Below are 57,671 nucleotides of genomic sequence, written 5' to 3'. Positions count from 1 at the left end.
GCAAGGAATATGGCAGTAGTGCTAGGGGCTTTTTTGTCAAAATTCAATTTTACCAACGTGACTAAAATGTCACTTCAATGTCACTGTAATGTCACTTTGGGAAGATATACTGCGTAGTGGAGGTAGGGAACAGTCTTTTACCCATTTGGAGACATCTTCCTCTCACGTTCACGTAAAAAAGTGCAGAAGGAGCGGATCAGAGTTTACTTTGTTGACTATGCCAATAAATGAAGAAGGACAAGCAGAAGCCGTGAATCAAGAAGTAGGTTTTTTTCTTGTCTTACTACGATAATGGTAATTTACTGCTATAAATACAAGGAGGGTTAATATATGGAGAAGAAAACGATTGCGGTATTATTTGGCGGATGTTCTAGCGAGTACGAGGTATCATTAATCTCTGCTGCTTCGGTGATCGATCATCTTGATACAGACAAATATAACATCGTGATGATAGGAATTACACGAGATGGATTATGGCTCAGATACAGCGGCAGCATCGAGGACATACGTAATAACCGGTGGCATGCGCATGCCAGTTGTATACCCTCATTTATTTCACCAAGCAGAGAAATAAGAGGGCTAATTGAATTAGTAAATACTGAATTTCATATCACCCCCATTGATGTTGTTTTCCCGATGCTCCACGGTAAATATGGAGAGGACGGAACATTACAGGGGCTTCTAGAACTCTCAGGTATTCCTTATGTAGGATGCGACATGCTCTCCTCGGCGATTTGTATGGATAAGGAGATTGCGCATACGTTAGTACAGGCAGCAGGCATTGATACGCCACGTTCGATTACTGTATTCGAAGGTGAGAATATTGAAAAATCCGTTATTACTGCAGAAAATATTGGGTTCCCACTATATGTAAAACCAGCAAAGTCAGGATCTTCATTGGGAATTACCAAAGCGTACAACAAGCAAGAACTGCTAAAAGGTGTGGAACTAGCCTTTTCGCACGACAAAAAGGTCGTTATCGAACAAAATATCGATGGATTTGAAGTGGGATGTGCAGTTCTAGGAAATTCAGATCCTATCATCGGAGTCATTGATGAGATTGAATTAGCGGGTGATTTTTTCGATTTCAACGAAAAGTACTCATTGAAAACTTCGGAAATTCACCTGCCTGCTAGAATAGATGAGGACACGACGAACAAGGTTAAAGAAACAGCGATGCTGATCTATAAAACGCTTGGCTGTAAAGGGTTTGCAAGGGTAGATATGTTCCTTACTGGCGATGGGCGTGTTGTATTTAATGAGGTCAACACCATACCTGGGTTTACGTCTAAATCCAGATATCCGAATATGTTACGTTCTAGCGGTGTTTCTTATCCGGAAATTCTCGACCGACTGTTACAACTCGCGGTTTTGGAGGACAAAGCATATGGAACCGTTACATGAAATCCGACTTGACCGAGCAGCAATTCATCGTGGACATTTAATCCTGGTAAACCATGAACATTCCGTAAGACAAACCGAAAAATCTGCAAATATTATACCGTTACATAACATTCTAACTTTTGATAAAGAGCAACAAGATATTTCCCTTGAGAAAACTTGCTTGCAACAGCTATCTGCTTTGTTAATCGCTTGTCATGCGATGGACGATATTATAATTGTCAGTGGTTACCGTTCTAGAGAGGAGCAACAGGAACTCTATGAAAACTCTTTACAAGAGAACGGAGCAGCTTTTACGGCAAGCTATGTAGCATGTCCCAATGAGAGTGAGCACCAGACTGGACTTGCTGTGGATGTAGGTGAGAATGCTGAGAATGTGGATTTTATCTGCCCATCATTTCCTACTCATGGCGTTTGTCAAAATTTCAAGCAGCTCGCAGCTGAATATGGCTTCATTCAAAGGTACAAAGAGGGCAAAGAGCATATCACCAAAATTGCCTGTGAACCCTGGCATTTTCGATATGTCGGCTTTCCGCATTCGGTTATTCTCGAACAACATGGATTTTGCTTAGAGGAGTATACCCAGTTTTTGAAACAATATGGTTTTCATCACGAGCATCTGTATATCGAACATAAAAGTTCAGTTATTGAAATTTATTATATGGCAGCAGAGGAAGACATCACAACCGTTCCCATCACGAATGAAGAACAATATCACCTATCTGGCAATAATATTGACGGTTTTGTGATAACTGTATTTCATGAAAAAGGCAGTGAACATAATGGTTTCTAAGAACAATTATGGTGTAATCGTCCACTTTAAGATCGTTGCGGCCATACTGGTCATTGCGATACATACAGGTATAACGTATTACAATGTATACGATGATTTTCTGCTCACCAGCATATTAGCGTGCCTCGCGGCACCCTTTTTCTTTATGGCTACGGGCTTCTTCCTCTTTCAGATGCTAACAGGGGAAAGTAGACAGGACAGAGAAATCGTACATCGTTTTACGCTTAGCATCGGACGGATGTACCTTATTGCGATTATATTGTATCTTCCAGTTGCGCGACTTATCGCTTTGAGAGGGAAAAAACCAGCAAATAAGCATAGGGCCTGGGCGGAAATAAATCTAGTTCATCTCAAACACAATCTATTGGAGTTGAAAAGTGTCCTGCCACTAGACTGTAATATAATGGGAGTTGTCAAGGCCGATGCCTATGGACATGGCAGCATACAGGTCGCGAGGTATCTTAACAAAGCCGGTGTAAGACACTTTGCTGTGGCTGAATGTTCAGAAGGGGTTACCTTACGTAAACAGGGCATCAAAGGAGAAATCTTAGTTCTAGGATATACTTCTCCAAGGTGTTATAGAGATCTTATTCGCTATAATCTTACTCAAACGATTATTAGCGCAGATTATGGTGAATCCATAAATGAATATGGCAGAAAGATAAAAGTTCATATCAAAATCGACACTGGCATGAGAAGGCTAGGCGAAAGCAATGGCAATATGGAGCAAATTTGCTGCATGTATCGACATACAAATTTACAAGTAACCGGAACCTACAGCCACCTATCTGTGCCCGATAGTCATCAACAGGATGATATTTCCTATACACTTGCTCAAATCAACCGCTTTTATGAAGTCATCGGACAATTAAAGTCCGAAGGGATAAATCCCGGTACACTTCATATCCAAAGCAGCTACGGTATTCTAAATTATCCTGACATCCATTGCGGACTGGCTCGACCCGGCATAGCACTATATGGACTGACTTGTAATGAAGAAGATAAAATAAATACTAGAGTCTGCTTACGTCCCGTTCTTTCCTTGAAAGCAAAAATAACCCTTGTCAAGACCATCAAAGCAGAGAACTCCGTTGGATACGGACGTAATTACGTGACAACACAAGACAGTAAGATTGCGACTGTTTCTATTGGATATGCTGACGGCGTTCCCAGAGCCTTATTCGAGAAAGGCGGATATGTCCTTGTCAGAGGTAAAAAAGCTAAAATTGCAGGTAATATCTGCATGGATCAAATGATGATAGATGTAACCTCTATTGACGGCGTACAAGAAGGAGATACAGTAACACTGATCGGACAAGACGGGGAGGAATGGATAACAACGGGACATGTTGCAAGCCTATGTGGCACTATTACCAATGAAATATTAAGCCGTATCGGAAACCGAGTAGAGAGAGTATATATCGTTTAGCCTGTTCTCATAGACTGCAAGGGGGCTTATAACTTGAAGGAGGAACTTAAATGAAGAAAGATAAACTCATAAGCACCTTTTCATATCGACCCTAAGGTTGATGGAAAAGGTGCTTTTTCTTCTTTAAAACCAGTTTAATAAAAGATGCATTTACCTCTATAATAATTCTAGAAATATGGTTACAGCGGATCGCTAGAAATTAGGTATTAGTCGAACAAGTTTGTCTGGGGTACCGTCCCCGTTCTTATCGCCATTGTTGCTGGTGACGAAATAAAGCGAACCGTCGGGCGCTTCGAAATGGATATAGTGAAATTTTATTTACAAATACAGATAGTAATAATTTTTTTGAAAAAAGTAAATCAACTTCTATAATCTGGTATGAAGAAACAAAAACATTCTCTTCAATATATGAAGCACAAGAATATGTATTAAGTGAAATTTATCCCGAAATTCTTCATAATTATACTGGATATAAAACAACGGATCCTAAATTATCTTACTCTCTTCTCTTTAATTTAGTACTCTTAAAAACACAGGGTACTATGACAAAAAATATCTATGCCAATCTCGATGTAGTTGAAGGAAAACTCTTGTATCTTGTTTGGACTTCCTCTGAATAAAGATGATTTGAACTGCTAAAAGACAATAGCAACTCTAACATATAATGAATCAATTATTTCAACGCAAAATACCCATTGAAACAATTGATCAAGACTCCATTTTTAATTGGCTTGAAATCTCTGAGGAGGGAGCTAAGAAAGAAATAGTCCCCAAGGAATAGACTATAGAAAACATATTCATGAAGATATACAATTTTTTCAATTAAGGTTGATTTTGATCGAATTCCTAATTGGATACAAATAAAGAGGTAATCATATTAAGCTCCCGGGCAGAATATCGCAACGACTAGGCTACCGATAGCTCGGCAGCCTGTTTATCTATTTGGAGGATTAATTACATACTTGTATAGGAATATGACAATCAAGCTCTGACTGAATGTTTCAGTTTGATTGCATCGCTTTGGACTGTGATGGGGTAATCTTCATGGTAATATTATCGAAAGCACCCTTCCAGTTGTTCGCGATGATGTTTCCAATGTAACCGTCAGGTCGTATCAATACCAACATATCATTGGTAATGCCGTAAATTCTTTTCAGATTGCCTGTGGTGTCTTTAATGGAAGTGTCGTTGACACTTCCATTGCCTACAATGTATCTGTGCAAGTCGGCACCAGAAGTAGACCAAATCAGTTCAGGAAGTGCCTTGGCGGCATTGGCTCCGAAGGCAAGCAAAGTGAAATGGGAGCCGTGGTATAGGTCAAATAGTCGTCGTGCCCCACCAGGACCGATACAAGGTGCGTCCGGTGCTCGGTCTCCCACTTTCAAGGTCTTGGTGATCGCGGTGTCTGCGGGGGCGAGTGGCCCAGCGTGGTATGAAATTCCGAGCTGTCGTTCCTCATCCCCACGCTTGAGGCTGGAGAGACGGCGTTTGTCTAGGCCAGAGTAAAGCTCACTTGATTTACCAAGAACACGAGCAGCAATCGGCTGGCGTTCTGCTTCGTAGCTGTCGAGGAGGGTGTCGGGAGCCCCGGAGATGACCTGACCTAATTTCCAACCGAGATTGTATGCATCCTGCACGCCTGTGTTGAGCCCCTGCCCTCCGGCTGGTGTATGAACGTGGGCGGCGTCGCCTGCCAAGAAGACCCTGCCTGCCCGGTAGTGCTTTGCGAGCCGAATATTGGGTCGGAACACAGAGGACCAAGTGATGCCATGTAACCGCAACCCAGTGAGAGTATAGAACTGAGCTGTCAATGCGGCTTCATCGAGAACAGCCGTCTCGTCCGTTTTCAGCCGAATCATGATTTGAAATTGGTCAGAATGGGGCAGTGGGCATACTGCGACTGACTTACCATGTAGGCGTGGCCACATATGCCATCGGTTGCGTGACAGATTGTCAACCATACCGTCGACAATCAGCCATTTGTCGGATTCGTTGGTCTCACCGACGAACTCAATACCCGCAGCTTTGCGAACAGTGCTTGAAGCTCCATCGGCCCCAACCAAATATCTGCAGCGGATGTTCTCCCCGGAAGAGAGTTTCGCAATTACCCAATCGGAATCTTGTTCGAAACCCTCCACAGCGATGCCGAACTCAATTTTAAGCCCGAGGCGATCGATCAGGCGATGCAAGATGGCGTCGGTGCGGAGCTGCGGTAGCAATAGGGTGTTTGGATATGGTACGCTTTGAGTCGGTTTATTCCGCTGTATCATACGCCACGGCAATGAGAACGGCCCGATATGGACGCCAGTAAGAGGATATGCTCCTCCTTCAGCGAAAGCCTCATTTAATATCCCGAGGTCTTCAAAGACCTCCAAAGTACGAGGTTGAACTCCCTTTGCACGGGAGCCTTTGAATGCGTGTGGTGCCTTGTCAATCAGTCGGACACGAAGGCCGCGCCTTAGAAGGTCGGCTGCCAACGTGGATCCTGTTGGGCCAGCACCGGCGATAAGTACATCGATATCCTGGTGATCGGTATTCGATAACTTGCTTATTAATTCAAAGTTCGTCATTTGTTTAGTTTCCTCTCTGAGCAAAATAAATACAAAATGCTTATTGATTTAGTTTCCATGAAACTTTATGTTTCTTAGAAACAATAATACATGAAGCTTGCTGTTTACGTCAATAATGTTTCATGGAAACTTTATTTGTATATGTACTCTTGATATACTGGTTTTAGCTTACAATATCGGAGGAAAACAAATGTTAAACGAACCGGGAAAACAAACTAAGGATCGATTAATTAAAGACTTGATTGTGTCAGTAACCGATCTACAAAATAAAATCCAAAGAGACGATGGCCTAGAGAGACAATGGCTTATTCAGAATAGTCCTACTCCTGTAATCGCTCAACTGGTGAAAGATATGACTGTTAAGATGCTGCATGTGCTTAATGCCATTGGTGAGCTAGAGCCTGTTAATGGTATTACCATTTCAAAACAATTCGGATTCTCAAAAGGGAATGTCTCTAAAATCACGAGAAGACTTGCAGATAAAAAAATCATTGATTTTGAATATCTCCCTGACAATAGAAAGGAAATTCTGTTCCGCACCACACAATTAGGAAAAGAGATTAACGTATTGCATCAAACCCTACATGATCAAATTGATATTGGGATTAATCATTTCTTGCAACGTTATAACAAAGATGAATTGCGATTTCTAGTCAATATTCTTCAAGAGACCTTGCACACATCATGGATTCATTCGGAGACAAACAAAGAATCAAACGCACTCAGTAATAGAGCGCCGCACACGAATGTAGAGTCAGACAATGATAAGGAAACAACAGATTCCGATGAAATTAACGAAGTCATTGAGTTGCTCAATAAGCTGGATTCCCGTAACTTAAAGAAAGCGAAAGCGATTCTTAACGATGTATTTTTTTCAGTGTATGAGGATTAAAGTTCCAACAAATTAAGATTGCACAATTAATAATTGATTAATCTGTTACGCTAAAGGGACGGCTATAGTTCAATAATGAAAGGGCTGCCGTAAGGTAGCCCTTTGTTGAGATAGTAGAGACTGGTCTCAGCCATGAAAGAAAAACTATATGTCCATTAAGTTGGGTGTACAAGGATGGATCTAGTATATTGCCGTAATGTTAAAGGGAATGTCCTACGACCCTCATAAGATCCTGCAGGATTGTGCACTAAATTTCGGGAAGGAAATTAGTCGAATCGTTAGCTTTGGAGCCACAAGAGGTCCCGTGCCGAATCTGTTTTTACCTAATCTAACGGTTAAGGAAATTTCAGTAATGGGATCAACAATGGGAAGTCCGCAAGACTTTGAAAATATGCTGAAGCTTGTGGAAGAACATAAAATACATCCGGTCTTGGATAACATTTATTCGTTGGATCAATTGCCTGAGGCACTTGAAAGAGAAATTCGGCAGCTTTTTCTTTTTTTACGTGGAATTATTGTATGAATAGTACGGGAATTCAGCTGGAGAGAGACAACATCCAATCAAGACACATTGTAGGCACATTAATGTCCTTGGACATTGGACATTAATTATCCTAAAAAGAAGGGCCTAAATTTAGATATATACATATGTACAAAATACGGGTTTTGTGAATAAGCGTCTGTGTAATATTTTTAAATTCCATTGGTGTCCGTTAATTCCCTTATATCTATCGAACATCAATGGATTCTTCGAATGTTATTTGCGTTTTAAAATGTGGATCTTAGTGTTCATTCTCTATTTATCGTACTCTAGTGTCCGTTGATCGAAACCTATTTCATACCTGACAGTAATTATTTTTGATTGTTATGCAAATGTCGGATGACAAGAATATGTTCCGATAAATGACAAAAATCTATTCCGATTGCCGTTATGTGTGTTCTCTTCTTCTCTTTATTCAGAGTACAATAAAAGCTGATCTTCAACAAGAATAGATCAGCCTTTTTCTAATTATCAATCCCACCTGTACGATATATGAAGATAATGAAAATTACTTACTGAAAATTGGTTAATCATTTCTTTTAGTACTTTTTTGTCCTAATATATCTGTACAATGTTCAATATTGTAGCAAGATCAATTGTTTGCTCTCTATCCTTTCAACTATTTATTATTCTGCTTTGCAACTTGCATACCGCCGATGATAAGCATGATAATCCCAATTACTGCTAGAATAATCCGAACTAAGAATGGACTCAATGAAAACACAGTTTCACCTTGCCAGTGCAATCCGAACAACCTTTCATTCAGCCCCACAATCGCCAATAATGGCTTAAGAAACAAACTCAGCGCTAATAATACTATCCCCCAAATAATATTGCTATTCATTGATTCAAAACCTCTTTTCCAATTAAGATAAATGAAGATTAGTTCACAATAAAACGATCTATCATTGCATTTCTAGAATTTTATCCGATATTGTCAATGTTTGCTTGATATTATCCACAACGGGTCCATAATTCTCTGTAATAAAAAAGTGTCCACCATCTACCGTATGAAAAGTCGCTGCCCCACCTGCATAATATCTCCACTCGCACATTCATACATTATAGCACTAGCGCTGTATTAACTATCTGTAATTTATTAGGTTGAAATTGAATTGCTTTTATTTCTTTGATTACTTAATGTTGCTCAAAATTTGGGCTACCTCCGCACGTGTTACCATGCTCTTTGGTTCGAACTTTTCTCCAGATTTGCCATTAACGATTCCTGCCTGATACGCATAAAGAATGATGTTCTTCATTCTGCTATCAATTTGGTTCCAGTCCTTAATGCTGCTTGAGGATACTTCTTTGACATCTTGCTGACCTGCTGCTATGGCAATTGCATGCACGACTTGCTCGCGTGTTGCTAGGACGTTCCAGTTCTTTGCAGTTGCTTCCTTCTTGTCAAGGAATAATCCACTATCCTGTGCGAATAAGATGTGTCCCTTGGCCCAGTACTGTGGATTGTTTGGAATGCTCTTGCCGGATACCTCGGATGCAATCTTAGCAAGCTCCGCCATGGTCAATGTTCCGTCTGGCTTGAACGTTCCGTCAGCAAACCCCTTCATAAACCCTCTGTCAGCAGCAGCAAGCACAGCCTTTGCATACCATGCATTTTTCTTTACATCCTTAAAAATGGTGCTGTTTGGGTCGATGCTTCCTGGATTCTTCATTGCTTGGAACTTCCACTCACGGCTGCCGGAGTCAATCATCTTCAGGTAGTCAAGCTGGATCGACTTTCCGCTAACCGTAACCCCTCCAGTTCCGCCAGCGGTCTGCACAACGTTGTATGGCATGTTGAATCTTGCCTTTAGTACCAGCCCTGGCACGTCCTGTGCAATTAGGTCCTTCAGCTTCATGCCCTGAAGTGTGCTGTCAGAAATGTCCTTGAACTCTGGAAACTTATGGTCGTACCCCATACCCTTGCTGATGAACGGAGCAAGTGTGAGCTTGAGCTCCAACCCTCCGTTAAGCTTCGTCAACGTCACCATGCCCATCTCGCTGGAAATGGCACCCACTCCTGCTGTGTTCATGTCATCCGGACCTAAAAATTTGTCCTCATACGTTCCTGCTACGTACTTTTTTCCGTTGTACTTCATGTCGTAGGATTCGTTGTCCTTGCTGGTAAAGTCCTGATAAGTTTTGCCCAGCTTGTTTAAAATATTTTTGTCAAATCCGTCCACTGACTTTACGCTGCCAGACCCATTTTCGTTAATATCCACAACTGTATTGGAATAGATGCAGCCGGTCAAAAGTGTGGGAACCATTGCCAGAACCAAAACGGCCTTAATAAATTTTTTCATAAATCCTCCTTCTTTTTTCATTTATGATTATTTTAAAATTTGGATAATTTATAATTAAATTACTGAATGTATACAAACCACTAATGTCTCTCTTGAAGCATATCTTATTGAAAGTTAGCACTGAAAATGGCACTACCCGATTAATTCTGTTATTCTTTTCATTTAGTGAATTTCACTTAACGTATTATCTGTGACACCTGTCGCAGATCCCTATTACCGTATCTATATTCACGACAGACTTTATTACAATTAGTGAAATTATTACCGCCTAAACATCTCAATTTAACTTACCATATAATCCATACTATGGATATTGCAATTAAAGTAAATTGCCTGTTATCTTAATTATCAGCGACTATCGGAACTCATTCTTGGCCTAATTTGGTCAGCGGTACATATTTTTATAATCCGACATAGCTATAATAATTTTTTTGGTTTTAGGCAATGAGCCATAATAAGATTAATATAACTGCTTTCCTAGAATTAGCCTTTCCATATAAAGCGTAATAGTACATTTTAATCTCTATCGACATTCGGACTATATTCTTGGCCTCAAACGGCAATCGGAACAGATTCTTGACAATGCGCAATGACAAGAATCTGTTCCGATAAAACAAAAAAATCGCGTTTTACGCGGATATGGTATTATCCCTTTTAAGTAGACACTCAAAAAAAACCGCTGTTTACGATAGTATTTTTAATCCTCCTATATGAAAGAAAAAACAGCGTACAAAACCTGTACGCTGCTTTTTACTGGTTTTATCAACTTACATCGAATTCAAGGTATGTAAGAGATATTCCTTCCGATTTAATGGATTATGGTCGTATCGTGTACATAATGGCACTTCACCATTGAAAGGCTGATAGCCATGAAATTCTGATAGAAATACACCTTCACCTTGGGTCCAACCCGGAAGCTGGTTCTCGAATGGCTGAATGTTCTTAATCGGGATCATGCCATGTATCATGAATACCTGGTCATTCTGGATCGGATCCTGATAGGTTGAAGACGCTTGAGTTAGTTTAAATAAAACCCTGCTTAGAGAATCAACAGGGATCTCTAATTCGAACCGATGAATGGGTTCATAAATTTGGGTGGTTGCTTCAGCTAGTGCTCTCATTAACACAAGAGGCGTTAACTTCCGAAAATCGCCAGCAATAGCAATCCGTTCACCTTCATTAATCCAAGGTGTGAGGAACGGATTATCGGTGATGAAGTCCTCTACATTAATAACAGTATAGAGAGGTACGGTTATCGTTTTATTGGAAAGAGCAGAATCATCCGAACGATCCAGCTTGATTTCCATGAAGAAATCGTCAGTATGCTTCAAATTTCCCTCGGCGTCCAATGTTGTGATCCAGGTGTTATATTTTTGGTAAAAGTCTTGCTCCAGTTCTGCCATCGCCTGCTTATTCGTGGCATGATTAAGGTAGTCTTGTTCATAATCCTGAAACGCTGCTTTAACATCCTTTACTTTTTGATGAACATAAAATTGTTTGAAAAATACAGTTTGCCCGACAAAAATAACAGCAAGAATGAACAGGCATAATCCCGACGTTAATAGAAACAGCTTAAAAACAATACTTCTTTTCATGGCTGCTCCTCGAATTTATATCCTGATCGAACGACCGTGACAATATGTTCGGCATGCTCCTCTAGTTTGGAACGCAGATTACGGATATGGCTGTTGACCGTGCGATCGTCACCGACAAAATCATATCCCCAAATTTTTGTAATCAACTGTTCTCTCGTTATGATGATTCCTTTATTCTTCATCAAATAAGCCAAAATTTCAAATTCCGTATGCGTCAAGCTGCAATGTTCCCCATCGACCGAAACGGTTCGGGACGGAAAATGGATCGAAATTCCGCTGCTGGACAATGTATCATCCTCTTGTTCCCGGATCTGTCGGATTTCCAAAAGCCGTTTTGCCCGTGCCAGCAATATTGGAGGACTGTACGGTTTGGTTACGTAGTCGTCGGCACCTAATTCAAAACCCAATAATGTATCGTCCTCATCCGAACGGGCCGTCAACATGATAATCGGAACATTGGAGACCTTTCGGATGCGTTTGCACACGGACCATCCGTCCAATTCAGGGAGCATAATATCCAAAATGATTAAATCCACTTCATGATCTTGAAATAAAGCCAGAGCTTTTTTTCCTTCGTCCGCTTCAAACACTTTAAAACCTTCTTCAAGCAAATAATCTTTCATGATTTCCCGTAAAATAGGCTCATCTTCTACAATCAGTATTGTTTTTGACATGTGACAACCTCTCAAGTTTCTTAATGAGGCATGAGATCAGCCTCCTAGACTCACCAGCATGCATATTATTTGAATAATACCACTTTTACAAGCACTAGACAAAGGGAGCAGGACACACTTCTAATCAGTTTTGAGAAACGAGGAACCTGAAAATGTTATGACATGTAACGCCACTTTACCCCTTAACAGCTTTCAGCCATTCAATTAATATTCTTCGTACCGATCCAGCCCCATCAGTCGACTGAGTTCCACTCGACTGTAAACGGACTTCAATTATCAACGTATCACTTGAAGTTCCGGATTCCTGATCCCACCTGTTCATACAATGTAACTTTATGGTATATGATATCACGCAACAGAATCGATTAGGCTTCATAAACTTCTAATTACTTTCTTGTCATTACTCATGGAACTGGAACATGTACACATAGTAGCTAAGTAACAATTTTAAGTAGAAATCTTACACTTCTAAAACCACAAAAAAAACCTTGAATATCAAGCGTTTCTCTCCTATCCACCTGCTGTCTCAAACAATAACGGGGCATATTTACCTAATCAGCATGACCCATTGGGGCTGTACTTTAATATAGGTGTTCATCACATCATCATATCGCTCCGGTCCCGTGACGCGATTGCTGCGCAGATTCCGTTAATAAAGCAACCCATCCAAAGCTTTCTCCATCATATCACTCCAACTAGGCATTTCCACCGATATTTCCATGATAAAAGACCAATTTACAATGTTCTTCCAATCATTTCAATCGATCTGCTCTTGGTATCCTCCTTGCTTTCACTTCAAAACTAAAAGGAGAGGTAAATAATCGCCCCCCCCCCCTCAGATCATACTTGTTCTCAACGGTGAATTATTGCTCTCCCTAGTTCCGGGCATATCACGCGGCAGCGATTATATACCTGATTCCTTAATCTGGAAGTAGCATCGTGAACAGCAACGCCGCCAGCTCCTGCTTATTCAGCGCCCGCTGCGAGCCGTAGTCGAACATGTCATTCGATTCGGTCACTTCCGGCCCATGAAGCTTCCAGTTCACAGCAGAGCTGACTGCATCGACAGCCCATTTCGAAGTGCCTGGCGCGAGCACAGCCGTGGAATCCGGCACCCTAATCCCCGATCCCGCCACTAAGCGGAAAACGATAGCGGCTGCTTCTTCGCGGCGGATCGGACGGTCTGGTTCGAACAAGCCGCTCCCCGTCCCATTCAATATGCCGGCCTCAAGAGCGGCTTGAATATCTTTTCGGTACGGAGAATGTTCAATATCCTTAAATGAGGACGGGTTTGCGGATTCCGGAATGCTCAATATCGAGTTAAAAGCATGAATGAACGCTCCGCGGGTGACGGCTTGCAGAGGTTGAAACGGCTTTGACAGATCATCCGTCAAGTAGCCAAGCGACTTAAGGCCGAGAATGTAGCTGGCATATGGATGATCGGCTGTTACGTCCGGGAATCCGGCAGGATCATCCGGTATTTTGGCCGCATAGCTGTATAAATTAGAGTATTTCATATAAATGATGCGGCCGCCTTCATCCGTCTTGAATGCAAGCGGCTTGCCCTGTTCATCCACGAACAGCAAATCGTCGACCTGCTTCAACTGGTGACGGGCGGAAACGTCGCGCACAATCAGAGTGCCGTCGTCTCCCACTTCGACCCTGGTCAGTAATTTGATCCGCAAATCGGAATACAAGCCTTCGAATTTGGCGAGAACGTTCGCGGGCTGCGCCTTGAATCCTCCCGGTTCGAACGCCACTTTTCGACTCGTATAATAATGATCCATAAACGCAGTAAACAGGTCATTACGCAAATCCTGATTCGAGTCCTGATTCGAATTGTAAGAAACGAAGACACCCGTTTTGCGGTCGGGCAGAAGCCATAGCAACGAACTGAAGCCCAGAATGTCCCCACCCTTGGAGATTACGTCCTCCCCGTTCGTTTTTGACGGATTAACAGGCGATTCAAAGCCGTATGTCATATCCGGCAAATCCGGATGAATGGCTATGTGGTAGGTAGACATCGCCTTTACCGATTCGGGCGACAGGATAACGGTGCCGTCAGCCGCCTGGCCATCGTTCAGGAAAGCCTTCATAAACAGCGCCATATCAGAGGCTGTTGATACCATGCTGCCCTCAGGCCACTCGCTCGGGGAAAAATTGTACACCGGAATGGCGCTACCCTCGGAATCGTAAGAAGTTACGAGCCGACCAGCCAAATCCTTAGTCAGGGTAAAGCTGCTTGAGGTCATGCCGAGCGGCCCAAACAGATGCTTTTGCATATAACTCCCGAAAGGTTCTCCGCTTACCTGCTGGACAATATATCCTTGCAGCCTCGATGCGAAATTATCGTACATGTATGACGTTCCGGGCTTGCGAAGGACCGACGGGAACTGAGCGAAGATGCTTTCTTTTAGCGAGATCGGCTTCTGGGAAGCATCGGTCAAATAGCTGGCGTCTGTCGGTTCGCGCACTTCAAAACCGGTCGTATGCGTCAACAGGTTCTCTATCGTGACCGGTGTATCGAAGGAATTGGTTACTTCGTAACCGTCCAAGTACTTTTCAATGTTGTCCTGAAGCGAAATTTTCCCTTGATCGACGAGCTGCATAACGGCGGCTGCCGTGAACACCTTGGAGACGGACGCGATCCGGAAGGTAGTTCGGCTTGCATCTACTGGCGATTTCGACGTTTGGTCGGTTACACCGTAGCCTTTGGAAGCGAGTACCTTCCCGTCCTGAACGACGGATACCGTAACGGCCCCAGCCTTTTTCTTGATGGCATCCTTGGCAAAAAAATCGTCCAGGAACGCCTCAACTTCCTTGGCTTCACGCGGCCCACTTGTAAAATCATTCGAGGCCGCGTTGTTCGATAGCGGAAGGGCGGTGCTGCCGAGTGAGGCCAACTGTTTGACGGTGGCAGTCGAATTCGATTCAGGCTGGTGCTGAGCGTACGTGCTAGTTTCTGCAGCGAGGCTAAGCGTCAGTAAAGCCGTCAGGATGCCGATTGTGCGGCAAGTTCGCTTCTTATTTTTGTTCAACTAAAATCCTCTCCTTGCTTTCGTTTAATTTGAACTTGGTAAAACCAACAATCCTATTTCGAAGAACTGCAGCTGTATTCAGACCTAAGACGGGGTTAACCCAGCCAGATTGAACAGGCAATTCGTATACACTTATTGTATTGTTTATATCTAGTACTGTCGTTCGATTCAGATGACAGGCAGGAGGGGGAATGTTACATTCTTGTCACGTTCGGATAGACTCGAAATGGAAAATCTCCCGGATTAAACCGGGAGTAGAAAACCCGCGATCTACGCGGATATTAATCGGACTACATTCTTGCCATCTTACATTTGCCGCAATAAGCACGAGACAGCGTCTTTCCTTGAGATCTCTAATCTCTTTCTTTCTCTATCATCTGATATTGGCTAGCATCTTTAAGATTTCGTTATTAGGCAAGAAGAAAAGAGCCCGGCATTTTAAGTGCCGGACTCTTTTCTCATAGAAATCTATACGTTTGGATAATCCCGGATATATTCCGAACGGAAGGATTATTTACTGGTTATTGATGATGCTATCGATAACGGTATCAAGCTATTCGTCTTACTTAACACCTCCCTTTTTGAATATTTTTGCGATTAGAAGAAGGAGTACGGGTAATAACCCGAACAAATAGATAGAAATATTTCCAATAAAATTATCAAAATCAAATACTTCATTCATACTTTTGGGTAGCAGAGCAACGACGAATATGATCGGCAACAAGCCGTAGATGATAGGTTTAATTTTTTTTTTGAACAATTGAGCCAAACCCATCGATGCAGCATAATAAGTAATCGTAAATGTCGCGAATATTTGCATGATCCAAATAACAAGTAAGAAGAACTCAAATCTTTCAAAAAGAAGGCCCGTAATTTCAAAACTTCGCATAAGATCAAGTGTTGGCCAAGTACTTCTTACAACTCCATCAATAGACATTGCACCAACAGCTATAATTAAAGTAAATACATACAGAACTAAGGGTATTGCCGTACCTATAATCACAGCCTTTACACCCTTTTTGGGATATTGCATAATCGCCGTAAGAATGAACATGATCTCATAGCCTGTAAAAGCAAGTATGGTTGATTTCAACCCCCTGATGACAGGAAAGACTCCCTCCCCTAACACAGGACGTAAATTATCAATATCAAATAATTTGCTGCTCAAAGACAAGCAAATTATAAAAACAATAACCGTAATCGGTAATATAATCTCAAACAACCGAGCGATTGGTTTGATTCCACCCGTAATTAAATACAGTCCAATCCACATGAAAGACATAATGATCGCCCACTGAGGTGCACTTTCAAGTAAATACAACATAGTCACTTCAGTCATGACTCTGATCTGCAACGCAGACGTAGTAACAAAATAAATGATCATTATCATAATCAAACAACTCCCGATCCAATTCCCTACAATTTCTTTCCCAAATTGATAAATGGTTTTGCCAGGAAATTGCTGACACAGTTTCACGATACATATTCCTGCAAGCATCATAATCAACCCGCCCACAATAATAGATATCCAACCATCTGGGGTCTTAACGCTCTCAGTTAAAGTTCTTGGAAGAGTAAGAACCCCAGTTCCAAGCATATAGCTACTAACTATAACTGCTGTTTGTGTCGTTGTTATCTTATCATCTGTACGGGCAAACACAGAATCCTCCTCCTTCTTGACGCTCCAGTTTTTTTGCGGTCAGAATCTTTAGTCTTAGTCTTCATGAGAGGTCGGCGCTTCATCACCCAATGGGCAACGGAATATAAAGTCTTTCCAAGTGCCATGTCACTAGTACAATGTAGTGTTACCATAACTCTCCAAAAAATACAAAAAAACAGGTTCCGATATCCCGATAATCCAATATCAAGCAATAGATAAATGGCTAGATATCAATAAAGTGTTATGAATCCCGTGATCCACTTCATCATGTGCCCCTGTGCTACATCCGGTTATACTGGAGGAGAGGATATCATTTTCATTATCTCCTTCTATTCGTGTCCTCATATCCGACCTTTTCATACAGTTGTGCAGGGATATTCCTTTCATTTACTGCTAAAACGATCTCATTTCATTCAATTGATACCAGCATGATAGAATCTTCTATCCAGTTGTACAGCAAAAAGGCCGCATAAGTATTACGGCCGATTGCATTTGTTTTTCTATGGGTTTATACATTATTCCTTTTCAGCAGAAATGAACTCCGGAATCTGTAGGTATGATCGTTTTTCAATAAGCAACGAATCTGCGACTCCATATTCACTCTGAATTCGTTTCAACTGAGCTAAAGCCTCAGCTTCCGTATTATAATATCCGGCCTCCACCAAGAATGATCCTTGCTGATCTTTTAATACGCGTAATCCCTCAAACTCTAACAGCATTTCTTCAGCCATCCCTATCTCCTCTCCATAGGGCATTGACACCGTTCTTAGAGAGTATACAGGCGGAAGATTTCCAGCATTTTTCGCATCAGATGTTAGCTTTATGACGACCTGTGCAGGATCCTTATATTCTTTCACCTCGTACGTAACAGGTTCCTTAAATGTGATATTAAAACGAATGGCTGAATCGTCCATCGTAATGATTTGGTAAGCATCTTGAATGTAGTTGCTTTGTTTTAATGTTTCAAGATCTTTAGCAGCGGAGAATCTTCTTGCCCCGCCAACGGAAATCGTCATTGTGTTGGGGTATTCCGTAAATTTCATGTTAAATGAGCTTGCTATCTGCTGTGCTTCACTATTTTGCGCAAAGTTCATAATAATATGATCACTGTCCCCCAGTTGCTTCACCGAAATGAAATTAACGTCCGTCCCATCCTGTATGACCCCACCTCCGGCATTCCCTTTGGAGAATTGTAATACACTCACTAGCTTGCCGAGTACCGGCACTTGTTCTAGACTGTCAGCGAAGGCAGGTAACGTATTGACACTGATCGTAAAAAAGATAAACATAGCCGCCACACTGGAGGTAATCCATTTCACACGGTGCTTTGTAGCGCGTGTTTTCTGTTGATGAAGCTTACCTTTCTCAATTCCTCTACGAGTGGCCAAAGACAGCTCATCAAGGATTTCAATATCATTATAGGCTTGCTGTAATCGTTTCAGTTTGTCATCCATTGTAGTCACTCTCCTCCAGATTTATTTTTAATTTCTCCAGTCCTCGGTAGATCATTGATTTGACGGTACTCAACGGTATATTCAATATATTTGCTATTTCCTTCAGTGGCATATCCTCAAAGTACCTCATTACGATCACGATTCTCGATTTCTCATCAAGAACACTCAATGCTTCATATAGATCGATCGCTTCTCCTCTATCTTCTGGGACATAGCTGTCTTCATAATCTTTATCCATATAAATAATTTTTTTGGATTTACGAATATAGTCCAATGCACAATTTACGGATATTTTTATGAGCCATGTGCTAAAATATTGCGGTTTCTGTAACTTATGAATGGAAATAAAGGCCTTATAGACAGTCTCTTGTACAATTTCCAGCGCATCATCCTTATTCCTCACATAAGAGAATGCCATCCGGTATAAACGCCCTTGCATTTCGTCCATGAGTAAAGTAAAACTTTGTTCATCACCAGAAATTGCTTTTGCTGCCAATTCTGCTTGCTCCACGTGTTGCACTTCCTTCCCTCTTGTCATTTGAAGAGATTTAACCACCACATATAAATATAATGACTCTCATGCCATCAGGCTCACCATGGTTGTCGCTCATTATACGTGATGGATTAAATGACATTATTTCAGAGCTAATGCCAGTTTATTTACGACAGCACCGCTCTCTTGATCTATTTCAAATAATTCTAGTGTTAATGGTTGCTTGCCGTATAACTTACTTTTGGGAATCGAGATAGTTTGTGAAATCGTACCCCATTCTGGTCCACTTTGTGATGCTGTGCCGAAGCCTTTGACGATCTCGCGTTCACCTTGTTTTACTGCATATTGATAGGTACCTTCGAATACGCTGGCTTGACCTGTCACTTCATATTCAATCGTTGTTTTTGTGGCAGGAACAAGCTTAATATTACGAAACACTTGGTTGTTCACTGTTTGACTTACGTTTAATGGAACGATTAGTTTATTTACGATAGCGCCACTCTCTTGATCTACTTCAAACAATTCAAGTGTTAATGACTGTTTGCTGCTAAGTTTACTATTTGGAATCGAAATCGTTTGTGAAATCGTACCCCATTCCGGCCCACCTTGGGAAGCCGTCCCAAAGCCTTTGACGATCACGCGCTCACCTTGCTTCATGACATATTGATAGGTTCCCTCAAATACGCTAGCTTGGCCTGTCATCGTGAATTCAGTCGTTGTTTGTGCGGCAGCGGCAACCTTAATATTACGAAACGCCTGATTGTCCGTTGTTTTAATAACGTTCATTGGAACCGTATGTTTATTTACGACAGCGCCGCTCTCTTGATCTATTTCAAATAATTCAAGTGTTAATGGTTGCTTGCCGTTAAGCTTGTTTTTTGGAATCGAAATCATTTCTGAGATCGCACCCCATTCCGGCCCACCTTGCGATGCCGTTCCAAAGCCTTTCACGATTACACGATCACCTTGCTTCACAGCATATTGATAGGTACCTTCGAATATGCTGGCTTGGCCTTTCACTGCATATTCAGTCGTTGTTTTTGTGGCAGGAGTAAGCTTAATGTTACGAAATACATGGTTGTTTCTTGTTTTACTTGCGTTCAATGGAGCAGTCAGCTTGTTTACAACTGCGCCACTCTCTTGATCTATTTCAAATAATGTAACGGTTAATGGCTCCTTACCGTTAAGCTTACTTTTTGGAATCGAAATCGTCTGTGAAATCGTACCCCATTCGGGTCCACCTTGTGATGCCGTCCCGAAGCCTTTGACGATCACGCGCTCACCTTGCTTCACAACATATTGATACGTGCCCTCAAATACGCTGGCTTTGCCTGTCAACATGTAATGTTCGATCCGATCTGTTTTAATGTTGCGAAATGTTGCGGATGCTTCCTTATTGGATGTTACCGTTGCTGGGTTAGATGTTTGCTGCTGTGAACTTTGTGGAGTGAGCGTCTCAGAATGATCTGCCTTTGTTATGCTTTGAATCCCGAATACCGATCCGACTAAAACTGTAGCAGTACATATTGCAATCATTTGTTTTTTCATTATTATTACTCCTCGTATTGTGATGTATGTTTTTGTAGTTCTTCATGAAGTTTACAAGGATTAGACGCACGGTTTCTCTTAAAAGACGCAAATATATTAGAGGGATTATTTTCCTATATAAAAAAATATAATAAGTCACCATTTTATTGGATTTTAATTACAATAATAAATTTTTATGTTAAAATATTCTTGAAAGTATAAGCGTTTTAACTTTATGAAAGGAGAATTTAATTTTTTTTGTAAAAGTAGTACTTTAATGCCATTCCAAAAACTAAAGAGGATGTGTATTGATGATTAAACGAAGCAAAATTATTGCTTTAAGTCTGTCTATTTGTTTATTTCTAACACTATTGCCTAGCCCAGGATTTGCAGAAGTGACTGAGACGACTGAGCCGGCCGAGTTGGTTGCAGCTTCTGTGCCGAATCCCTGGAATCAAGTAACGATTGGATCTCCCGCAATAACAGGCAGCGCCTCGTACGATCCAACCATTGATCAATTTACAGTAAGTGGCGCAGGCACGGACATTTGGGGTAAAACGGATCAGTTCAATTATGTGTATCAGCCATGGACTGGCGACGGTTCGATTATTGCACTTATATCCTCTCAGACCAACCCCCATGATTTTGCCAAGGCCGGCATCATGATAAGAGAAACATTGAATCCTGATTCCAAACATGTCGATTTGTTATTGACGCCTTCTAACGGGTTCACGTTCCAGTACCGTACTGCAACAGGCGGAACTTCCCAAAGTGTAAAAATAGCGTCTACGAGCCCGAATTGGGTAAAGCTTGAACGCAAAGGCAACGTCATCAAAGGTTATGTATCCAACAACGGGTTGAACTGGGGCGATTTGGGGAATTTGACGCTAAATATGAATGCCTCGTTGTATGTCGGGTTGGCTGTCACCAGCCATAATGTTTCGCAATTAAGTACGGCCACCTTTGATCAAGTAAAAGTAAACGCCACTGGGGATGTATTCCCTCCTACTGAACCGACGAACTTGCAGGCAAACAGTGTAACGAGTACAACAGCAAACATATCATGGACCGCGTCGTTGGATGATGTAGGTGTTAAGGATTATGACGTGTACAAAGACAATGTATTGACGCAAGCGAGTGTAACGAGCACTACCTATACCTTTACGGGATTGACGCCAAATACGAATTATAACATTACTGTGAAAGCTAAAGATGCTGCAGGGAATATTTCCAATGCCAGTAGTCCTCTAACCGTTACAACAACAAGCCTAATCGACACGCAGAATCCAACTTCTCCATCAGGACTTGTTAGTTCAAGCAAAACATCCTCGTCCGTTAATTTAAGTTGGACAGCATCTACGGATAACGTAAGCGTCTATGCATACGACATTTATAGAAACGGGACACTTGCTGGTAGTACGCCAACAACATCCTTTAATGTCACAGGACTTACGGCTAATACTACGTACAGCTTTACCGTAAAAGCTAGGGATTTAGCAGGTAATGTATCGGCAGCGAGTTCCGCGTTGTCTGTCAAAACCAGCGCTACCTCTACCGATCCTTATACACCTGAGGTTGTGGCTAATAATTTGGAAACCCCTTGGGCAATTGCATTAGCACAAGATGGACGGATATTCTTCACGGAACGAAATAGTGGCAGAATCCGTGTTGTTGTGAACGGCCAATTGAAATCAACCCCAGTCATGACACTCGGCTCCCCTTTCTATTATATGCCTAAGAGTGAAGGCGGCTTATTGGGAATCGCTCTCGATCCCAATTTCGCCACCAACCATTACATGTATATCTATCATTCCTACAAAACATCCGACAACAAAGTAGCCAATCAGGTCGTTCGTCTTAAAGAAAATAACAACAAAGCAACATTGGATAAGGTTCTTATCACTAATCTTCCTGGTGCGGTCTATCACAACGGTGGACGTGTGAAAATAGGCCCTGACAACAAACTGTATTTCAGTGACGGTAACTATGGAAATAAAGATGATACGTTGAACTACCTCGGAGGAAAAATGTTCCGACTCAATTTGGACGGCACAATTCCAAGCGATAACCCATTTGGTGCTTCCTCTCCGATCTATAGCCGAGGACATCGAAATCCTCAAGGCATCGCATGGCAACCTGGCACGAACCGTCTCTTTATATCGGAGCATGGCGAGTCCTCTAAGGATGAGATCAACTTCGTCGAACCTGGGAAAAATTACGGGTGGCCTAAATATGAGGGCGGAAACCAGAATCAAACTGGTATAACGCCTCCACTTATTTATGCAAATGGCACAACTTGGGCTCCATCTGGTATAACCTTTGTAACCCAAGGTCCGTGGGCAGGCAATCTGCTAGTAACTAATTTAAAGGGTAAACAAATCATTAGAATGGTCGTTGGAGAACAGAACGGCAAACCTACGATAGGCAGCAATAATCTGAATTACTTGTTTCTAAATAAATACGGCCGCATCCGCGACATTGTCGAAGCACCGGATGGTTCACTTTATTTCGTCACCAGTAATAATGGCGATAAGAACGGGGACGGTACCGCAGATAAACTAGTTCGTTTAGTGCCTAACTTCTAACAATCGGTCAAATTAAATGAAACACAATTCTGCACATAGCAAAAAGCAAAAGAACCCTTATTTAATAGGGTTCTTTTGTTATTACTTTATAGTTTCAATTACTTCTTTTTAGTGTCGCCTTCAACGTATAGAACGTCTTGAAATTGAATCTTAGTTAGATCTACTTCATCATACGCAAGATTAAGGATAGCCACAATCCCTACACAATTACACATTATGTTTCTATGATATCTACCATTCCATTAGCTACTTCACGTCCGTTGACTAATAGTGAAATCCGGTGCTCACCAGGATAATGCCGGCGGGTTGTTAAGTCCATCCAGTTGTGATTACGCACGCCTTTAAGAATGGTGCCACCAGGTACGGTTTTGTCTGACAATAGGAATGATTTGCGCGATGTATTTCCTTTTGCTTTCACGAAATCAATTCCGTATTCGACTCGGATATGTGCTTGTTCGCCATCCTGAATGTGAAGTTCGTATCGTAGCTCAGTTATACCTCCAATAGGTACAGTTGTTGGTTGAACCGACAGCGATGCAAAGGTAGAAATGGATGCGGTTCCTTCCATCGGTTCTGCATATCCGAACAACGACATAATTTCAGGATCAGCCTTTCGAATTAAGGTCCGACAGCCGTGTCGTACGATCCAGTCTGTGTGTGGATTCATACCTTTCCAGCGCCTTGATATATCAATCACGACGGAAGGATGATCTTTCACGATGTCATTTAGATTGTTGGCAACACTCTTACGCACATACAGTGATGGATCTGCCTTCAACAGCTCAAGGACTGGAAGGATTGGCGATGGATCATGCTTGAACATCGGTAATGCCTGTCCCCACGGCAGACGCGGGCGACAGCCCTCACTTGCAAGACGACGAACATGCTCCTGTGGATGTCCCGCCCATTTCAACATTTGAGACATCATCCGCACTGGATCACGAAGTAGAAAAGGTCTCACTGCAAATTCCGCAGATGATTTCGATGTGAATCGCTCTAACGCTTTCATCGAAAGTGCCCAATGCTCCTCACCCTGACCATACACCTCCACGAAATCTGGGAAGAACAAATATGGAAATCCGATACATGAATTATCAATCTTGAATAGTACGTTCAGTGCATCTTTATACCCAGGAGGTAGAAATGTCCCGAGTGATATTGTAATCCGTCTCATTCGAGCTTTCAATTCAAGTGCTTCCCATGTGTCATCCATCGCTGTATCCATAAATCCATCTATATCAAAAGCATCATAAACATCGTGTATCTTTTCGCTAAATCCTCTTAAAAATTGTTCATTATACATGTGTTTCAATGGTTCTGCCATCTGTATCTCCTTTGTTCGGACTGTTATTTCAAGATCATAGCATACCTAACTGGACATCTATATGTCCTGTTCTCTTATCTCGAGTATTAAAACATAGGAATGATCTGTATCAACAGACCACAGGCTAGAGATCAATGATTTCTGTTGCAACATTGTTGCAAAATTCTCTGTCATGCTCCACAAAAAGAATGGTTGGTGCGTATTCAAGCAGTAACTCTTCAATCTGCATACGAGATATAATATCAATAAAATTAAGCGGCTCATCCCAAATGTGTAAATGAACATTCTCACTAAGACTTTTTGCAATCAATACTTTCTTTTTTTGCCCTCCACTAAAATCTGATATATCCTTCTCTAATTGAACTCTGGAGAAATCAAGTTTTCTTAAAATCGATTTAAATAGGCTTTCATCAATCCCGTTATTTACAGCGTAGTCAGATAAATTCCCATAAAGATGAGATGTATCTTGTGATACATAGGATATTTTCAACTGACTATCCTTCATGAAGTTACCTGTATAATTTAAATCCTCGCTGCAAATAAGTTTGATAATACTCGATTTTCCTGATCCGTTTTTACCCGCAAGTGCTATTCGCATCCCTTGCTCAATTGTAAAACTTATATCTTCACAAACCATTTTCTCACCATAATAAATAGAAACATGATCTAGCTCAGCAAGCAGGTTTTTATGAAAGTCAAGTTGTGAAATCTCTAAGCTGTCTGAGTTTTCGATATTTTTAAGGAGTTTAGACTTTTCATCAATGGCAGATAGCTGTCTTTGTTCAATTGATTTAGAGCGTTTCATCATTTTAGCAGCCTTATGGCCAATATAACCTTTATCTACTTTTGAACCGGAATTTCTTGTTCCATTTTTGGTTTTTTCCACTTCGTGCGACCAGTTACCCGTTCGTTTAGCGGAACCCGATAACCGTTTAATGTCTCTTCTAAGTTTCTCATTCTCTGCACGCTCAAAGTTATCCTGTCTCATTTTATTTTCCCACCAAGCGGAGAAATTACCTTTTTGAATTTCTATGTTGGTCTTATTGATGGAAAGGGTGTGGTCTACGCAATTATCAAGGAATGATCTATCGTGAGATACCAGAATATATCCACTTTTGGTTTTGAGATAATCACTGACAAGTTTTCTTGCAGTCATGTCAAGATGGTTGGTTGGTTCATCTATCAACAGAAAACTATTGTCCTTTATAAATAATGCAGCCAGTAATACTTTCGTTTGCTCTCCGTTAGACAATGAATCAAAAGATCTATATAAAATATCATCAGAAACCTTTAGTAATGAAAGCTCACGCATGAGCTTCCAGTGAATATAATCCGGGAAAATATCGTTGATTACTTCAATCGTATTACTTTGCTTGTTTTCGACATGGAAAGGGAAATATTCAAAACTAACATGAGCAGATATATTTCCGCTGTATTCATATTTACCTAGCAACAAATTGAGAAATGATGTCTTACCTCTACCGTTTCTTCCCGTAAAACCTAATTTCCAATCGGTATCGATTTGAAAACTTACATTTTCAAATATATTATCGTAACTGCCCTCATAGGCAAACGTCAGGTTTGTAACATTAATTAATGACATACAAATATCCTCCTGTATAAAAAAATAAGAGCTACAAGAAAGTTACTTTCTTGTAGCTCAAATAAATACATAATCCAACCCTCCCCAATGCATATGAAGATAGAGTTAGATTAGGATATATTATTTAAGTGAAAAGATATAGTAACTTTCTTGCATATAAAAAATAAAACATGCGAAAAATCGCAGTCCGTGTTTTATTCATTTACATTGTTTGCAAGAAATCCTACATATACTTTTCACTCCAATCATCAACTTAAAAGTATCGTATCATAGTCATTTTTAAATTTCAACAAATACATCCTTGATAATTAAGATGTATATTTTCCTGCTATCACTTCGTGTTCACAACATCTTATTGTTGGAGTCAGGATTACTAACGTCTATTTGTTTAATGAATCGAGCTGGATTGCCTCCAACGACCACATCATTAGGGACATCTTTCGTGACCACTGAACCAGAGGCTATAACCACATTGTCACCAATCGTAACACCAGGATTGATGATCGAACCTCCACCAATCCATACATTATTACCTATCGTCACAGGTTTACCATACTCTGTCCCATTACTTCGCTCATAAGGATTTAATGGATGCGTCGCAGTATAGATATGTACACCTGGTGCAATGAAACAATTATCGCCGATACGAACTTCACATACGTCTAGAATAACACACTCAAAATTGTTTGATTATATAACCGAGTTAATTTTCTAGCATTCTCACGGTCTTGCGTTAATTGTGGGTCTCCAGCAATATATAATTCCCCATCGATCATTTTCTCTTTTTCGGTTTTTGTATGCATATGTAGTCTTCCCTTCGGGGTTTTGATCTGTTCATTTTACCAAAATCTTTTACCGTTTAACAATTAATGTAGTGAACAATTCCACTAACTCGCCTTTTTAATTTACTTTGGTTATTGCCTTTTCCATAATCTCATAATTAATTGCACCTTTAAAAATCTCCTGAATAATGCCTTGAGAATCAATAATATAAGTCGTCGGATATGTGAAAATTTGATATGTAGTAGCGACGTCGCCCTCTATATCCATCACGACCGGAAACGTTAGTCCGAAATCTTCAACAAACGCTATAACATCACTCTGGTTTTTTTCGGTTTGTGTTAAATTTACGGATAACACCACTACATCTTCCTCATAATCCTTGTACAATTTCTCCATGTGTGGCATTTCAACTCTGCAAGGAGGACACCAAGTAGCCCAGAAGTTCAATATCACTTTCTTGCCTGCGAATTCTGAAAGTTTCATCTGTTTCTCATCCAACGTAAGTAACTTAAAATCGGGTGCTGTATCACCTTTTTTAATGCCTACCTTTACCCCTGCTGAACTCGTTTGCTCATTTGGTGTTCCATTATCCTTTGTGTAATCGTAGACTCCCCACACGACTAAAATCAGTAATATTATGATTGCAATACCGTTTTTCCGCATATGGACCCCTTTCTTAATAACTAAATGTTGTGAATTGTGCCAAATAGGCGCTTATCTTTTGTAAATTACCCGTGAAAAGTAACAATCCCATAACAACCAAGATCCAACCATTAATGGTAGAAAGCATCGGTAACCATCTGTTTATCTTTTTCAAAAGCCCTAATGAATGCGTGATCAAAAAAGATAGAATAAGAAAAGGAATTCCTAATCCGATAGAATATACAAATAATAATAACATGCCGCTATACATCGTATCCGTGGATCCAGCAAGCAGTAATATGGAGGATAACGCCAACCCCACACATGGAGTCCATCCAGAACCAAAGGCCAATCCTAGAATAAAAGAGCTCACATTTCCTTTTTTTGAATTATCCGTGGTGATCCACTTTTTCTCAAACATAAGAAACCGCAAAGTCAGCACGCCTGCCATCTGTAGTCCAAATACAATGATAAGTAGACCACTTATTTTTCCAACGAGATCTCGGTTTTCGTTAAAAAATTGACCGATGAAACTTGCCGAAGCACCCATGGCTACGAATATCACACTAAATCCCACAATGAAACTGATAGACCGCATCATAAGTAACTTTTTCTCAACATTGATTTTATTATCTTGAACAAATGAACCCGTTAAATGTGATACATAAGCAGGAATCAGTGGAAACACACATGGTGAAAGGAAAGAAAGAATTCCGGCAATTAGGGCTACAATAACTGTTGCATTTTCCATCAATGAGCCTCCTCCCTACGTTCCTTATCCAAAGCGGTATCTATCCATAAGAATATGATAAATAAAATGAAATAAATCATCTGTACCTTCGTGAAACCGAATACAAAAAACGTTCTATCCTTCTCAGCAAAAGATACCCCGATCATAATCACGCTGTACCAGATCATAAATCGGCTTAGAAATACAGGTTTTTTTCTAGTGTAACAGTATAAAGAGAGGACGATATTTAGAACGATATTTAGTGAATGGTATAACACATTTTCCCGGTTTAGAGTTAAGAGCAAGAGATGATACATAACGCTGCTTGCAATCCAGCCAGCCAGTAAAAGATCCAGATTCATCATGATGGAGGTACCGTCTTTCCGTGTACGAATCCAAATATATAGAATGGAAATGGTTATAGCCAACCATAGGCCTTTCTCCCCACCACTGAAATATAAGAGAGACATCGGATATTGAATTACTGACATGGGATCGAAAATAATTAAGCTACCTTTCCATATCACAAAACCTAGGATGAGTGCATTCACAAATTTATCGCTAACATTTCCATCAACGGCAACAGCAGCCTTCTTCAAACGGTATTTCAAGGCCAAATAACCTATAAATGCAGACAATATAAAAATGAGTAATTCTAAATTCAGCACCAATGGACCTATCTGTATGACATTCAATCCTTCAACTCCCTTTCGCTTCATAAAAACTAAACATTCATCCAAAAAACAATAGTTTCAGTATACCATGAACACACAAAGAGACCGCAAAGCAAAGGATAACTGGAATTATATATAGTTTATTGGATAAGAGTTATTCCACACACAAAAATACCGACTGGATTTACCCAATCAGCATTTCATGTATTCATATCCTACATTTCTTTAATCTTCTGCACAGCAAATGTGATCGACTGACTACGAAACTGCGTTGGTGTATCATATTTCTCCTCATCGACCGAACGAATTACGTTTTGTTGTTCGAGTACATTCCAACCATGATACACTCTTTCAAAAATAGTAACGGCCTTATCCTTCGGTAGATTCAGCTCGATCAATGTATCTAACTCACGACCAGTATCTCGTTCCACTTCCTGGATCTCCGTGTTCAGGATAATACAGTGTATCCCACCCATGCGGGTACCTTGCTTCATTCGTTCGAGAACCTGTAAGAACGCCACCTCAGAGGAGAGGTGTTCGAGGCATCCGCATGCCACAATATAGTCGTAATGTTCTTTCGATATATCCGCGTGTTCAACATCAACTTCCTTAGCTTGAATGACATCCGAAACACCGTATTTATCGGCATTGGCACGTAGCTTATCGATGGCTTCAGATAGTAAATCTAACCCTAGCACCTTACTTGCCGTCTCTTGAAGTCGCAGCGCAATGGGAATCGTGTTGCGACCGGCACCACAACCTAGATCCAGAACGTTTAGATGATCCTTATGTACCAACAGCCGATCTAGAAGTTCCATGACCACCTGGTTGGGCTTGGACAACCACGTTCCGGGTTCTAATATCTCATAATCACTGTACAACTCGTTATGATAGATGGCTTCGGCTTTACGAGCCTCTTCAAAATCCGCTTGATTCAAAACATCACCTCTTCTTGGATTCCAATGACTTCACAATTATTCCATAGCCATATTATTGTTCTATTTAACCCGTTCTTATTCTTTGAACTAGATACTCTTTCTGACACATTAAAAAAACCTACGAAACAGATGATTGCGAGGATGACACTCACGCTCTCATTTATTCCATAGGTTCGCTTCATTCATCTCAAATCTTATGCTCGCACGTAAGACTAATTAGTTACAAAGGTATATTTAATATAAGCTTATGCTTGGTCAATCACTGTGATTAGATCGGTTGCTGGAATTCTTGGTTGAGCATTTGGAACTTGACTCGCGTATCCTACATGAAGACTACCCACGACTCTTTCGCCAGGTTGAATTCCTAATGCATCTCGGTACGCTGCTTCATGCATGTGACCATAACTTTTCCATATCATACCTAAGCCTTGTTCCCAAGCAAGTAAGCTCAAATTCTGGATGATACAACTCGCAGAGGAATAATCCTCTTCACGAATACCGATAACAGGATTTTCCTTAATGACTACAGCAATAAACATGGGAACATCCATCATTTTATTATAGTAATTCACATTAAATGAAGCATCCCCAGGTTTTCCTTTTAATTCAGCAATACGCTTACGTGCTTCCCCATGGACAATTACGAACCGCCATGGTTGTGTCATTCTATGGTTAGGGACCCATACAGCCGTGTCCAATAGTTCCTTTACAAGATCTAGTGAAACCTCGCGTTCCTCAAATATTTGAATAGATCTTCTTTCTTTAATCAATTGTGTTAATTCCATGGGATGATCCTCCTCTTATTTACGATGCTATGTAAGAATAATATAAATGTTATGACTATTGTCATTGCAAATGATAATCTTTATCAATAACTATTAGTTTAAATTGTGTGTACCTCATTGTCAACAGTACTGTATTAAATTATTCTTTAAATGAGATCACTTAACCTATTTGAGGATAATGAAGCAAGAATGGACCGCCTGAAAGTAGGCGGTCCATTCTCTTATTTCCATCTAAAATATACTACTATTGAATCGGCAATCTCTTGAGTGGAGGGAGGATGATCCCTAAATCCACTTAAAACAACCATCTAAGTAACATCATAGATACCAGTCCTACGATCACAGTTCCAAGTAAGCTACGAGTGAATATGGCAACTGCAAATGTGGGAAGTGCAGCTAACCACTCAAGTTGCTTGAATGCAAAATTCCCATTTGCAATAAACAACTCTTGAGCAATTAATGCCGCCATGACTGCAACCGGGATATGTTGTAACCAACGAATTAGACCATTAGGAAGTTGAAACCGACTGAGTACAACTAATGGGAGTACGCGAGGAATTAACGTTACAAGGGCAGAACCCATTATTATAATTAAGATGTTCCATCTGATGTCCATTTCTGAATGACAGCTCCTATCGTTGAACTAATTACGGCCGCAATGATAACTCCCATACTTCCGCTAAATATATAACTGGCGCCAATCACGATCAATACAGAGCTCAATGCTACGATCATAGGAACCAATACCTTTTTACTACTATGAAGTTGAAGTACAAGTAACCCAATAAACATTGCCGGTAAGGCAAAATCAAGTCCATACACTTCCGGATGAGGAATCCACTTTCCAAGCAACCCTCCTGCTATCGTTGCTAGTAGCCAGTTCAGATATGCAGTAATATTAAGTCCCAACATCCAACGATACCCCAATTTCTTACCACTCGCTACATGATTCATGGCCACTCCGAATGTCTCATCCGTCAATTGAGAGCCGATGACTAGATTCTTCCAAGAAGATAACCCTTTGAGATGCGGAGCAACGGCTGCGCTTAGTAAAAGATGTCGTATATTAATAAAGAAGATCGTAAAAATAATAGCCGAAATAGGTGAACTGGCAGCGATCATACCCGCCGCGATAAATTGACCTGATCCAGCGTAGAGCAAAGCACTCATTAATGCAATTTCGCTCACGCTCATACCCGAGGTGTTTCCCACTACACCAGCGGCAAACCCTATGCTCAAGTAACCGAGAAGCGTAGGGACACAATCCTTTACACCTTGAATAAAGCTGTCATCTTGTGTGTCTATACGTTGATGATTTAATTCCATTGATCTCAACCTTTGTCTTATACTTTTTACATAGTTTACGGTTTATTAGTCGTACTGACAACATTAAAAAAAGCCTGCACAGGGCAAGCTTCTGATAATAACGATCTTTCGAACTTTAGCGATATTCTGCGTAATGATAGGCTTTACTGAACTCACGAATGATTGCTATCTCTTCTTCTGTTAGTGGTGTTACATCACCCGCAGCTATATTGTGAAGAAGCTGGTCTAGGGAACTTGCCCCAGGAATTGTAACCGCCACTGCGGGGTCAGACAACACATATCTAAGCGCAATCTGAGCCATGCTTCTATCTTCATGAACGAATGATTGTAGTTCTGCTCGTATCTTTTGTAATTCTTCTGCTTTGTGGTCCAGATAACCCTTTTCTGTTTTCTGGTCACCTCGATTGGATAGAATCCCTTTAGCTACAGGGCCACGTACAATCATACTAATGTCATTCGTAGCTAATGTTGGTAATATCTCTTCTTCTGGACGTCGATCTAGAATGCTATATTGGCTCATAACACTGACAATGTTAGATCTTGAGACATACTCTCTAACAACATTTTGACGAATAGATGAAATGCCATAATAACGGATGAGGCCCTCTTTCTTCAATTGTTCGAAGGCTTCTATCGTCTCATCGATCGGATCTTGCATTGTCCCACCGTGGAGTTGATACAGATCAATATAATCTGTCCGAAGACGTGTTAAGCTCTCTTTGACAGCTGTAATAATGTGCTTTTTAGATGCATCCCATGTCATACCCTCTTGACTAGGGATCAGGCGATTGCCTACCTTTGTTGCAAGAATCACATCATGACGACGACCTTTGATCGCTTTTCCTACGATGACTTCATTTCGACCATCATCATAGATATCGGCTGTATCAAGGAAGTTAACATCTCTCTCTAAAGCTTCATGAACTAATCGGATAGCTGAAGATTCTTCCGTTCCAAGGGACATACACCCAAGTCCAATTTCACTTACGATTAAATCAGATGATCCTAATTTTGATTTCTTCAACGAAGGTTCCTCCTATACACGGTATTTGTTAAACAACCATATGTAGCACAGTAAGTAGGATTCCGATAATGAAACCACATATAGCACCATTAACGCGGATCCATTGTAAGTCATTACCCACTTTATCCTCTAACATTTGTACAAGTGTTTGATCATCCATTTGATCTAAGTTGTCTTTGACCAATAGACCGAGTCTATAATAATTCGTCTCCACAATATTCCCTATAAGTGACAATATACCTTGCTCCCACTTCTGTACCAATTGTTCTTGTTTACTAAGTGAGGAAGTAATCCAACGGAATGCGGTTAAGATGAGCCGACCACCATTGTCATATTCACTATTTAATTTATGTAGCAGTTGACCACGCAGCTCTTCTAATTGATTCAAAATGAATACTTGTGTACTTGGATTCGTTAGTTTTGTATCCAACCACGATTTAATTTGAAGTGTTACATTTGGATTCAAGGCAGCCGTCGTAAGTTGCATTCGTATTTCTTGCAGAATACGCTCCCTATTCTCACTATCTGGCTTCGCTATATCATCAATAGAAGAAATCATCATGCCTGTAAGTAATGAACCTAACTTCTCCTCACTCATAAATCCTAGAAATGCCTGAACGGCGAACCCTTTCATGCCACCAAGCTGTATCTCTTGTAGTTTGCTGTGCACCAAATTCCCTAGCATTACTTCACTTTCGGGTTTAGATGCCCACTTCTTCCCATAGTCCAAGGCATAATCTAACACCTTCTCGTCATATTGGCTTTCCACGATGGAAACGGCTGTCTGAGCTACAATGGGCTCTAATTCTTTGTTTCTAACATAACCTGCAAGAATACGCTGAAGAGAAATGGCCACTTTATCAAGAGGCATCGTCTCAACAATTGATTTTACGGAAGAAATCATCGTCTTTCTAAGCTCACGTTTGCGAATGAGTTTAAAAATACCGGAAGCAAGCGCCTTGAATATTTTAGATTGACTCAATTTACGTTTAATACTCTCTTTATTTAGAAGTTCGGTTTCCATAGCGGAAATTAATGAATTAATAATTTTATCTCGGTTGCTCAGAAGTAGAGACGTATGAGGAATTGGAATACCCATAGGATGGCGGAATAAAGCCGTTACCGCGAACCAATCGGCGAATCCCCCAACGAGCCCAGCTTCAAATCCACCTTGGAGTAATCGAACAGCAATATTTTGTGGCATAAATAACGTTAATAAAAAACCAATCCCCATCACGATTAAGGAAGAGCTTGCTATGTACTTTGTTCTCATGATTGATCATCCCCCTGTATACATTGTGTCGAATAAAGAATTAAAAAACAGGAAGTCAGTTGACCCCTGCTCTTCTAAAGTTGATATTTTCATAAGAAAATATCATTCATATCATTTATCATTCATGACATTAACGACTTTTAATAAGCAACTGCACAGCCGATTGAATGCGTTCGCGTGAATCTGTTCCCTTTTCCATATCTTCTAATATACAGTGCTCAAGATTCGTCGCCACAATGTAAGCAATGGCTGTATCAGATGCGTTACGAACCGCAGATAATTGGGAGACGACTTCTTTACAGTCTTTCCCTTCGTCCATCATTTTTAACACACCTCGAATTTGTCCTTCTAATCTTTTCAAGCGGCGTGTAATGTTCTCATCATAGTTCATTTGTTTATCCTCCTATCGGTACTACAAGCACATGTGATGTTCATTCTCGTAGCAAGATGAGACTGGTATAATACAGATATAAATATGTTGAAAGCCTTTTTTCTTTAAAATACGAGCTGCTTTTTTGCTCCTTCTATTGTTCTTACCCATAATAATAACGGAATGTTCAGGAGCCAAGTCTACATTAGCTACAAAAGGCAGTCTGCCAAGCGATATATTAACACTTCCTGGTACATGACCTGCTTGGTAATCTAACGCATCTCTTATATCAAGCAACTTAAAGGTTGAATCCTTGTTTGTTAAGGTGTCGCACGGAATTTCATGCAACTCTTCTGTTGGCCACACGTTTCGAATAACTAACACGATTCCTATAAAAATAACAACACTGACCCACCACATAGTCTTATCTCCCATCTAACAAATATTACACTGAAAAGCATACCCCCACAGGTATTATAAGATGAGGTTAAACAACTGTCAAACAAAACAACCGTGCATTTACACGGTTGTTACGTGGTGTACGTTATTTATTTATGAATCGACGTCTTCTGAATCATCTTGTTCAGAATCTGCTGGGTACATGGTATCAAGTGCTGCATCTAACAAGTGGTCAAATAATGTTTCGTCTTCGATAAGAAGTGTATCTACTCTAAACAATTCTTCTTCATTACCAGGTTCTTTGGCGAAATTAATGCTGTAATCCCAATTCGTTCCTCTCTTACTGTGGAACGTAACTTCGAATAAATCCTTACTCTCATCTAGACTAAATGACGCATGACCAATATAATGATCATCTTCATCTTTCTTCATATCTACATTTTCAATATGTACTTTCATTGATTGTGATCTCCTTTAACCTTAAATATATTTAATAGTATACCATCTTCTTCATCTTTATAGAATGTACTAAAGACAGGAGTCTAAACTTTAAAATATAAGAAAGTATAAGTTTCACTTCATACTCTATTCCTTATATTTCGGCTAAAACGAGTGCCGTTCTTGAAAAAGGACGGAATAGCCGTTTCTACTTGGTTCATTGTATGTATACATGTTCGTTTTCATTATCGTTTCCAATTTAGTACAATATACAATGAAGTTACTAATTTTACTTGGAGGAATACATATGACAGATTTCCAACAACAGTTGATCAAATATGCCGATTTGGCTGTGAGAATCGGAGTAAACGTACACCCGGGTCAAACACTCGTTGTAAATGCTCCCATTTCTTCTGCTGAATTCGTGAGATTGATTGTAAAACAAGCTTATGAAGCTGGTGCTAAATTCGTTAAAGTGAACTGGAGCGATGAAGTTGTAACTCGTCTTCAATATGAATTGGCCGCTGAAGAAGCCTTTACAATTCCACCAACATGGTATGCAGGTGAGATTATAGAACTCGTAGAGAATGGTGCAGCTGTTCTGTCGGTCCTAGCGGAGAACCCAGATCTTCTGAAAGGCATTCCTCAGACAAGAATTGCAACTGCTCAAAAAACAAGAGGTCAAGCATTAAAGAAATATCGTGAGTATGTACAGTCAGATAAATTCAGTTGGAGTATAGTAGCTGTTCCATCGGTTGAATGGGCAGCAGCAGTATTCCCAGACCTTGCTCCGAATGAACAGGTTCAAAAACTATGGGAAGCTATATTCCATACCGTTCGTGTGGATCAAGAGAATCCGGTAGAAGCATGGCACACGCATTTGGAAACCTTGTCTACCAAATCATCCATTCTCAATGCCAAGAAATATAAAAAACTTCACTACATAGCTCCAGGTACTGACCTGACCATTGAACTGCCTGTTGGTCATATCTGGGCAGCGGGTGAAAGTACTGATGAACAAGGTCATCGTTTCGTAGCCAATATGCCAACAGAAGAAGTCTTCACAGCACCATTAAAAACAGGTGTAAATGGTACGGTAAGCAGTACGAAGCCTCTTAGTTATGGAGGTAATATTATTGATAACTTCTCCATCACTTTTGAGAACGGACGCATTGTTAGTGTAACTGCTGAGCAAGGTCAAGAGACACTTGAACATCTTGTTGCGATGGATGAAGGCTCACATTATCTCGGTGAAGTTGCTCTTGTTCCTCATCAATCCCCTATCTCGGAATCAAACATTCTCTACTACAATACTTTGTTTGATGAGAATGCATCGAACCATCTAGCGATCGGTAGTGCTTATGCGTTCTGTCTTGAGGGTGGCAAGGATATGACACAGGAACAGCTGTCCGAACGTGGTTTGAATACTAGCGTGGCACATGTGGATTTCATGATTGGATCCTCACAAATGGATATTAACGGAATTACCGAAAATGGACAGGAAGAACCGGTGTTCCGCAACGGGAACTGGGCACTTTAATATTACAATAAAAATACACAATGGAGGAATTATAACATGCTTAGTTTTGAACAGAAATTAGAGAATTATGCTACTTTAGCCATCCAAATTGGCGTCAATATCCAACCAGGACAGACACTTGTTGTCAACGCCATGATTGATTCAGCGCAACTTGTACAACTTATCGTACGGAAAGCCTATGAAGCGGGTGCTAAGCTCGTAAAAGTGAATTATACGGATGAAGCTGTGTCACGGATGCGTTACGACCATGCATCTGACGAATCTTTTCTTGAAGCTCCAACATGGTTTGCTGGAGAAATGATTGAACTTGCTGAGAATGGTGCCGCGTTCCTTACAGTTATTTCTTCAAGTCCGGATCTCTTAAAAGGCGTAGATCCTGAGCGGATCGCAAACCATCAACGAACTTATGGCCAAGCGATGGCCAAGTATCGTCAATATCAACAAGCCGATAAGGTGAGCTGGAACGGACTAGCTGCTCCCTCTCCGGATTGGGCAGCCAAAGTATTCCCTGATGCAGCACCTGAAGATCAGGTGAACATGCTTTGGGATGCTATTTTTGCAGCAGTACGTGCTGATCAACCAGACCCAATTCAAGCTTGGCATGACCATATCGACAAGTTGCAAGTCAAGTCAGATGAACTCAACAACAAGAAATTCCACAGTCTTCATTTCATTGCTCCAGGTACAGATCTAACAGTTGAATTGCCAGTTGGTCATATCTGGGCTCAAGCAGGTAGCGTAAATGAACAAGGAACGACATTCGTAGCTAACATCCCTACGGAAGAGGTCTTCACAGCTCCACTAAAGAATGGAGCAAACGGTAAAGTTAGTAGCACTAAACCACTGAGCTATGGTGGTAATATTATTGATCGATTCACACTCACTTTCGAGAATGGTCGCATTATCAATTTTACCGCAGAAGAAGGTTATGAAACACTTGAGCGCTTAGTGAATATGGATGAAGGATCGCATTATTTAGGAGAAGTTGCTTTGGTGCCGTTCTACTCTCCTATTTCCCAAAGTAATATTTTGTATTATACAACTCTTTTCGATGAGAATGCCTCTTGTCATTTAGCTATTGGTAGTTCATATGCATTTAACCTGGAGGGCGGAAAGACGATGACTTCTGAAGAACTTGCTGCCAAAGGAATGAATCAGAGTATTGCTCACGTTGACTTCATGATGGGATCATCAGAAATGAACATCTACGGTTTAACTCATGATGGTGCTAAAATTCAAATCTTCTCCGAAGGTAACTGGGCATTTTAATAGCTTGACGCATTGATCACCATTGGGAGAGGGGTTAATGATATGTTGAATGTGGATTTAACAGGAAAAACAGCTCTAATCACAGGTGCTACAGGACAACTTGGAAGAGTAATGGCACGTACGTTAGGCGAGTGTGGCGCAAATATCATTATTCATTATCATGGCAACGAAGGTAAAGCGAACGAGCTGAAACAAGAGATTGAGTCTCTTGGTAGACGGTCTATGATCGTTCGTGCAGATATTACCCAATTCGATGAGATTATGAGCATGAAAGATCGTGTACTCGAACAATTCGATGCTGTTGACATTGTAATAGCCAATGCTGTTATTCAATATGAATGGAAGTCTGTCCTCGAACAACCCATTGAGGATTATAGTAGTCAGGTCGATTCATGTGTCATGCAAAGTGTGTTCTTGGCTAAAACATTCGTTCCATCTATGATTGAACGTAAGGCTGGACGAATTATCGGGATTAATTCAGAGTGCTCGATGCAGAATGCTCCTGGGCAATCGGCTTATGTAGCGGGTAAAAGGGGTATGGATGGTGTTTATCGTGTGCTAGCCAAAGAAATCGGGGAACATCAGATTACCGTCAACCAAATTGCTCCAGGATGGACAATTAGTGAGAATGACAGACTCAATAACACGGAAGTCAGTGAAGGCTATTCACAGACCGTACCCTTGAGACGTCGTGGTAGTGATCAAGAAATAGCCAATGTAGTAGCATTTATTGCATCTGATCTAGCAAGTTTTATCACAGGAGCGTACATCCCCGTTAGCGGTGGAAATGTGATGCCTGCGATTTAATTGAAATAGTGCCAGTATTAGTGATTTATGGTCCGATTGCATTATGAATAGTGAGAACATAAAAAGCTGAGTTCTCCCATATGGGGGACTCAGCCTTTTATTGTGTTTCATATTATACTCTCGAAGCCTACATAAAGAATCAATTTTAAATTTGATTCTTTATAAGCTCGCTGCGTTAGTTGCCGAATCAACCTTCCCTTTACGTTGTTTAGCAGACTTACGGAAGTAGAATAGTTCATAAATTACAGGTATGACGATCAATGTCAGGACGGTTGCGGCTGTTAAGCCTCCGATCACGACAATTGCTAGACTTTGTGATACGATACTGCCCTCTTCTGAATGACCAAATACGAGCGGTAGCATAGCACATATTGTGGCAATAGCTGTCATTAATATTGGGCGCATCCGTGTTAATGCTGCTTCGATAATGGCTTCACGAACGGTCATATACTGCTCATTATGTTTAATCCGGTCAATGAGGACAATAGCATTCGTTACGACGATACCAATGAGCATCAGCGCACCGAACATGGCTGTGAAGTCAGGTGTTACGCCTGATACAAGCAGTCCAACAATCGCTCCAATCGCCGCTAACGGAAGCGAGAACATAATCGCAAGCGGTGCACGTAACGTCTTGAACGTAAGCACCATGATCAGATATACCAATCCAATCGAGATCAACGCAGTCATCCCCAAGTCACCGAAATCATCTGATTGGTCAACAGAAGCACCACCAGCTATTACATGTACGCCATCGGGAACTTTGATTGAATCAATTTCCTTTTTGATATTGGCACCAATCTCAGATACCAACTTTGGATCTATTGCTGCAGTAATTCGTAAGTATTTCTTCCCTTCTTTGTGATAGATCATAGCTGGTTCGTTACGTACTTCAAGTGACGCAAGCTTGGATAATGGTACTGGTCCATTAGCAGTCATTAACATCATGCCGCTTAGGTCTTGCTCTGTTTTAGGTTGAACCGCAGGTTCCAATACGACTGCCGTTGAGACATGATCTATTTCAATTTGCCCAATCGGAACGGGGTTAAGCATAGCACCTACTTGCATTGCGATTTCTTGACCATTGGCCGCAAGTGGATCAACTTTGAATGCAAATACTGGTTTTGTATCATCACCGCTACTGGTGACCTTTTCTACTCCATCCACCGTTTGTAACTTAGCCTTAACTTCCTTCGCAACAGATGAGATTGCTGTTATATCATCACCTACAATATCAACATATTCAGTAGTTGAACCAGAACCCATGATGCTAGTCTCATTAGCTGTCACAGTTGCTCCATCATAGTTTTGCTTTTGTGCACGAACTTGTTCCATGAACACTTGTGCATCAGCGTTTTCCTTCATCATAACGGTAAAGTTAACCTCTGCGAGTGAGGATACATTTCCCCACTGTGCCATATCAGCACTATTTCCGTATTGAAGCAGCACGGTATCAGCCTGATCTTGTTTCATCATAAATTCTTCAAGTTTCTTACCATTCTCAAGAACCTCTTTAACGGGAACATCATTCGGATATGATAATTTCACCGCGACATAACCCGCATCGGATGCATCTAGAGCGCCCTTGGGCATAAATACATATGCTCCAATGGATGCTACGAATACGAAGCATGCAATAGAAAGAGTTACCCATTTGTGACGAAGGTTCCACTGTAGAAACAATCCAAACTTTTTAGAAGGTTTATCTTCTTTAAGCCGAGAATCCCGAAGTAACCATGAACTTAGTAAAGGAACCACGGTCAGTGCGACTACCAACGATGTAAGTAGTGAATACGTTATCGTTAACGCAAAAGGTAGAAGGAAAGCCTGCAGTCCACCTCTTAGTAGTCCCATCGGTAGAAACACGGCAACTGTAGCAATCGTAGAAGAAGTAATGGCCTGAGCTACTTCTTTGGTTGCATTAATCACCATCTCAACAGAGAAGGGTTCCTTTTGCATTCTACGGTAAATATTTTCAATGACTACAATACTATCATCCACCAGACGGCCTACTGCTACAGCAACGCCCCCTAGTGTAATAATGTTCAGGGTCACACCAGATACTTTCAGCAAATACAAGGTTACCGCTAGGGACAGCGGAATGGATATTACTGTAACTAACGTCGCACGTAAATTACGCAGGAACAATAAAATGATGATGGTCGCAAACAACGCCCCCATGAGAACTTCACGCATCATACTGTTAACCGAGTCAACAACCATGTCCGAAGTGCTAAATACGACAGCTACATTTGCATTTGTTACTATGTTATTAATATTATCAACGACTTCCTGCACTTTATTGCCGACGTCCACTGCATTGGCATTCGCTTCTTTAGTTACCACAGCGAATAGTACATCCTTACCGTTGGATCGACTAATACTCTCACGATCTTGTTTCAGCTCTACCGTTGCTATATCTTGGAGTGTAACACCTTCCATTACCGGAAGTTTCTTCAACGTATCGATACTATCAATCTTAGATATAACGTTTACGTTACCGCTTTGTCCGCCAAGCGTTTGTTCTCCGACGGAAGCAGATACGTTACGACCTTTGAGTACACTCATCAGTTGTGAGAATGTGACTCCCTTTTGTGCCATCTTCGATTCGTCTGCACGAACGTTGATCTGTGAATTCGGTCTTCCATAAAGCCCAACATTCGATAGACCCTTTATATTTTGTAACTCATGGAGTATCGTTGTTTCCGCAATTTCCAGATTATCCTCAGTCAAGCCTTCATCAAATGAAACCGTGATTTGAGAAATGGGTATCATGGAAGTATTCAATTGAAGCACGAAGGGTCTCATCACACCTTCAGGGAACTGCAATTGATCCACTGCTTTTTGAACCTCTTGTGAGGCCTCTTTCATATTCGTCTTAGAGTCATAATAAATATCGATCTTCGCATAACCTTCTCCTGAAGTGGAGAGTATCTCTTTCTTCCCTTTCACAACACCGACAGCACTTTCAATCGGTTTAGTAACGTTACTCTCCATAGATCCGGCGTTCTGCCCCGGTCCCATGACCATAACACTAACCTGCGGATTATCCGCCTCAGGCATGAATTCCATCGGTAGTGTCGTGTAACTAATCACCCCAACTACAAGCGCCATAACAATCAGTAATCCTACGGCCGCTTTATTTGCAAACGACCACTTTGTTAACCATGACATTTTTTCAATCCCCTTTTCAAAAATATGGTATCTCCTATGTACTTTGTTAAATATAGATGTTTTAGAAGTGACCAACAACAGACGCGAGACGGGTTGTTATCTCCGCCTTAAGACGGAGACTTTCACCGAATTTAGGATGGGTTACTTTTAGGGATAAATCTATCTTCATTAAGCGTAGAGCCGTTTTCTCACGCGTTGTAAACAGAAAAGGCTGAGTTCTCCCATCTGGGGATACTCAGCCTTTTCTTGTATTCTCGTGTAATTATTCTCGCAGCGTAAGCAAACGATCAACTGTTATGGAACCTCTCCACTCTGCTTCATTCCCTGGACTAAGTGCAGGCCATCTGATGGGCCATCCACCATCCTCTTGTTGTTCATTAGCTAAGGCAATTAAGTGCTGGGTTACGATCTCTGAAGATATCCATTGACGACAGTAGCTACTTGAGGAAGGGGCGAAGTCCAATACTTTATGGACATATCCACCCGCTTCGGGATCCAGTTCAATCGTTCCTTCTTGTTGCAGTTGTTCATTTAACCAGAGCAGCATAGGAGTTGCACGTTCTCGATCAGGCGTATTCGTTAGGAATGTAATACATTGAATCAGATCATGATAGTCTTTGGTATCTATCTTAGTCATATTATCCCAAACAAATTGAACGGATTGTTCGAACCATGGTTCCTTATAGAATGAAGTTATTACAGACTGTTTATATAGTAATCCTAGTATTGATCCCGTTGGATTCATTGAGGCTATATGATCTTCCTCCGTTGTCCACCATGGGGCATGCGGATCTGCATTCAGACTACAGAATGCACGTGGAGCTCCACCCGTTGTAGGAATTGTAATTTGCTGAAGATAGGATACAATCCCTTCAAGGATGTCAGGATCGAATGCATCTATCTCATCCATAATCAGAAGCGCCATTTCAGTCGGAATAGGCTGACTACTAGCTGTCCGAATATCTGGCTCAAGTGCATTTCCAAATCCACCATCTGGATTTTGATACATCCTTAATGTTCTCAGAACGGACTCTACAGTTCCGCCTTCGAAGTGGAATTCATATCTTTTGCGGTCCAGTAATCTAGCATTTGAATATATAAACGTTCTTGCAAGCTCGCTTTGTTCTGACGTCAACATGACCTCAACCCCTTTTCAAATTATGATAAATGAAATTGTTTCCGAAGATATGTAATGGCCTCTAGACTACATACGCTCTCAAGTTTATCTTGTAATACAGAAGCTGCTTCCTCACGACTTATTGATAGTTCTTTAATACCTGCAGACACCATCCAATGTTCTACCGTTTCATAAGAGGTGCTATTCCAACCATTTACTTCGCCTAGCTCATTTACTCTTTCCTTAATCCCTGAGATAACGATATCTAGATTCCCTTGTAATTCAATTAGAGCATTATCGAATGTAGATTTCATTTCTTTGGCTTTCATGCCTGCTTGAGAACGCAATTCGCGCGTATCAATACCTTCATTTTGCTGAATACATTGATATACATCTAATGCCGCTTTGGATAATAAACCTTCCCTATAACGGGTATCTGGCACGTTTGGTAGGCCCAGCACTTTATGAACATATGGAAACCATTCGCGTGACACGAGAATTGCTTTCTTTTTGAGCATTTTCCCATAAGCGGCTGAACCATCCCCAGGGAATCGAACTCTCCACGACCAAGGATCTTGGTCTGTACCTGAATGCCATTGACTTGATTCAGTCACACTTCCCAGAGAAGGGTGCCCTGGTATCAGTGATGCAAGAGGAAGAATACCCACACGTTCGATAAGCTGAGTTGCCTCCTCATAGGTCTGGATGATTTCATATTCATGATCAGCTTCTATCTTCATCTATTTCCATCTCCTTAATTATTAGACTATTGGTTATATCGATCATATACTTCTCTTGATTTAGAACGGATTTCGTCTCTAAGTGACGTAGGTTCAATAACTTCTGCATCCATTCCAAGCGAGTAGAACAATTGAACAGCCTAAGGAATCTCTGAAGCTGGTAGATCACATTCAGCCAACCATTCATCTTCACCTATAGATCTAATACACTCTCCGATATGCTCGTCTCGCTCAACCTGAAGCATTCCTTTGTAAGTCAATTTTGCACGAATATGTAAGGGTACTTGTTCTTTCTTATGTTCTTGATCGTGTAAGGATTTAAGTTGTGGAATCTCTTGAGGCTGTTCTTCTACAACTTCCTCCATGCGATCTACTCTAAAAGTCCTTGTCTCTCCATGTGTAGAAGAGTAAGCCTCACAATACCAGAATCCGTGTGCAGCATAAACTTTATAAGGCTGAAGAATGAGTCTTCTATGATGATTCATGGATTTGTAAAGTGTAGAGATCCACTTGGACTCTGCTGTTAGCAATATTAATGGTGACAAGTATGGTGTTACATAATTCCGAGAAGGAACATTCATTTCCAATGTTTGAAGCAGTGGATGAATCTGTTCGACCATATTCTTTGGAAGGATATTCTTGATCTTGTCTCTTACCGTCCAACGTTCGCTGTTAAAAGGCGTGTCTGGATATTGCATTAAGCCTTGTAGCGCAAATAATACAGTCAGAGCTTCTTGAGAATTAAGCTGAAGTGGTGGGAGTTGGTATCCCTCCATGAGTCTAAATCCACCTTGAGGGCCGCTTATCGCATACAGAGGAACACCCATCTCAGACAACGATTGAATATCTCGTAAAATAGTCCGACGAGACACCTCCATTTTATTCGCCAAGGATGAGGCCGTCTCGCCTTGTTGTTGCAATGCCATAATGATCGCCATTAATCGGTCTACTCTCTTCAATGTTGCTCCTCCCTTCAAGATGCTATTGGGTTCATTATAGCAATGGATTAGTGACATCTTATATGTCACCTATTATCTAATCACTTAACTTATTTTAAGAAAGCATCCAAGGTCATAGGTCATACAAGACATACATCGACCATACAATATAATTATGAACCGTGTATTTAAGTTGTTCAAGGGGATTCCATACTAATAGTCCCTAAAAGGAGGATCAGGATGTCACACTTCTTCAATAAAATGAAACAAGGTGTCACCGATGTTAGCAAAAAAGCACAGAATACCGTTGAAGCGGCTACTTTAAAAATTCAAATGACAACGAAGGAAAAAGAAATAGATAAAAATTATGCCGCTATTGGCCGTATCGTCCACCAATCCGTTGCACGTAAAGAAAGTACCATTCCGTTAGCCGAAATTCAAAAATATCAAAAAGCAATCGTAATTCTTGAACAGGAAATCGCACAGATGCAGCGTAAAATCCAACAGATTCAGAGTCAGAAGGAATGCGGATGCGGTAAAATGCTGCCAGCAGACGCTACCTATTGCCCTTTTTGCGGACAACAATTTCATGTTGTAAAGGTCAAAACTGCGCCTCTTAATGAGCAGGATGCTTCTCATACACAATATGTCAATTCAAATCGACACTGTACGCAATGTGGATCTTCCGTAGTATCAACAGATCATTTCTGCAGAACGTGTGGTCTTCAATTATAGGAAAAATGAGTGTTTATAGAGTCTCGGAACCATAAAAAAAGATAGGTAGCTTTTACGCTACCTATCTTTTTGTGTCATTACCCCTGAATGTAATACAAACGACTCGTCTCTTGCCAGCTCTCACCAGGTGCAATGCCAATCAACCCAATCTCTTCAGCGTCTCTGCCTTGAATGTTAGGTGCATTTACAAGGTTCATTTGCGGCTCAGGACAGAAGAACTGTCCACATGCACCGTTATTCCAAATCATCCAGTGCTTATAGGATGTACCCACATCATAAATAAGCTTATCACCTGTTCTTATATCCGTAAGTTTCATCATATTACGACCATTCTGAGGACGTGATGTATAGTGGTTATCTAGGCTATCAAAGTAAGGATTAACGCCTTCACCCTTCATTAGCTCTTCATCCGTACTTAGTGGAAGGATATGACCTGTTGGCAATGTACGATCACCAAGTTCTATTCGCTCATCGATCGTGATCTTCACACGATAGTCTGAAGCCTTGCTATCAGGAACAAATGGCGCATTAATAGCTGTGTGAAAAGCAATTAAATTGGGCATCCGTTCTTGCCCTTCATTCTTGACAGTTACCTGAAGTTGAAGTCCGTTGTCACTAAGGGTATAGCATAATGTTATGATGAATTCAAAAGGGAAGTACTTTTTATATAAATGGCCTTCGCTCACGGTTTGTGAAAGAACGACCTTACTCTCATATGAATTCGATGAGAAATGAACCACATCCCACGAAAGAGTATGCATATACCCATGTATATGATTTCCATTAGATTCCTCGTTAATAGGTAACTGGTACACTTTACCCTCCCACGGCAATTTACCATCCTCGAAACGGTTGGGTGGGAACAGAATAGGAATTCCATACACGCCAGGATTTGCTTTGAAATGTTCCATTTCATCTACTTGCGGTTCACGCAAGAAGTTGTATCCCTTCTCTGTATCACGGAACAAGATTAGGTTACCACCTATCTCAGGTAACACAGCTGCTTCTAAGCGACCGTGCTTAAGCCATATCGCTTTTTCTCCATGGAAGTCGGTTTCATATGCAGAATATTGAGTGTTCATGAGTTCCCCCTAGTATTTGTAGTTGCCTCACTTCTATGTTGTATTAATAAGATATATCATACCATGTACTATTACGTTATCCAACGCGTATCCACATATCCAAACTATGAAATTAAATAGGCACTTCCCCAGTAAATAATGTAGAATGAATACGAATGAAAATATTACCACTTTCACCTAGAAAGGTCTTTGTTAGAGAGGAGAGTATCATGTCGAACCATTTAAATCTTTTAATAGCAGCAGATTTCAATCAAATTAGTGAGCAACTACAAGAAAAGATCTATTATGAGTATTATGAATACGTCTATGGCATGATCTATTGTATTGTTAAAGACCATGCGACTACAGAAGATATTATCCAAGATGCTTTTATAAAGATAATTACGAAGAAGCCCGTATTTGAGAATGAGATCAAACTAAAAGCTTGGTTAAAAGTAGTTACAAGAAATACTTCCATAAATTTTTTAAGAAAAAACAAAAAACACCGTAACCAACTAGATATTGACAGCGTTTATACATATATAGATGAAGTATTACAATCACCAGTCTCTGTTGAGCATTCCGTGGAGAGTAAGATGATGGAGGACTCCATCCTATCTTATATCAATTCATTGAAGCCGGAGTTTCGCGTATTAATTGAATACCGTTGGAAACAAGGATTATCGTACAGGGAAATGTCTGAACTTCTAGATATTCGTGAAGATATCATTAAGCAAAGACTCTTCCGAGCCCGGGAGAACATTAAGAAAATGATGCATAAAGAATGGGGTGTACTAGATGAACAACGGAAGATTTGATCAATGGTTTGATGACGCCTTTGATGTCTCAGCGTCCTCATCTAGTCTCACTTCGGAGGAATCAAAAAAAGAATCTTGGAACAAGGTTCAGATCCAGATTCATAAACTGAAGAAATCCCAAAAAAGAAAGCGCCATTTCCAACTTGCTGCTGTCGTTGCTGCCTCTGTTACTGCAGGAGCAATTATTTTCAATCCTCCTGCTATAACGCAGGCTGGTTCTCCTGTGTATTCTTCCATCAAAGATTGGGGAGACGGCGTTGTCAGAATTATATTTGGATCCAGTAACCATGCCAATTTGGAAGATGCCAAAACATCAGCACCACCTGATCATTTTAACGAAACCCAGGACCATCCCTCAGTAACATTGGGTAATGTGACGGAGTATCAGTCCAAAGTATTGTCACTTGAAGAAGTGCAGGATCAAATATCCTTTGTTTATCCCAACATACAAAGCATACCTGAACGATTTGAGTTAAAAAGTTCTGAACTACCAGAGACAGCTCCGATTCTGAAGTCTGAACAAGTTACTATGACCTATCGAACGGATAACAATGAATCTATGAGAATAATGTTACAGTCTTTGGCTTATCCGACAGTAACTTCTTCTTCCGGTTCAAAAGACACAGAGATATTAACATTAGAGAATGACATTGAAGCATACTATACTCCTGGCCGATTTAATGATATTCAATTCTTATATCATGGATTAAGTATCCGGATATATGGGAATGTATCGAAGGAAGAGCTTTTACAGATGGCAGAGAGCCTACCCATGTAGGTATTCTTCCGATTGCATTATTTTACAATTAACTTCATCTGTTCTTAAAATAAAGCAACTGCCCTACTCATAAGTGGGCGGTTACTTTATTTTAAATACAACTAGATTATAACGTTTAGTGCATCTGAATAATAAATGAAAGAAAATAGTTTGTCATAAGAATAAGTAAAAGGATAGTATCAGTTCACTGATACTATCCTTTATTTGTTATGTCTACCCTAATTCGTTACCAGCATGGATGACGTGTAAGCCGTAAATTCTTCTTTCACATTCCCTTTTGTCGCCCAGTGATTACTTTTAGCTCGGTAATAATAACCTGACGTCACCGTGAAATCAGCACTCCCACTATAAAAGTCTGTTGAGACAGACGATAGATACCTAGTTTGAATGGTTAACCAATTGGAACCTGTCCAGCGCTCTATAGATACATCAGCACCAATTGAGTTCACAGTCTCATAAGCCATAGTACTTACATCAATTCTTACATTCAAGTTACCCACATTATTTAGTGAAAGTTTTGAATCATAAAGGTATTTGAAGCTAGGATTAATGGAGAGAGGCAGTATGCTCTCCGATGTTGGAGGAGGTGTCGTTAGTGCACCTGGCTCTAGTGTCTCTTGCGCGTCCGCAGCACTCACTTGAACGGAGAACAGCATACTTACTAGCGCAATTAAGAGTGTTAATGTTAAAAACTTCTTTGGCATGATTCTTTTCATAGATAAAACTTCCTCTCTTTGTATGGATAATATCCTGGTATATAGTACAAACGCTTCTTACGAGAGGAAAGTTACATTTTTCTACGAAATATTTTAAAAAAATTATAGAGAAGGTTTTAACTTTCTATGCTCCTTCTCCTTCCAAAAGCTGTTTTTTAAGTAATTGAATTCGGGAGATACGTTTATTATCCGTTTCATCCACGATATATATATGATTGTCGAATTCCACGGATTGACCTTTCTGAGGAGGAATCGTTTCAAGTCGAGAATAGAGCCAACCGCCGATTGTGTCATAATCGTTAGTGTCCATCTCCAGTCCGAAGCGTTCATTGATCTCATCGATTAACATCAGTCCATCAATAGAGTATTCGTCATCTCTTATCTTCTCAATCCCTGGACGTTCTTCGTCGAATTCGTCCTGAATTTCGCCTACAATTTCCTCCATGATGTCTTCCATCGTTACAAGACCCGAAGTCCCACCATACTCATCAATCAATATGGCGATTTGAGACTTGCCTCGTTGCATTAATTTGAGTAATGCACTGATATGGATAGACTCAGGAACCGTAATAATAGGCCGAACAATGTTAGGGTATTCAATATCATTCGCTCTTAACAAGTCTTTGATATGAATAAAACCGATAATATTATCTTTATCTCCATCACACAGAGGATAACGAGTTCTCATCCCATCATATGCAATTTCTATGTTCTCTTCTCTTGGAACATGTTTGTAAAGGCAGATCATTTCCGTTCGAGGGATCATGATCTCTCGTGCAGTCGTCTCCGCAAACCCGAAGATGTTATTTACAAGTGCGAGTTCTGTATTATTGATCAGTCCACTTTTATTACTTTCATTCATCAAGATCCGTATTTCTTGCTCCGTGTGAGCGGAATCTTGTTCGGATTCAGGTGTAATGTGTAAGAATTTCAATATAAGATTTGCTAATCCATTCAGTAACCAGATAAATGGCGACATTATTTTGTAAAATAAGGTGATCGGTGCAGCTGACAATAATGTTACTGAGTCTGACTTTCGCAGGGCTAACGCTTTGGGTGCTAATTCACCTAATACAATATGAAGTACTGTAATAATGATGAATGCTACGGTTACCGAAATACCCTGTATTACTGGCTCGCTATAACCAAGCAAATTAAATAGTGGTTGTAATAATCGTGCGATAGCCGGTGCACCAATCCATCCAAGTCCTAATGATGATAGTGTAATTCCAAGTTGACAGGCTGATAAGTATGACTCTAGGTTATTCGTTATGTTTCTTGCTAATATTGCACCTCTACGTCCGTCCGCTACAAGTGTATCGATTCGACTACTCCTTGCTTTTACCATAGCGTATTCAGCTGAGACGAAAAAACCATTTAATAATATTAAAACAATAACCCAAATTAAATATATTTCACTCGGTAATGGGTTCAATCTTTAACCTATTCATCGTAATCCTTCACTGACGAATAGGTACACCTCCTTCGTTTTTCAAAAATGTTATGCGATTTAAAAAATAAGGCTACATATTGCAGCTTCAATTTCCCAAGCGACTCATCTCCCAGTTACTCTCAATTTAAACCTTATATTTAATTATATAGTTATACATTACACAGTCAAACACTAGGGTATGACTGTATTTCACAGAAACAATGACTTTTATTGTGAAAACAGCAATTTTACACACTAAAAGGGGGTGCCTTCGTCAATTGCGACGATATGGCACCCCTTTTGGCATATTGCTACATTAAATTAACGTCTAGGTTGAACTTGACTACCTTGTGTTCCAGGGTATTGATAATTAATTGGCTCATCAAACGTAATATAATCTAAGTAAATCGTTAACAAGATGACTCTTTTACCCGTTGCTTCACTGATTATGATGTGGTCTCGACCTGCAGCTTCTACTGTACCTTTGAAGATCTTGGCATTCCATTCTTTATTATTCTCGTAGGTCATATAGAATGTTCCGATTTTCCCACGATTCAAACGCAAGATATTCTCAACATAGGATTGCTCGTATACAGGGGCATTCGTTGGAATAACATTCCCTTGTGGTGTCATTGGGTTTCCAGCAGGTACTTGAGGTGGCATCATATATGACCCTCCCATACCTGGGTTCATTTGTCCACCAAACCCTCCACGTTCGTTACCAATTTGATAAGATACCGGTTGAAAAGGTTGCATAGTCATAATTATAATTCCTCCTTATATTGTAAAACAATGATTAATGGTTGTGTACAAGTTAATAGACTGTCGGACAATCCGAGGGCGTTGGAGTAAAGAAGCAATGCGCTTTATATCTTCCTGTGTTTTGTTGATTGTACCAAGTAGCAGGGCACTCCCCTACTGGTCTGAAGAACCAAAGAGCGTTGCTTGCAGGCCATCTACGTTCACCTCTTATAGCTCTTTCAGCAAGTCTGATATCTTTTTCTCGAGCAGCTTGATAAAAATAGCCTTTTTGAGGGGCCTCAAATCCACCTGGACTTTGAAAAACCATATCCGGAATGCTACGTATACTATTGAAATCTAAACAATCACCTAATATTCGATTAACCCCAACATTACCCACCATAAGCATGCCGGGTTCTCCATCCTCTTCCGCTTCTGCTCTCATTAATCGTGCTAACATCTTAATGTCTTCAGAATTCGCTTTAACAACTGGCATCTAATGCACCTCCTTGTTAATGATCTTTCTAACTTCACAGTATCTTATGTACATTCGCCTAGATGGTGACAAATTAAAAAAATGGTTATTTTACATTCATATGACATTCTCCTAACAACCAAGATTTATGATCTATTTAGATTTAAGACTAGTTGAGAGCGAGGCACATCTAATTATGGAAAAGGATCTAATCATCCAACCCGCACTGAAAAGAACGACCTTACTCCCTGCATTTTCTACCCGCTCCATGCGAACCAATCGATGGTTAGAACGCATACTAGCGTTTGTATTTCTTGCACCATCTTTATTGTTGTTCAGTATTTTCCTCTTCTATCCTCTTATCAAATCTGTGTACTTGAGCATGAATTTGACGGACCCCCGTGGCCGTGTCGTTCAGTACGTAGGTCTCCGTAACTTCACTGACTTACTGACATCAGAACTTTTTTACAAAAGCATTACCGTGACCTTGAGCTTCATCCTTTTAACTGTGCCTACAGGTATTATACTCTCGCTTATTCTTGCATGGCTTGCGCACACCCGATTACGGGGAGTACAACTATTTCGTTTTGTATTCTCGTTGCCTATGGCGATCTCTGTAGGTACAGGGTCCATCATCTGGATGGTTCTATACCATCCGACACTGGGAACACTGAACTACTTCCTTAGTCTGTTACATATTGCTCCCATCAATTGGCTCTCAGACCCTAACTGGGCGCTCCTATCTATCGCACTCATGACTGTGTGGATGAACCTAGGTTTTCAATTCATTGTATTACTGAGTGGGATGCAAGGCGTCTCAGAAGATATCTATGACAGTGCGCAGATCGATGGAGCGGGACCTCTACGTACCTTCTTTAACTTAACGATTCCTCTAATTACACCTTCTATATTTTTTGTCACGGTTGTATCTATGATTGGTGCATTTCAAGCATTTGGACAGATCAATATTTTGACAAAAGGTGGACCCATGAACAGTACCAACGTCATGGTGTTCAATATTTATCAGGATGCCTTTGTGAATTATCGATTTGGAACAGGTAGCGCACAAGCCTTGCTTCTGTTCTTCATAGTACTCATTCTTACGTTGATTCAATTCAAGGTCTTAGAGAAGAAGGTGCATTATCAATGATCATGAATCGGATGAATAAAGGTCTGCTGTATTTAGTGTTACTTATAGCTTCTTGTCTCATCTTGTTCCCTTTGTTGTATACACTGTCATCTTCATTCATGACCAACGGGGAATCCGCAACCTATCCGCCCAGAATGTTGCCAAGCCATCTTAACTGGGACAATTATATGAGTGTTATTCAGACTATTCCTGTCCTGCGTTTCATTGGAAACAGCTTCATTGTATCCACGCTCATTATGCTAGGGCAGATCGTAACCGCAAGTACGGCAGCGTATGCATTTGCATTCCTTCGATTTCCTGGTAAAACATTTCTGTTCGCCTTGTTTCTCGCTACTATGATGATCCCTTGGGAGGTCATCATGATTCCCAATTATCTGACCATTAAAAATTGGAATCTACTAGATAGTTATACAGGACTGATCATACCCTTTGTCGCATCTGCATTTGGTACGTTTCTATTAAGACAATCCTTCTTACAGTTACCAGGGGAATTGTTTGAAGCTGCACGTATAGATGGCTGCGGACATGTTCGTATCTTTCTTTCACTTGTACTACCGCTTTCTACACCAGCGATCGCGACACTCGGCGTTTATTCATTCTTGAATCACTGGAATATGTATTTATGGCCGCTACTCATTACGAACAAGGAAGAAATGCGAACCGTTCAAATTGGGATCAGCATGCTACAGTTTGAAGAAATGACGTCATGGAATCTGGTCTTAGCGGGTGTAGTTACCGTCATGATTCCTTCTCTATTATTACTCGTTCTTGGTTTGAAGCCGCTTGTGCGGGGTATTACTGCTGGAGCACTTAAGGGCTGAGAATGTACTTGACTCGACCCAGGTTATTCTACATGCGTTCCGACATTAGAACATTCTTGTTATGGGACATGTCTAATTTCAGATAAAATTAATGATCCAAAAGGGAGAGAACAAAGAAACCATGAATTTAAAAGCAATGCGTAGACGACCTATGGCACTACTATTTATCGTATGTATGATGTTGCTGACTTCTGCTTGTGGGTCAACGATCAGTAATAACGCATCTAGTGATACAACCAAGACTAATTCAGGTAGTGAAACTGTGGTGGAATCGGTAAAGAATACCGAACCGGTTAAAGTGGTATGGTGGCATTCCATGAGTGGCGAGCTAGGAAAGAAATTGGATCAACTTGTATCTGATTTCAATAACTCACAACAAGCAGTTCAGGTTGAAGCGGTCTTTCAAGGCACCTATGATGAGAGTTTAAACAAGTTGAAAGCTGCTATGGATTCCGAGAGCAGCCCAACGTTAATGCAGGTATATGAGATCGGCAGTCGCTTCATGATTGATACCAAATCGGTAACTCCAATGCAAACCTTCATAGACAAAGAAAACTATGACACAACTTCACTTGAACCTAATATTTTGAACTATTACACATTTGATAATCAGTTATATTCGATGCCATTTAATACTTCCAATCCAATTCTTTATTACAATAAAGATGCCTTCAAAGCAGCCGGTCTAGATCCAGAGAAACCTCCAACCACGTATGAAGGCGTCGCAAAAGCTGCAAAGGCATTAACGACTGAAGGTAAATCAGGTGCATCCTTTGCGATCTACGGATGGTTTATGGAACAGTTGTTAGCTAATCAAGGAAAGGAACTCATCGACAATGGGAATGGCCGTACTTCCCCTGCTACGTCCTCTTTGTTAAATAGTGAAGCAGGCGTCTCAATCCTAACGTGGTGGAAGCAAATGTTAGATGACAAATCGATTATTAATCTTGGGCGTAAAACCGACGATACCAAGAAAGCATTCGCTGCGGGACAAATTGCGATGACACTTGATTCTACAGCTTCTCTTCGTGGGATCGTTAGTTCAACAGAAGGTAAATTCGAAGTGGGTACTGCCTTCTTACCTAAACCTGAGGGTTCTAATGATGGCGGCGTTGTAGTAGGTGGTGCTAGCTTATGGATAATGAATAATCGTTCGCAGGAAGAACAACAAGGCGCATGGGAATTCATCAAATTCCTAGCACAACCCTCAACACAAGCTAACTGGCATATCAATACTGGATACTTCCCTATCACTAAAAAGGCATATGATGAGCAGACTGTCAAAGACAATCTGGCTAAATATCCACAATTCCAAACAGCTGTCGACCAGCTTCATCAAACGAAGCCAAGTCTTTCTACTCAAGGTGCAGTCATGGGCGTATTCCCTGAAGCGCGTCAACTGACGGAGACGGCCATTGAAGAGGTACTTAACAACAGTAAATCGCCTCAACAGGCGTTAGATGACGCAGCTAAGGCTATTTCAAGCAAGATTCAAGAATATAATCAGACCGTAAATAAATAGAAATAGAATCCCACATATAAAGACACCTCCCTTTAACCGCTACTGGCGGTAAAATGGGAGGTGTCTTGTTCTTACATCATCACTAAGATATAGAATAGCGCCGCAATCACGAACCGATATAGTGCGAACCATTCCAATCTAAGGCGTTTTATCAGTTTCAAGAATGTGACCACTGCAATCATGGCTACACAGAAGGCAACGACAAAGCCGATCAAGAATAATACCAAATCATCTGTGGTCAAATATTCACGAGCATCATACATATCTAGCACTGTTGCACCTAGCATAACAGGAACCGAAATCATGAATGTGAAATCTGCTGCTGCTTTCTGGCTAGTACCAAACAGCATCCCACCTGAGATGGTCGACCCTGATCTGGAGAAACCCGGCCACAGCGCAAAACATTGAAACATTCCGATCCCAAAAGCTTGCTTGTAACTAATATCGTCGGATTCCTCGGCAGTTACCGTTCTCTTAACTTGAGTAGCAACAATCATAAGCACGCCGCCTATAATTAAGCCAATCAGTACGGGACCTGGACCGAATAAAACTTCTTTAATGAAATCTTTGAAAATAAGATACGTAATAAGTGCAGGGATCATAGCAATGATCAAATGAATAGCGTTCAGCTTCCCTTTGGTAGAGAAATTGAAAGTAACTAAGCCTTTCAACATGTCCATATATCGTTTCCAATATAGTATAAGTACCGCTAATACCGCTCCAAGCTGAATGACGATTTTGAACGTATCGGCAGCTTTCCCTTCATAGCCGAGAAGATCACTCGCGAGAATCAAGTGACCCGTAGAAGAAACAGGCAGAAACTCCGTCAAACCTTCTACAATACCTAATACGATCGCGCAAATAATGTCGTACATTAATAATTGTCCGCCTTTCTACAATAAACTAGTTTCATTTATTGATAATGAATGATCTTTTCTGATAATGCAATAAGTGAGACATGTTGGCCTCCTTTTCGCAATTAATTCACAAATTAAAAGCCGCCTTATGTTAAGGCGGCATGCTATTTACTCATATCCTCTTCGCTCGGACCGTCCATCTACCTGTGCTGTAAACCGAAGATTACGATGAAATCCCATATAGCGGGTTCCCTGAAACGTTAATTGCCCCATATCTCCCTCTGCACAAAGACCATATTCCTCCCCATTTACGACGAACTCTATTCGATCTCCACTGTCTATCTCAAAGGTTATATAATAACTAGTACGGGTGTAACTTGATATCTGATCATTCTGGTGATTATGGTGTTGTTTCACTTCGTTTCGTTTGCTTACAATACAGGATCCTACAGTAATTTGAGGCTGTTTATTGTTATTATTCCACTGTAATATACCCTTTCCAGCACTCAATAACAATATACCTATGATCACAACGATAAAGATCGGTATGACCGTACCTACGAAATCGAACATCCAAAATGAGTCAGTCCCCATACTTATCCCCCTTCATATGCGCCAACCTTTGCTTATATTTCTCACAGAAATAGCTACCTCAAAGTCATATGTTTCACAACAAGCTTTGTTAGTTGGCTTGGAGAGGATGTCTACAATGTTCGTTTGTGATTAACAACTACGTGTTCATATCACATTGGGCTCCCCGTTAATATGTATATGCCACCCGATTCAGAACTTGATCATTTCTTCGCAGGAATACGAATCTATTCTAAATACAAAAAAAATGAGTAATACAAAGCTTGGTGCACACTTTGTGTTACTCATCGGTTACCATCCTAATTATATATACGTTACGCATGTATCAATTGCATCAATACTTGCGTTTCATTCATTTCATCTTGTTCAGCTAACATTCCATGTTCAGTCCAACAAGCTTTACATTTCTCTTCAGAATCACATAAATGAGCATCTTCACATGTATAGCAGAATTGAAGTAATTTTTTACTAGTTAGGTCCGTTTCATAATTGAATGTTGTCATCTTCCCCACTCCTATCGTCTTATAGATCTTGTTTACAAACTAAAGATACCATAAAAATAAGTTATTTATTGTGATTTTTTTCACAATGTGAAGGTGAAGTTAAAATTTTATTTATTTTATTTTTTGAAACTTAAAATTTCACAACACTTTCCAACTAACACCGCCGTTCAAGGTCTGTAACAATAGTGACCGCTTATTCTCAACATTCTCTAACAATATCCAGCCTGATTTGGAAGAGATAAATTCCATTTTGACAATACTAGGATACATCTCGATGTATTTTTGCAATGTGCTACTTATGGGTAACGACTCCCACGTCTTACCTTGGTTTATTGTGTGATAAATAATAGATTCTTGAAGATACCATCCTTCATTATTATTTAAAAACACAGGACTCAACATTTGATTCAAGCCCTTTGCCCATTTCACATCAAAAGGTGATAATTTCCAAGTCACACCTTTGTCAGATGTAAAGTAACCATTAAATTTCGTACGCTCTCCTACTGTGCAAGCCAAAGGAATAAACCCATTATTACTTGCGTCCCCTGTGAATTCAGGATTTCCCAAGGACAGTGAACTACATGAATCCATTTTGTCACGATCAATGAAGTTAGGGACTAAC

At 40.6% G+C, this 57,671-nt stretch carries 56 protein-coding genes and 2 pseudogenes (1 of these 58 cut by a window edge); 16 read left to right on the top strand and 42 right to left on the bottom strand.

What is annotated here, in order from left to right; genetic code table 11:
- Positions 1 to 88: 88 nt before the first annotated feature.
- From PGLA_RS28565 to vanT, 4 genes are read left to right on the top strand one after another with little or no spacing between them, the layout of a single operon-like run.
- Complete coding sequence (locus tag PGLA_RS28565) at positions 89 to 292, top strand: hypothetical protein (RefSeq protein ID WP_211269537.1); 204 nt, start codon at positions 89 to 91, stop codon at positions 290 to 292.
- Between the two features lie 38 nt (positions 293 to 330).
- On the top strand, positions 331 to 1,404 hold the full coding sequence (vanG, locus tag PGLA_RS12520) for a D-alanine--D-serine ligase VanG (protein ID WP_068533170.1): 1,074 nt from the start codon (positions 331 to 333) through the stop codon (positions 1,402 to 1,404).
- Entirely contained in the window at positions 1,388 to 2,194 is an 807-nt protein-coding gene (locus tag PGLA_RS12515) for a D-alanyl-D-alanine carboxypeptidase family protein (protein ID WP_068533168.1), read from the top strand. Before vanG ends, PGLA_RS12515 begins: the two co-directional genes overlap by 17 nt.
- The gene (vanT, locus tag PGLA_RS12510; RefSeq protein ID WP_245699843.1) at positions 2,163 to 3,623 is read left to right on the top strand and encodes a serine racemase VanT catalytic subunit; all 1,461 of its coding nucleotides are present in this window, start codon (positions 2,163 to 2,165) and stop codon (positions 3,621 to 3,623) included. The genes PGLA_RS12515 and vanT overlap by 32 nt, the downstream gene beginning before the upstream one ends.
- 1,001 nt (positions 3,624 to 4,624) lie before the next feature.
- Here vanT and PGLA_RS12505 read toward each other — a convergent pair.
- Entirely contained in the window at positions 4,625 to 6,193 is a 1,569-nt protein-coding gene (locus PGLA_RS12505) for an FAD-dependent monooxygenase (RefSeq protein WP_068533164.1), read from the bottom strand.
- Positions 6,194 to 6,383: 190 nt separating this feature from the next.
- Between PGLA_RS12505 and PGLA_RS12500 the strand changes: the two genes are divergently transcribed.
- Complete coding sequence (locus tag PGLA_RS12500) at positions 6,384 to 7,085, top strand: MarR family transcriptional regulator (RefSeq protein ID WP_068533163.1); 702 nt, start codon at positions 6,384 to 6,386, stop codon at positions 7,083 to 7,085.
- Between the two features lie 208 nt (positions 7,086 to 7,293).
- A complete protein-coding gene (locus PGLA_RS12495) occupies positions 7,294 to 7,608 on the top strand; it encodes a zinc-binding dehydrogenase (RefSeq protein WP_245699841.1) in 315 nt (104 codons plus the stop codon).
- Between the two features lie 637 nt (positions 7,609 to 8,245).
- Here the strand turns inward: PGLA_RS12495 and PGLA_RS12490 are convergent.
- The 12 genes and pseudogenes from PGLA_RS12490 to PGLA_RS28905 all read right to left on the bottom strand — a co-directional run bounded on the left by PGLA_RS12490 (position 8,246) and on the right by PGLA_RS28905 (position 20,391).
- Entirely contained in the window at positions 8,246 to 8,470 is a 225-nt protein-coding gene (locus tag PGLA_RS12490) for a hypothetical protein (protein ID WP_068533159.1), read from the bottom strand.
- A gap of 61 nt (positions 8,471 to 8,531) precedes the next feature.
- Positions 8,532 to 8,681: a hypothetical protein gene (locus PGLA_RS27970; RefSeq protein ID WP_161487886.1), complete on the bottom strand. Its 150-nt coding sequence runs from the start codon at positions 8,679 to 8,681 to the stop codon at positions 8,532 to 8,534.
- 78 nt (positions 8,682 to 8,759) lie between these two features.
- The gene (locus tag PGLA_RS12485; RefSeq protein WP_068533155.1) at positions 8,760 to 9,929 is read right to left on the bottom strand and encodes an S-layer homology domain-containing protein; all 1,170 of its coding nucleotides are present in this window, start codon (positions 9,927 to 9,929) and stop codon (positions 8,760 to 8,762) included.
- Between the two features lie 767 nt (positions 9,930 to 10,696).
- Positions 10,697 to 11,524, bottom strand: a complete 828-nt coding sequence (locus tag PGLA_RS12480; protein WP_068533153.1) for a hypothetical protein — start codon at positions 11,522 to 11,524, stop codon at positions 10,697 to 10,699.
- Positions 11,521 to 12,198, bottom strand: a complete 678-nt coding sequence (locus tag PGLA_RS12475) for a response regulator transcription factor (RefSeq protein ID WP_068533151.1) — start codon at positions 12,196 to 12,198, stop codon at positions 11,521 to 11,523. Before PGLA_RS12475 ends, PGLA_RS12480 begins: the two co-directional genes overlap by 4 nt.
- A 175-nt stretch (positions 12,199 to 12,373) precedes the next feature.
- Positions 12,374 to 12,520: a hypothetical protein gene (locus PGLA_RS27965; RefSeq protein WP_161487885.1), complete on the bottom strand. Its 147-nt coding sequence runs from the start codon at positions 12,518 to 12,520 to the stop codon at positions 12,374 to 12,376.
- Positions 12,521 to 13,118: 598 nt separating this feature from the next.
- Positions 13,119 to 15,236, bottom strand: a complete 2,118-nt coding sequence (locus PGLA_RS12470) for a serine hydrolase domain-containing protein (protein WP_084411002.1) — start codon at positions 15,234 to 15,236, stop codon at positions 13,119 to 13,121.
- Between the two features lie 562 nt (positions 15,237 to 15,798).
- On the bottom strand, positions 15,799 to 16,896 hold the full coding sequence (locus PGLA_RS12465; protein ID WP_068533149.1) for a spore germination protein: 1,098 nt from the start codon (positions 16,894 to 16,896) through the stop codon (positions 15,799 to 15,801).
- Positions 16,897 to 17,215: 319 nt separating this feature from the next.
- Positions 17,216 to 17,305, bottom strand: a pseudogene (locus tag PGLA_RS27420) (GNAT family N-acetyltransferase); the annotation flags it as partial.
- Between the two features lie 106 nt (positions 17,306 to 17,411).
- Complete coding sequence (locus tag PGLA_RS12460; protein ID WP_068533147.1) at positions 17,412 to 18,350, bottom strand: DUF4179 domain-containing protein; 939 nt, start codon at positions 18,348 to 18,350, stop codon at positions 17,412 to 17,414.
- Positions 18,343 to 18,870, bottom strand: a complete 528-nt coding sequence (locus PGLA_RS12455; protein ID WP_245699838.1) for a sigma-70 family RNA polymerase sigma factor — start codon at positions 18,868 to 18,870, stop codon at positions 18,343 to 18,345. Before PGLA_RS12455 ends, PGLA_RS12460 begins: the two co-directional genes overlap by 8 nt.
- Before the next feature lie 114 nt (positions 18,871 to 18,984).
- The gene (locus tag PGLA_RS28905) at positions 18,985 to 20,391 is read right to left on the bottom strand and encodes a Gmad2 immunoglobulin-like domain-containing protein (RefSeq protein WP_068533145.1); all 1,407 of its coding nucleotides are present in this window, start codon (positions 20,389 to 20,391) and stop codon (positions 18,985 to 18,987) included.
- Positions 20,392 to 20,681: 290 nt separating this feature from the next.
- Here PGLA_RS28905 and PGLA_RS12445 point away from each other — a divergent pair, with 290 nt between their 5' ends.
- Positions 20,682 to 22,955, top strand: a complete 2,274-nt coding sequence (locus tag PGLA_RS12445) for a PQQ-dependent sugar dehydrogenase (RefSeq protein WP_068533143.1) — start codon at positions 20,682 to 20,684, stop codon at positions 22,953 to 22,955.
- A 214-nt stretch (positions 22,956 to 23,169) separates the two neighbouring features.
- Here PGLA_RS12445 and PGLA_RS12440 read toward each other — a convergent pair whose 3' ends face one another.
- From PGLA_RS12440 to PGLA_RS12370, 15 genes and pseudogenes are all read right to left on the bottom strand, one after another.
- Complete coding sequence (locus PGLA_RS12440) at positions 23,170 to 24,279, bottom strand: DNA alkylation repair protein (protein ID WP_068533141.1); 1,110 nt, start codon at positions 24,277 to 24,279, stop codon at positions 23,170 to 23,172.
- Between the two features lie 124 nt (positions 24,280 to 24,403).
- Positions 24,404 to 25,882: an Lsa family ABC-F type ribosomal protection protein gene (locus PGLA_RS12435; RefSeq protein ID WP_068533139.1), complete on the bottom strand. Its 1,479-nt coding sequence runs from the start codon at positions 25,880 to 25,882 to the stop codon at positions 24,404 to 24,406.
- 342 nt (positions 25,883 to 26,224) lie between these two features.
- A pseudogene (locus PGLA_RS12430) lies at positions 26,225 to 26,685 on the bottom strand (maltose acetyltransferase domain-containing protein).
- Positions 26,686 to 26,782: 97 nt separating this feature from the next.
- The gene (locus PGLA_RS12425; RefSeq protein ID WP_068533137.1) at positions 26,783 to 27,328 is read right to left on the bottom strand and encodes a TlpA family protein disulfide reductase; all 546 of its coding nucleotides are present in this window, start codon (positions 27,326 to 27,328) and stop codon (positions 26,783 to 26,785) included.
- A 13-nt stretch (positions 27,329 to 27,341) separates the two neighbouring features.
- On the bottom strand, positions 27,342 to 28,058 hold the full coding sequence (locus PGLA_RS12420; RefSeq protein ID WP_068533135.1) for a cytochrome c biogenesis CcdA family protein: 717 nt from the start codon (positions 28,056 to 28,058) through the stop codon (positions 27,342 to 27,344).
- A complete protein-coding gene (locus PGLA_RS12415) occupies positions 28,058 to 28,756 on the bottom strand; it encodes a hypothetical protein (protein ID WP_068533133.1) in 699 nt (232 codons plus the stop codon). The genes PGLA_RS12420 and PGLA_RS12415 overlap by 1 nt, the downstream gene beginning before the upstream one ends.
- 170 nt (positions 28,757 to 28,926) lie before the next feature.
- Positions 28,927 to 29,649, bottom strand: a complete 723-nt coding sequence (locus PGLA_RS12410) for a class I SAM-dependent methyltransferase (protein WP_068533131.1) — start codon at positions 29,647 to 29,649, stop codon at positions 28,927 to 28,929.
- 245 nt (positions 29,650 to 29,894) lie between these two features.
- A complete protein-coding gene (locus PGLA_RS12405; RefSeq protein WP_068533130.1) occupies positions 29,895 to 30,434 on the bottom strand; it encodes a nitroreductase family protein in 540 nt (179 codons plus the stop codon).
- A gap of 295 nt (positions 30,435 to 30,729) precedes the next feature.
- A complete protein-coding gene (locus PGLA_RS12400) occupies positions 30,730 to 31,050 on the bottom strand; it encodes an AzlD domain-containing protein (RefSeq protein ID WP_068533128.1) in 321 nt (106 codons plus the stop codon).
- Complete coding sequence (locus tag PGLA_RS12395; protein WP_068533126.1) at positions 31,026 to 31,760, bottom strand: AzlC family ABC transporter permease; 735 nt, start codon at positions 31,758 to 31,760, stop codon at positions 31,026 to 31,028. The genes PGLA_RS12400 and PGLA_RS12395 overlap by 25 nt, the downstream gene beginning before the upstream one ends.
- A gap of 115 nt (positions 31,761 to 31,875) precedes the next feature.
- Positions 31,876 to 32,784, bottom strand: a complete 909-nt coding sequence (locus tag PGLA_RS12390; protein ID WP_068533124.1) for an aldo/keto reductase — start codon at positions 32,782 to 32,784, stop codon at positions 31,876 to 31,878.
- A gap of 28 nt (positions 32,785 to 32,812) precedes the next feature.
- Positions 32,813 to 34,057 carry a DUF445 domain-containing protein gene (locus PGLA_RS12385; protein WP_068533122.1) on the bottom strand — a complete coding sequence of 415 codons (1,245 nt, stop codon included), beginning with the start codon at positions 34,055 to 34,057 and terminating at the stop codon, positions 32,813 to 32,815.
- 130 nt (positions 34,058 to 34,187) lie between these two features.
- Positions 34,188 to 34,448 (bottom strand): metal-sensitive transcriptional regulator, encoded by a 261-nt coding sequence (locus PGLA_RS12380; protein WP_068533120.1) that lies wholly within the window; start codon positions 34,446 to 34,448, stop codon positions 34,188 to 34,190.
- A 21-nt stretch (positions 34,449 to 34,469) separates the two neighbouring features.
- On the bottom strand, positions 34,470 to 34,847 hold the full coding sequence (locus tag PGLA_RS12375; RefSeq protein WP_068533118.1) for a rhodanese-like domain-containing protein: 378 nt from the start codon (positions 34,845 to 34,847) through the stop codon (positions 34,470 to 34,472).
- 132 nt (positions 34,848 to 34,979) lie between these two features.
- Positions 34,980 to 35,285 carry a hypothetical protein gene (locus PGLA_RS12370; protein ID WP_068533116.1) on the bottom strand — a complete coding sequence of 102 codons (306 nt, stop codon included), beginning with the start codon at positions 35,283 to 35,285 and terminating at the stop codon, positions 34,980 to 34,982.
- Between the two features lie 286 nt (positions 35,286 to 35,571).
- Between PGLA_RS12370 and PGLA_RS12365 the strand changes: the two genes are divergently transcribed.
- Genes PGLA_RS12365 through PGLA_RS12355 form a run of 3 tightly spaced genes read left to right on the top strand, consistent with a single transcriptional unit; the run spans position 35,572 to position 38,880 of the window.
- Positions 35,572 to 36,804: an aminopeptidase gene (locus tag PGLA_RS12365; protein WP_068533115.1), complete on the top strand. Its 1,233-nt coding sequence runs from the start codon at positions 35,572 to 35,574 to the stop codon at positions 36,802 to 36,804.
- A 36-nt stretch (positions 36,805 to 36,840) separates the two neighbouring features.
- Entirely contained in the window at positions 36,841 to 38,073 is a 1,233-nt protein-coding gene (locus PGLA_RS12360; protein WP_068533113.1) for an aminopeptidase, read from the top strand.
- A gap of 42 nt (positions 38,074 to 38,115) precedes the next feature.
- On the top strand, positions 38,116 to 38,880 hold the full coding sequence (locus PGLA_RS12355; protein WP_425415376.1) for an SDR family NAD(P)-dependent oxidoreductase: 765 nt from the start codon (positions 38,116 to 38,118) through the stop codon (positions 38,878 to 38,880).
- 159 nt (positions 38,881 to 39,039) lie between these two features.
- Here the strand turns inward: PGLA_RS12355 and PGLA_RS12350 are convergent, their stop codons facing one another.
- From PGLA_RS12350 to PGLA_RS12335, 5 genes are all read right to left on the bottom strand, one after another.
- A complete protein-coding gene (locus PGLA_RS12350) occupies positions 39,040 to 42,054 on the bottom strand; it encodes an efflux RND transporter permease subunit (RefSeq protein WP_068533111.1) in 3,015 nt (1,004 codons plus the stop codon).
- Positions 42,055 to 42,316: 262 nt separating this feature from the next.
- Complete coding sequence (locus PGLA_RS12345) at positions 42,317 to 43,192, bottom strand: hypothetical protein (protein ID WP_068533109.1); 876 nt, start codon at positions 43,190 to 43,192, stop codon at positions 42,317 to 42,319.
- 20 nt (positions 43,193 to 43,212) lie between these two features.
- On the bottom strand, positions 43,213 to 43,911 hold the full coding sequence (locus PGLA_RS12340; protein ID WP_068533107.1) for an AlkZ-related protein: 699 nt from the start codon (positions 43,909 to 43,911) through the stop codon (positions 43,213 to 43,215).
- Between the two features lie 26 nt (positions 43,912 to 43,937).
- A complete protein-coding gene (locus tag PGLA_RS29920) occupies positions 43,938 to 44,042 on the bottom strand; it encodes a WCX domain-containing protein (RefSeq protein ID WP_483823621.1) in 105 nt (34 codons plus the stop codon).
- A 9-nt stretch (positions 44,043 to 44,051) separates the two neighbouring features.
- Complete coding sequence (locus PGLA_RS12335; protein ID WP_245699835.1) at positions 44,052 to 44,870, bottom strand: WYL domain-containing transcriptional regulator; 819 nt, start codon at positions 44,868 to 44,870, stop codon at positions 44,052 to 44,054.
- 219 nt (positions 44,871 to 45,089) lie between these two features.
- Between PGLA_RS12335 and PGLA_RS12330 the strand changes: the two genes are divergently transcribed.
- Positions 45,090 to 45,584, top strand: coding sequence for a double zinc ribbon domain-containing protein (locus tag PGLA_RS12330; protein WP_068533106.1), 495 nt, complete (start codon positions 45,090 to 45,092; stop codon positions 45,582 to 45,584).
- Between the two features lie 77 nt (positions 45,585 to 45,661).
- Here PGLA_RS12330 and PGLA_RS12325 read toward each other — a convergent pair whose 3' ends face one another.
- On the bottom strand, positions 45,662 to 46,666 hold the full coding sequence (locus PGLA_RS12325) for an aldose 1-epimerase (RefSeq protein ID WP_068533104.1): 1,005 nt from the start codon (positions 46,664 to 46,666) through the stop codon (positions 45,662 to 45,664).
- A gap of 209 nt (positions 46,667 to 46,875) precedes the next feature.
- Here PGLA_RS12325 and PGLA_RS12320 point away from each other — a divergent pair, with 209 nt between their 5' ends.
- The gene (locus tag PGLA_RS12320; protein ID WP_068533102.1) at positions 46,876 to 47,463 is read left to right on the top strand and encodes an RNA polymerase sigma factor; all 588 of its coding nucleotides are present in this window, start codon (positions 46,876 to 46,878) and stop codon (positions 47,461 to 47,463) included.
- Positions 47,444 to 48,241 carry a DUF4367 domain-containing protein gene (locus PGLA_RS12315; RefSeq protein WP_068533100.1) on the top strand — a complete coding sequence of 266 codons (798 nt, stop codon included), beginning with the start codon at positions 47,444 to 47,446 and terminating at the stop codon, positions 48,239 to 48,241. The genes PGLA_RS12320 and PGLA_RS12315 overlap by 20 nt, the downstream gene beginning before the upstream one ends.
- A gap of 218 nt (positions 48,242 to 48,459) precedes the next feature.
- Here PGLA_RS12315 and PGLA_RS12310 read toward each other — a convergent pair whose 3' ends face one another.
- The 4 genes from PGLA_RS12310 to PGLA_RS12295 all read right to left on the bottom strand — a co-directional run bounded on the left by PGLA_RS12310 (position 48,460) and on the right by PGLA_RS12295 (position 51,626).
- Complete coding sequence (locus PGLA_RS12310) at positions 48,460 to 48,957, bottom strand: hypothetical protein (RefSeq protein ID WP_068533098.1); 498 nt, start codon at positions 48,955 to 48,957, stop codon at positions 48,460 to 48,462.
- A 124-nt stretch (positions 48,958 to 49,081) separates the two neighbouring features.
- Positions 49,082 to 50,392, bottom strand: coding sequence for a hemolysin family protein (locus PGLA_RS12305; protein ID WP_068533096.1), 1,311 nt, complete (start codon positions 50,390 to 50,392; stop codon positions 49,082 to 49,084).
- Positions 50,393 to 50,710: 318 nt separating this feature from the next.
- On the bottom strand, positions 50,711 to 51,154 hold the full coding sequence (gene gerQ, locus PGLA_RS12300; RefSeq protein WP_425415378.1) for a spore coat protein GerQ: 444 nt from the start codon (positions 51,152 to 51,154) through the stop codon (positions 50,711 to 50,713).
- A gap of 49 nt (positions 51,155 to 51,203) precedes the next feature.
- Complete coding sequence (locus PGLA_RS12295) at positions 51,204 to 51,626, bottom strand: cell wall hydrolase (protein WP_068533093.1); 423 nt, start codon at positions 51,624 to 51,626, stop codon at positions 51,204 to 51,206.
- Positions 51,627 to 51,873: 247 nt separating this feature from the next.
- Here PGLA_RS12295 and PGLA_RS12290 point away from each other — a divergent pair, with 247 nt between their 5' ends.
- The 3 genes from PGLA_RS12290 (at position 51,874) to PGLA_RS12280 (ending at position 55,098) form a co-directional block, all read left to right on the top strand.
- Positions 51,874 to 52,755: a carbohydrate ABC transporter permease gene (locus tag PGLA_RS12290; protein WP_245699831.1), complete on the top strand. Its 882-nt coding sequence runs from the start codon at positions 51,874 to 51,876 to the stop codon at positions 52,753 to 52,755.
- Between the two features lie 2 nt (positions 52,756 to 52,757).
- On the top strand, positions 52,758 to 53,576 hold the full coding sequence (locus tag PGLA_RS12285) for a carbohydrate ABC transporter permease (protein ID WP_425415377.1): 819 nt from the start codon (positions 52,758 to 52,760) through the stop codon (positions 53,574 to 53,576).
- A gap of 121 nt (positions 53,577 to 53,697) precedes the next feature.
- Complete coding sequence (locus PGLA_RS12280; RefSeq protein ID WP_068533088.1) at positions 53,698 to 55,098, top strand: ABC transporter substrate-binding protein; 1,401 nt, start codon at positions 53,698 to 53,700, stop codon at positions 55,096 to 55,098.
- A gap of 71 nt (positions 55,099 to 55,169) precedes the next feature.
- On the opposite strand, the gene PGLA_RS12275 is transcribed toward PGLA_RS12280, so the two are convergent.
- The 4 genes from PGLA_RS12275 to PGLA_RS12260 form a co-directional block, all read right to left on the bottom strand.
- Positions 55,170 to 55,973 carry an undecaprenyl-diphosphate phosphatase gene (locus PGLA_RS12275; RefSeq protein ID WP_068533085.1) on the bottom strand — a complete coding sequence of 268 codons (804 nt, stop codon included), beginning with the start codon at positions 55,971 to 55,973 and terminating at the stop codon, positions 55,170 to 55,172.
- A 150-nt stretch (positions 55,974 to 56,123) separates the two neighbouring features.
- The gene (locus PGLA_RS12270) at positions 56,124 to 56,549 is read right to left on the bottom strand and encodes a DUF2500 domain-containing protein (protein ID WP_068533083.1); all 426 of its coding nucleotides are present in this window, start codon (positions 56,547 to 56,549) and stop codon (positions 56,124 to 56,126) included.
- A 311-nt stretch (positions 56,550 to 56,860) separates the two neighbouring features.
- Positions 56,861 to 57,049, bottom strand: coding sequence for a hypothetical protein (locus PGLA_RS12265; RefSeq protein WP_068533081.1), 189 nt, complete (start codon positions 57,047 to 57,049; stop codon positions 56,861 to 56,863).
- A gap of 138 nt (positions 57,050 to 57,187) precedes the next feature.
- Positions 57,188 to 57,671: the 3' end of a YCF48-related protein gene (locus PGLA_RS12260; protein ID WP_068533080.1), read on the bottom strand. The gene runs 803 nt beyond the window's last position; 484 of the gene's 1,287 nt are visible here — the last part of the coding sequence; the start codon falls outside the window, past its right edge; it ends in the stop codon at positions 57,188 to 57,190.

This window comes from Paenibacillus glacialis (genome assembly GCF_001637205.1).
Taxonomy (GTDB): domain Bacteria; phylum Bacillota; class Bacilli; order Paenibacillales; family Paenibacillaceae; genus Paenibacillus_AQ; species Paenibacillus_AQ glacialis.
The sequence above is the reverse complement of the archived record's forward strand: the minus strand, read 5'-3'. Positions and strand labels throughout refer to the sequence as shown.

Coding starts and splice junctions, on each gene's coding strand:
- PGLA_RS28565 (WP_211269537.1), top strand. CDS start 89: ATGTCACTTTGGGAAGATATACTGCGTAGTGGAGGTAGGGAACAGTCT.
- vanG (WP_068533170.1), top strand. CDS start 331: ATGGAGAAGAAAACGATTGCGGTATTATTTGGCGGATGTTCTAGCGAG.
- PGLA_RS12515 (WP_068533168.1), top strand. CDS start 1,388: ATGGAACCGTTACATGAAATCCGACTTGACCGAGCAGCAATTCATCGT.
- vanT (WP_245699843.1), top strand. CDS start 2,163: ATGAAAAAGGCAGTGAACATAATGGTTTCTAAGAACAATTATGGTGTA.
- PGLA_RS12505 (WP_068533164.1), bottom strand. CDS start 6,193: ATGACGAACTTTGAATTAATAAGCAAGTTATCGAATACCGATCACCAG.
- PGLA_RS12500 (WP_068533163.1), top strand. CDS start 6,384: ATGTTAAACGAACCGGGAAAACAAACTAAGGATCGATTAATTAAAGAC.
- PGLA_RS12495 (WP_245699841.1), top strand. CDS start 7,294: ATGTCCTACGACCCTCATAAGATCCTGCAGGATTGTGCACTAAATTTC.
- PGLA_RS12490 (WP_068533159.1), bottom strand. CDS start 8,470: ATGAATAGCAATATTATTTGGGGGATAGTATTATTAGCGCTGAGTTTG.
- PGLA_RS27970 (WP_161487886.1), bottom strand. CDS start 8,681: ATGTGCGAGTGGAGATATTATGCAGGTGGGGCAGCGACTTTTCATACG.
- PGLA_RS12485 (WP_068533155.1), bottom strand. CDS start 9,929: ATGAAAAAATTTATTAAGGCCGTTTTGGTTCTGGCAATGGTTCCCACA.
- PGLA_RS12480 (WP_068533153.1), bottom strand. CDS start 11,524: ATGAAAAGAAGTATTGTTTTTAAGCTGTTTCTATTAACGTCGGGATTA.
- PGLA_RS12475 (WP_068533151.1), bottom strand. CDS start 12,198: ATGTCAAAAACAATACTGATTGTAGAAGATGAGCCTATTTTACGGGAA.
- PGLA_RS27965 (WP_161487885.1), bottom strand. CDS start 12,520: ATGAACAGGTGGGATCAGGAATCCGGAACTTCAAGTGATACGTTGATA.
- PGLA_RS12460 (WP_068533147.1), bottom strand. CDS start 18,350: ATGGATGACAAACTGAAACGATTACAGCAAGCCTATAATGATATTGAA.
- PGLA_RS28905 (WP_068533145.1), bottom strand. CDS start 20,391: ATGAAAAAACAAATGATTGCAATATGTACTGCTACAGTTTTAGTCGGA.
- PGLA_RS12445 (WP_068533143.1), top strand. CDS start 20,682: ATGATTAAACGAAGCAAAATTATTGCTTTAAGTCTGTCTATTTGTTTA.
- PGLA_RS12440 (WP_068533141.1), bottom strand. CDS start 24,279: ATGGCAGAACCATTGAAACACATGTATAATGAACAATTTTTAAGAGGA.
- PGLA_RS12435 (WP_068533139.1), bottom strand. CDS start 25,882: ATGTCATTAATTAATGTTACAAACCTGACGTTTGCCTATGAGGGCAGT.
- PGLA_RS12425 (WP_068533137.1), bottom strand. CDS start 27,328: ATGCGGAAAAACGGTATTGCAATCATAATATTACTGATTTTAGTCGTG.
- PGLA_RS12420 (WP_068533135.1), bottom strand. CDS start 28,058: ATGGAAAATGCAACAGTTATTGTAGCCCTAATTGCCGGAATTCTTTCT.
- PGLA_RS12415 (WP_068533133.1), bottom strand. CDS start 28,756: ATGAAGCGAAAGGGAGTTGAAGGATTGAATGTCATACAGATAGGTCCA.
- PGLA_RS12405 (WP_068533130.1), bottom strand. CDS start 30,434: ATGGAATTAACACAATTGATTAAAGAAAGAAGATCTATTCAAATATTT.
- PGLA_RS12400 (WP_068533128.1), bottom strand. CDS start 31,050: ATGGACATCAGATGGAACATCTTAATTATAATAATGGGTTCTGCCCTT.
- PGLA_RS12395 (WP_068533126.1), bottom strand. CDS start 31,760: ATGGAATTAAATCATCAACGTATAGACACACAAGATGACAGCTTTATT.
- PGLA_RS12385 (WP_068533122.1), bottom strand. CDS start 34,057: ATGAGAACAAAGTACATAGCAAGCTCTTCCTTAATCGTGATGGGGATT.
- PGLA_RS12380 (WP_068533120.1), bottom strand. CDS start 34,448: ATGAACTATGATGAGAACATTACACGCCGCTTGAAAAGATTAGAAGGA.
- PGLA_RS12375 (WP_068533118.1), bottom strand. CDS start 34,847: ATGTGGTGGGTCAGTGTTGTTATTTTTATAGGAATCGTGTTAGTTATT.
- PGLA_RS12370 (WP_068533116.1), bottom strand. CDS start 35,285: ATGAAAGTACATATTGAAAATGTAGATATGAAGAAAGATGAAGATGAT.
- PGLA_RS12365 (WP_068533115.1), top strand. CDS start 35,572: ATGACAGATTTCCAACAACAGTTGATCAAATATGCCGATTTGGCTGTG.
- PGLA_RS12360 (WP_068533113.1), top strand. CDS start 36,841: ATGCTTAGTTTTGAACAGAAATTAGAGAATTATGCTACTTTAGCCATC.
- PGLA_RS12355 (WP_425415376.1), top strand. CDS start 38,116: ATGTTGAATGTGGATTTAACAGGAAAAACAGCTCTAATCACAGGTGCT.
- PGLA_RS12350 (WP_068533111.1), bottom strand. CDS start 42,054: ATGTCATGGTTAACAAAGTGGTCGTTTGCAAATAAAGCGGCCGTAGGA.
- PGLA_RS12345 (WP_068533109.1), bottom strand. CDS start 43,192: ATGTTGACGTCAGAACAAAGCGAGCTTGCAAGAACGTTTATATATTCA.
- PGLA_RS12340 (WP_068533107.1), bottom strand. CDS start 43,911: ATGAAGATAGAAGCTGATCATGAATATGAAATCATCCAGACCTATGAG.
- PGLA_RS12330 (WP_068533106.1), top strand. CDS start 45,090: ATGTCACACTTCTTCAATAAAATGAAACAAGGTGTCACCGATGTTAGC.
- PGLA_RS12325 (WP_068533104.1), bottom strand. CDS start 46,666: ATGAACACTCAATATTCTGCATATGAAACCGACTTCCATGGAGAAAAA.
- PGLA_RS12320 (WP_068533102.1), top strand. CDS start 46,876: ATGTCGAACCATTTAAATCTTTTAATAGCAGCAGATTTCAATCAAATT.
- PGLA_RS12315 (WP_068533100.1), top strand. CDS start 47,444: ATGAACAACGGAAGATTTGATCAATGGTTTGATGACGCCTTTGATGTC.
- PGLA_RS12310 (WP_068533098.1), bottom strand. CDS start 48,957: ATGAAAAGAATCATGCCAAAGAAGTTTTTAACATTAACACTCTTAATT.
- PGLA_RS12295 (WP_068533093.1), bottom strand. CDS start 51,626: ATGCCAGTTGTTAAAGCGAATTCTGAAGACATTAAGATGTTAGCACGA.
- PGLA_RS12290 (WP_245699831.1), top strand. CDS start 51,874: ATGCGAACCAATCGATGGTTAGAACGCATACTAGCGTTTGTATTTCTT.
- PGLA_RS12285 (WP_425415377.1), top strand. CDS start 52,758: ATGAATCGGATGAATAAAGGTCTGCTGTATTTAGTGTTACTTATAGCT.
- PGLA_RS12280 (WP_068533088.1), top strand. CDS start 53,698: ATGAATTTAAAAGCAATGCGTAGACGACCTATGGCACTACTATTTATC.
- PGLA_RS12275 (WP_068533085.1), bottom strand. CDS start 55,973: ATGTACGACATTATTTGCGCGATCGTATTAGGTATTGTAGAAGGTTTG.
- PGLA_RS12270 (WP_068533083.1), bottom strand. CDS start 56,549: ATGGGGACTGACTCATTTTGGATGTTCGATTTCGTAGGTACGGTCATA.
- PGLA_RS12265 (WP_068533081.1), bottom strand. CDS start 57,049: ATGACAACATTCAATTATGAAACGGACCTAACTAGTAAAAAATTACTT.